Raw genomic sequence first — 57,671 nt, 5'->3', positions numbered from 1 at the left:
GCGCGGCAGGCGAAAATCCGCCTCCAAGCCTGAACTGGATCGACATCCAACACGGCCACCGTGCGGCGGGCCGATATCTGATCGACGTCAACCACCACGACGCGACCGTCCTCCCCGCTACAGAGTCCCAGATCGCTAATGAACTCACTCGCCGTGTGAACCACCGTTGAGCCCTGCTCACGCTCCCCGGTTGAACGAGATCCTCTCCCTGACCCGCGGCGCCACTCCTCGAGCGACCAACGTCCTGACCCGCCGCGTAAAACAGGGCATCGCCGAGTGGTACATCCTCGAGATGCTGGAGAAGTCCCGGGGCGGATTCGAACAGCACACCGAGGCCTTTCAACGTCGGCCAAGCACCCTACGGCTACCTGCCCAAGAAGGTCCTCCATCCCGTTCCCGCACGCCGCGCCGAAGGCAGACACAAGACGCACCTGGCACTCGACCCCGTCCGCGCGCCCGTCGTCGAGCAGATCTACTCGTGGCGCATCAACGAGAAACTCGGCTACCGCGCCATAGCCGCACGCCTGAACCTCGATCTCGACCGCTTTCCAGCACCGGTCCCACCTGAACGGTTCCATCGGACCCTGGCCGACGAGTGGGCTTACGCCCGCGCTTACCGCAGTGATACCGAGCGCAGCCAGGCGTTCCACGCCTGGCTGCACATCTACAACCACCACCGCGGCCACACCGCACTCGGCGGACACCCACCGGCCAGCCGCGTTCCTAACCTCTCAGGACAGAACACCTAGGCCGAGCTGTCGGTGTAGGTCGCCGATCAGGCTTGGATCACCGGCGACGGGCCGAAAGCGATCTTCGACGGCGCGGTCGTGGTGCCGGGCCGGGCGTCATCGGTCCATACGTCATTGGTGTTGAGCGTTCCCGCCGATCTCGGTGGCCACCGAGATCCTCACACTGGCCACCGATCTCGGCCAACCGCCAGCCCCTCTCGCCGGTGGGTGGAGCGAGCCCTCGATACGACATTCACAGACCCCGCCGTTGGTTTGTGAGGACGGAACTGCCGCGAGCACCGTTGGCTACACCACCGAACTGACCGACCAATCCCACGGCGTCGGCTGGCCGGACGAACTCGACCCCGTCAGGTACCTGAATCCCGCTCGGTGCGGCCTCCGGTTCAGATTCCTTGCCGCCCAACAGTTCCTGGTTGATCTGCTTCTGCCGTGCCTGTAGCGCGACAAGCCGCTCGGTGTGCTCGAACGGCTTACCCAAACGTTGTTCGGAGCGTTTACGTTCCGTGCGTTCGGTAGCGAGTCGGCCAGTCGCGACGTCAAGTCGTTTGTCCAGGCCGTTGACCGCATTCTCCAGCCTGAGCATCACGCCTGCTCCACCCTTTTCCAGAGTCTTCCTATCGAAGGTGACGTAGAGATCGGCATTGATGTCGGAGAACACGACCTCGACGTGAGCCTCGCGGCCGGTGGGTACGTTGCGGGCGTCGAGGGTGAAACCCGCGATCTCTGCTATGCCTTGATCGGAGAACTCCTTCCAGGCTGCCCGGGGGTCCTGAGTTAGCTTGGACAGTCGCGCGGCGAGCGCGTCGCCAGCGTCGCCGCGGTGGTCGAAGAAGCGACCGTTGACCTTCGCTGCGAAGGCGTCGCCCTTGGTCGGTGTTCGGTGCGCGATTGCCTGGGTGTAGGCATCGATCTCAGCTTCGAGGCCGGGGATGGCGTTGCCAGCGTCGCGGATACGGATGTGTAGCATGGATTGGCTGCGTTGGTGGGCTCGGCGTAGGCGTTCGAGCTTCGTGACCTCGATGTCGATTTCGGCTTTCTCCAGCACCAGCGGGTTGCCGCTGGCGATAGCGAGGGCTTCGTTGGCGTTGAGGGCTGCGTCGCCGATGTCATCGATCTCCCTGACGGTGAGCGAGCCTTTCAGGAATTGGTTGACCATGGCGGCTTTGCGTGCCTGAGCTGCCCACATTCGAGCGTCAAAGGTGCCTTCAGTGACAGCGCGGGCGACCGCGATCTCCGCGTTCTGGTTGCCTTGGCGGATACCGCGCCCATCACGTTGCTCGACGTCAGCTGGCCGCCAAGGGCAGTCGACATGCAGCATGGCCACCATCCGGTTCTGGATGTTCACCCCGACTCCCATCTTGGATGTGGAGCCGAACAGGAACTGCACAGAACCGCTGCGGGCCTTGGTGAACAGCGCCGCTTTTCCCTTGTCGTTCTTCGCGTCGTGGATATAGGCGAACAGTTCCGCCGGAGCGCCCCGCGCGATGAGCTTGGTCTTGAGTTCGTCGTAGGCATTCCAGTCCTCACCGGGCGTTCCCAAGTCGCAGAATGCGAGGACGAGACCGCCGCGGCGAGGGTGGGGTTGTCCGTCCCTGCCGAGGTAAACCTGGTCTTTGGCGGCCTGCCATTTCTCGAACATCCAGTCCGCTGCCGCTTCGAGCTTGAGACCGAACTGATCCTCACCTATTGTGCTGACGGCGACTCCCTCCATGCCGTCGAGCACGAGGCGGTCCGCTGCGACATCGGTTGCGGCCACAGCGAGTCCGAGTGATTTGACCAGCCGCAGATCCAGGGCTGCGGCGCGGCCGTCGGAAGAGATTTTGAGCATGTTGTCAGTGCTCGGGTCAACCGCGCGCGACTTCACCTTCTGGGCGCGATCACCGAGATCGCGAACGTACTCGAGCTGGGTGTCGGTGGCCGGGACCGAGATAACTTCAGGTGCGCGTTGCCCGTCGGCGCGGCGGGCGAGCTTGGGCACCGGGAGCTTCAGGTCTTCGGGCAGCTTCACGTCGGCGGCAACATGAAACATGCGTTGCAGCTCGACCACGTTACGGAAGCCCACTAGTCGGGTTTTGAGGTTCCAGGAGTTGCCGTCGACCGACATCTCCAACTCGGTTTTGGTCTTGCCGAAGGTGGCCGCCCACTCGTCGAAGTTGCGGATTCCGGCGTCTTCGAGCAGGTCCGGGCGTAGGTACCGCTGCACGACGTATGCCTCGGTGATCGAGTTCGCCAACGGGGTGGCGGTGGCGCCGGTGATGGCGCGCCCGTTGTGCTTGTCGCGCAGGTATTCCACCACCATGTGTAGCTTCTGGGCTCGCTGGCTTCCGGCGATGGCGGCGGACTCGATCTGGGTGTCGGTGGCCAGATTTTTGAAGTCGTGCAGCTCGTCGACTACGAGGTAGTCGATGCCGGTCTGCTCGAAGGTGATGCCCGGATCGGTAGGGCCGCCGAGCTTATTCTTCAGCTTCTCCTCGGACTTGAGGATTGCGTCTTCGATGCGTTTGACGGTCGTGCGTTTGGCCCTGCTGGCCATGAGTTCGGACAGGTACTCGCGGCGGGGTTGGATCTCGCGGTCGAAATACCAGTGCGCGGTGTCGCGGGAAACCTCGAGACGCTGGAATGAGCCGCGGGTCAAGATGATCGCGTCCCAGTCGCCGGTCGCTGCGCGGGCGACGAACTGTCTTCGTTTCTCCCCGGCCAGGTCTTCGGTGCCAGCGGCGAGGATACGTGCCTGCGGATATGCCTGGAGGAATTCGCGGGCGAATTGGTCGAGCATGGAGTTGGGCACCATGATCGCTGGTTTGTTCACCAGTCCAAGGCGTCTGAGTTCCATGACGCCCATCGCCATTTCGAGCGTCTTGCCCGCGCCGACGGCGTGGAAGAGGCCCGCATTCGGCTCGGCGACCATGCGGGCGACCGCGGCGCGCTGGTGCGGGCGGGGGGTGTAGACCCGAGACAGGCCGGGCAGGCTGAGCATCTTGCCGTCGGCCTCGTAGTTGCGCAGGACCAGGTTGTTGAAGCGGCGGTTGTATTCCGCGCTCAGCCGTACGGCGCGGACCGGGTTCTCCCACACCCACTCGGAGAACCGTTCGTTGAGCTGCTCGGCCTTCTCGTTGGCTGCCTCGGTCTCGGTGGGGTTGGGGATCCGCGCCTCACCGTTCTCGTCCGGGTCGTAGACGCGGATCGGGGCTTGGCGCAGCAGGGCGCGGGCGAGCTTCGGCGCGGGGACACGGGAGGTTCCGAATTCCTGGGTCGCCAGAACGCCGGAACGGCCGCCGGTGACCTTCCACTCCCCCGCCTTGGTGTGCTCGACGGTGATCGTGTCGTCGTTGAGGATCTCGTTGAGGAACGCCTGCACGTCGGGCGCGTCGATCCATACCGCGCCGAGACGGGCGTCAATCTCGGCGGGTCCGAGATCGGCCGGGATCACCGCGGTCAGCGCGGTGACGTTGTCGCTGTAGGTCTCCGGGTTCGCGGCTGCGGCGTCGCGGGCTTGGTCGAGCTTGAGCCTGACATTTCCCGACAGATATTCCGGCGCGGGAACGAAACGGCCGTCCTCGGTGGGGTCGGGGTAGATCAGACCGCGGCATTGCGCACGGGCCTGGTCGTCGTCGATACCGAGCAGGCTCGCGATGACCGGCAGGTCGATGTGGCCGTGAGTGTCCAGGCAGATCGCCATCGCGTCCTCGGCGGTGTCGGCGCCCAGACGCGGACTGCGCGGCGCGACGACGCGCTGACGCATGATCGCCATCTTCACCGCGGTGTCGGTGGTGGCGTCGTAGTCCTCCAGCGCCAGCACTACTGGGGCGTGGGGGTCGTCGCGGAACAGCCGCATGACCGGGGGACGACGGACCGACATCACCGGCTCGCCCCCGCCGTCGACCCGTCCGGTCGGATGCCACGTGCACCGGTTGATCGGCCCGAACCGTGCCGCGTAGCGGTCGTAGAGCTGGTTGAGTTGAGTGCGCAGGTTCTCGATTTCGTCGGAGTCCTCGGCGTTGGCGGCCTCGTTCTCCAGCAGCGACACTGCCGTGTCGCGCAGCCCCAGCAGCGCCCGTAGTTCCTCGGCCTGGGTGTTGGGGACCGTCAGCTCGCTGTAGGTGCCATCGACGTGCAGTGCCTCGAACCCTCGCTCTGTGGCGCGCAGGTGTCCGGGGAATTCGTTCGCGTCGCCCGGTGCACCGGCAGCCGCACGTCGTTCTCCAGCGGCCATTTCGCGGGGCTGGTGGGAGATGCCCTCGCCCAGGGCTTGACTGGCGATGCGGTCTAACGCCTCGCGCAGTTGCGGTTCCAGTTCACCGCGACGAGCCACTTCGACCGCCATCCCGCCGTACACGCTGGTTCCGGCCCGCAGCTCGCCGAGCACCATGTCCGGGTTGTTGACGAAGTATTCGTTGACCAGCACGGCCGCCTCACCGGTTTCTCCGGCTACGGGCAGTTCGATGCTGGTGGCCAGCTCGAACGGTCCGCCGAGGTGACGGGGTTCGCCGTCACGACGGCGCAGGACCACGATGTCGGTAACCACCTCGGTGCCCGCGACTCGCCGATGTGTGCCGTTGGGCAGGCGGATCGCGCCGAGGAAGTCGGCGTGGTCGGCGATTTCGCGGCGGGCGGCGGGGTTCTTCTTGTCGAGGGTGAATGAGCTCGTCACGACCGCCACCACACCGCCTGGCTTGGTCAGGGCAAGGGATTTGAGGATGAAGTGGTCGTGCATGCTGTGCTCGCCGGTGTTGTGCACCGGATCGTGGAGCCGGGTCGAGGAGAATGGCACATTGCCGATCGCGGCATCGAAGTGCCCTTCCGGCAGGCGAGTGTCGGCGAAGGACTCGACCCGAATGTCGGCGTGCGGGTAGAGCGCCTGCGCGATGCGGGCGGTGATGGAGTCCAGTTCCACGCCGGTCACACGCGCCGATTCAGGGGAGCGTCCAATGAATGCTCCTGCACCGCAGCCTGGTTCGAGTACTCGTCCGTCGGCAAGTCCTAGGGCTTGGAGGTGATCCCACATCGCCCGCACGATCATCGGATCGGTGTAGTGGGCGTTGAGGACGGTGCGGTTGGCCTGCTTCCACCCGGCTTCGCCGATCAGGGTTCGCAGCGATTCGGCGTCGGCGCGGAACTCTTCACGCTCGGCGTCGAAGATCCCTGCGGCAGCGCCCCACGAGGTCCATTTCGCTAAGGTCTCTCGCTCGGCCGACGTTGGGGTGCGATTGTCGCGTTCGAGGGCCTGGAGGGTCTGGATCGCCGCGAGGTTTGCCTCGATGCGCCGCTGTGGCGATCGGGGGATCTCGACTTCGGGTGCCGGAAGCCGTTCGGAGCGTCGGAATCCCACGTTCACGGGACCGGTCGCATTGGGTGTCGCCGTGGTGACCGGCTCGGTTCGAGGTGGTGTCGCTGGTGACTGGTCGGTGGTGACCGGCACGGCTGTCGGTGCCTGCGACTCGGACGGCGCAGGGGCAGGGGCAGGGGCAGGGTTCGGACCGTTCGAGGCTGCTGGCGGCGATGGCAGGGCAGTCGAATCCTGTTGAATCTCACAATACTCGATAGGTGTTGCGTGGTCGGTCTGCGGTGTTGTGTCCGCGTGGACGGGGGCGAGGGCCGCGGGGTCAGTGGTGGTCGCAGCGCCGGTCTCGGTGAACGGCAGTCCGAGCTTGGTGAGCGAGGCTCGCAGGTACCCGACACGGCGTGTACGCACGGCGAAGTCGGTCGCCCGCCGCTGGTACCAGAACTTCTGGGGCCGTGACCACTGGAATTTGGCGTCGTGCAGGGCTTGGCGGAGTTGGAGGTTCGCTTTGTCGGTGTTGCGGACCAGTGTGCCTTCGGTGGTGTGCTCGATGAGGATCGGCAGCGGAGCCGTCGCGTCCTTGGCCAGGGCGGCAGGTTCTGGCTGATCAGTTCGGGGTGAAGCGAGATTCGTTTCGGTGCCGACGATTTCAGCTGCGGCGGGATTGTCCGGCACGGGGCGTTCGGCCAGATGGGCACGAATCCGAGGCATGACTTCGCGCACGGGTAACGCTTCGGTGATCGGCGCCGCGTCGGCGTCTGCGGCGGGGTGGACGATCCACTGGCCGCGTTTGGGTTCGAGGAGGAAGGTGTGTTCACCGACGACGACGTGTGCCCGTTGTCCGTGGACCCCGTCGAACCGTTCGTGGGCCGACAGCCCGAGTTTGTCGACGAACCCCGCCAGCCGCTCGATGCGGGAGCGCATCTCGACGTAGTCGGTGGCATCGGCGGGATTGATGAGCTGAGCCTGGTCGAGCAGCGTGCGGGCTTGCTCGAAGCGTCCCGCCCGAAGGTGCTCACCGGCCGCGTTGACCATCGGCCCGGTGGCGTGTGCGCGTTCGTACTGACGGGTTTGGACCGAGGCGGGTGTCTCGTCGTAGAGGTCTGGGCGGGCGCGCAGATAGCACTCGACCCACAACCAGGTCGGCCCGAATCGCTCCCCCGCCGACAGCGCCTTCAACGGCCCCTCGGTGAGGTATCGCGGCGCGGTGGAGGGGTTGAAGATCTCGGGTGGCCGGTTGTAGCCACCGTAGGCGTACGCCTCGTCCTCGATCGTGCACCGCAGCGTTGCCAGTTCGACCGGGCTGAACATCGCATCGGCCCGTGCCAGACGCTCGGCTTCCGCCCCGCTGGTCGCCGTACCGACCTCGCGGAGGCGAGTCCACTGCGCGTCACCGCCAGTGGACTCGCCGCGGCCGACTTCCCACGTCTGCACACCGTCGATGAGGTAGTCCCGTCCCCCGACGGCGACAATGGTGTCCTGCGTGCTGGAGCCGAGTTCTACCGCGCTGGCCGCGCGGCGTCCTGCCTCTCCAAGATCAGCGCCAGCTGTTCGCGCTTCTGCTCGGCTGTCAAGTCGTCGTGATCGCTCAGCATCCAGTGCACTTCCTCGACCAGATGCGGATACCGGCGATCCCACTCGATCGCCTCGGGGCTGCCCGACTCCATCTCCAGCCGCTGCTCCACCGCTTGCTCCTCCTGCTGCATCACCAGCAGGTCGCGCTCGGTCCGGGTCGGTTCCGGGTCGTCCTGGTTCTCCTGGGGCATCGAGTACAGGAGCTCGGCCAATGCCATCTCCGTCGCCTGGGCGCGCACCGTGTTCAGCGTCCCCGCCCGTTCCAGGTAGTCCTGCCCCGGTGTGATCGCTTCCGTTTCCAGCTGGGTCGAGATCTGCTCGACTCGCTCGCTGATCTGTTCGGCCAGCTGTTGGAAGTGCGTCTGCGGGTCCTCCAGCGCCTGTGTCGTTCGTGGCAAGTACGTCGTGTAATAGGTCCTGACCTGGTCGATGATCATCGCGTTCGTTGTCCTTTCGGTGGTCGACGGTCGAGGGTGCCGGGTTCGGGTCGCCCCATAGTGCCTCCAGGCTCAGCTGGTCTTCGCTGATCTGCATTCTTCGCGGTCGCCGCGCCATGGTCGCCTCCGTGTTCGACGGCGGGGCGGCGCATCTCACCAGCCCCAATAGTTCCGTTGTTGCTGATGTGTCGGGAACATCCACCTGAGACGGTTGCCGCAGGTGAACTCGATGCACTCTAATGTATCGAAAGACTCGATAGAATCGAGCACCTGAAGTGCTCCGGCCCGGTCGGGCGCTCGCTGCTTTAGATGCGATCGGACCATTGGATACACTGGAACCATCGGAGATGCGGCCGAAAGCCGACTGCGGACCGAATGCGCGATGCCGTCGAGAGGGAAGGAAACCCGTGGCCGACACACAGTCCGACGAGACGGAGATGCCGACAAAGGCCAGGACGAACTTCTCCTGTAGCAACGAGGTCTGGTCCGACGCGAAGAAGCAGTGGCAGAAGCAGATTCGCCAGTTCCCCACATGGGCAGGATGGCTGGATGCAGCCTTCGCCTCGAAAACTGCGCGCAAGCGCGCGGAGTTGGGGTTGACCGAATACGAACCCGCTCCCGACCGACTCCCTCCCGGTCGACGCGTTCCACCCGAGCAGGCAGGCACCCGACCGCGCCGCTCGTACAGTGGCGACGCAAAGCTCATGGCCGACGCACGAGCCACCTGGTGGGCCGAGGCCGAACTCTACCCGGCATGGTCGGACTGGGCCGAAGAGGCCCTGGCCGACCAACTCCCCCGACGGCAGACAACACCCGCCACCCCGATCGAGTCCGCCGCCACGGTCGCGGCACCGTAGCCGCAGACCGCACCGCCTTGCTGGCGCCCAAGTTCTTTTCACGAACTTGGGCGCCAGCGGGGTTTCCAGCTGGTTGCACCATCGAATCGACACTCCCGACGAGACCGCCCGCACCGGCGACCTCGGCAAGGGCTACGCATCGCCCACGATCGACGCATCTGCGCGCCACACTCGCGTGCCCGAGCCGACCAGCGGCCCGACTCGCGCGCGTCGAGTGCGACGACTACCTTTTCAGGCCGCTGACCTGGACGAACCTGGCGGGCATCGGTCGAATCGATCGCCCTTTAGATGCTTTCGATACAATAGAGTCTCTAGCATCAATAGATGCTTCGGAATCTGGGCGCTAGCCCAGCAACCGACCAACCCTCGACAAAGGACCGAGATCCAATGCCCGACCCACTCATCTCCCCTGACCGCAAGACCCCGGAATCGGTCACCATGACCGCCCGCTACCTCGAGGCAGTGCTCGAACAGGCCCACACCGCCGCGAACGCCACCTCCTACATCGACATCGACAAACACGGCGCGCTCGTGCGAATCAGCCCCGATGACGGCGCCGCCGAAGCCGTGGCCCGCGCGGACAAGGTGTTGGCGCACTACCTGCGCGAGCATCGTGGCGTGCTCGGCGCCGACCCACGGTGGCGTGCCCACTACGACGATTTCGATCGGGCCGACACCCCAGGCTCACAGGTAGACGCCGGAGGGTGGCGAGATAGCTCGCCCGAGGGGCGATCTCGCCACCGCGGCGACCATGAATCGACTACCCGACGCCATGCCCGCCACGTCGAGCAACTGATCGCCGACAGTGCGCGAGGGGTCGAAGCACACGCGGTCGCCCACGGCTGGTTCGCCTTCGGTACGACCGCGGTCACGACAGCCGGGACACCGGCCGCCGTCGCACGGCGCAGCCGATGAACGTACGTTCGCGCAACGCCCGCTTCCTCGGCCCTGCCCTCCCCACCGCGACATGGGCAATCCACGCGGAACTGAGCTACTGCCGTGCGATCAGGCTGGCGCTGCTCGTCAGGGAGCACGGTGGCGGTTGGTGGCGAACCCTGCGGACCCTGGCGTGCACCTACGACGTCAGTGCGCTGCGCATCGGGGACCACTGGTTCCTCATCGGCCCACAGAGCCCCCGAACACTGGACCGATGGCCCGAGCAGGGACGCTGGGCGTGGTACATCTGCGGTCCCAGCCTCGATCGGACGACTGAACCCTCGCTAGGCAGGGAAGAATGCGCCCCAGGCTTCTCGCCGCTGCGGCATTGGGTTTCTGCCAGGAGTGGTCCGATGCGGTCGCCCAGCAGCGCGACGGCACATGATCGTGGCCGATCAGCGAACCCGCAGCGACGTCTTTAGATACATTCGATACATTAGGATCAAGATCCGGCGATCTGCCGGACGATGGATGAAGGAAGAGGTGGTCGGCAATGTCGATCCTGCTGATATATCCGTCCGTTGCCATCCTGATCACGGTCGTCGTGATCGCCGTGAAGTACAGACGCCCAAACCCGGGCTCGCCCCTGGCACGCAGGCAGACGGGCCGCGTGGCACGGGGAGTCGCTGGCGGCCTGGCGGGCGCAGCGGCGGGGATGACCTTGGCGAGCCTGCTGAGTCGAACCAAGCGCCGCTGAGCTGACCGTCCAGTGGGGCTCAGCCATTCATGACCAGCTTTAGATGTTTTAGATACTTTCGATACTTCAGCACCTGTGGAGGTGGTGCGCCGTGGCCGATACATCCGCCTCGAGTGCTTCGTTCGCCCGAATCACGCGTGCCCTCGAGGAGTGGGCGTTCGAGCACAATCGCGTACCCGGCCCATCGCCTCAGCGCGGGCGGTGGACGATGTACTGCTGCCCGGCGCACGAGGACACGGACCCGAGCCTGGGGTTGATCCACAACGAGGACCAGGCCAAGACGGTCGTGCGGTGCTTCACCGGGTGCCCCGATACGCAGGTCCTGGCCGCTATCGGACTGCCCGGCAACGCGATCTGGGACAGGCAATGGGTCCGGGAGCCTGGCACACCACCTCTGCCCCGACCCCCTCGACCCGAGTCGCGACCGGACCAGCGGCAGGAACGCGGTCCTGCGAAATTGTCGAAGAAGCGACGCCTCGGCAAAGTCATCGGCCCCCCCTACCGGGTCGCGACCTACCTCTACACCGACGAGCGGGGCCTTCCGCTCGGCGAAGTGGTTCGGATTCATGTCCCGCACGAACGGGGCATCGACAAGCTGTTCTTCCAGCGGAGGGTGGATGCCGGTGGCCGGTGGGACAAGGGCGGTTTCGCGCCGGTGCTCTACCGCCTTCCCGAGGTAGCGCAGGCCATCGCCGACGGTGAGGAGATCTTCCTCGTCGAGGGCGAGAAGGACGCGGAGCGGGCGCGTAGGGCGGGATTGGTCGCCACCTGCAATGCGATGGGGGCGGGCGTCTTCTGGCGCGCGCACGCCCGCCAGCTCGCCGGTGCGGCGCGGGTGGTGATCGTGGCCGACCGTGACGAGGCCGGTTACCGCCACGCCGCCGAGGTCAGCCGGCTGTTGATCGGCCTGGTGCGGGAGGTGGTGGTCGTGGAGGCGGCCACCGGCAAGGACCTCAGCGACCATTTCGACCTCGGTCACGACATCGATGAACTCGTGCCGGTCACCGATGCTCAGCTCGAACAGGGCTTCCTGACCGCCCAGGCGCTCCTCGCCCAGGCCGAGAACACCCTGGAAGGCGCGTTTCGGCGTTCGTTGGACCCAAAGACCGGCTGGCGGTGGGTGTGGGCCCCAGAGATCGGGGCCGAGTACGCGATCGAGAGCACGGCGGCCACAGCGATACACAACCAACAGATTTCGGAGACAACCGTGCCACAGACCGAAACGCCACCACGCGAGGGCGTCGAGATCACCGTCTATACGAAGCCCCACTGTCCGCAATGCGATGCCACCAAACGCACGCTCGACAACCTCGGGTTCGCCTATCGGATCGTCGATGTCGCCCAGGACCCCGACGCGCGAGAGCATCTGTTGAACATGGGATTTCGTGGCACCCCCGTGGTCGAAGCCGGAAACACTCGGTTCACGGGTTTCCGCCCCGACAAGCTCAAGTCGCTGTCGGGTGTGCTGCGCGCCGACGTGGTGGCAGAACAGGAGGCGGCTGCTGTAGCGCCGGGGTTTCGCCGCCCCGCTGCGACGGATCGCCTGAGCGTCGAGGCTGCGCAGAAATGGGCCGCCCCGTACTTGAGGAGTGCCCAGCGGCGAGGCGAGATCCCGGAACTGGGCTCGCCGCGATGGGCTTCGCTTCCCAACGGTGATCCTCGCAAGACCGGAGCGGTGGTAGAGGCGGCCGTGCGCTACGCGCGCCAAGCCAGCGCGCATGAACCGGTCGACTCGCCATCTCACGGGCAGGGCGCAGGGGTTGGCGCGGCGCAGGGTGATGGCCGACGGCCGACCTTTGCCGCGCTGCAAAAGGCCCGCCGTGGTGAACAGGCGCTGCGGGCCGCCAGCGGACCGCTGACCCCGATCGCCACGACAACGGCCTTGGCTGGCACTGCGCTAACCCCGGTCGGCCCAACCACAACCAACCCCACTCCGCACCGCACTCTCGGCCGCGGGCGTTGAACAAGGAGATGATCAGAATGAACGACACCACCGATCGGTCGGCCCCTCCCTCGGGGCCGTGGACGCCCGTGCTCTTGCCTCTGCGTGTCCCCGAACCCGCGCCCGAACCCGAACAGCCCGTCGAGGCTGCACCGGGCGACAGCAGCGCCGATGCCGAGTCGGCACGCCGTCCCCGGCATCTGATGCTGGGGATCGCGGCAGCCGTGGGTTCACTCGGTCTCGGCGCGCTTGCGCTGGGAATCAGCACGGCAGGACCGACGCACACCGCACTTCCTGCCCCGCCGAGTGCTACCCCACTGGTGGCGCCAACGACCGCGGCGAACTTTCTGTCCGGCGGACCTTGCCCGAACACCGTGGAGGACAACGTGTATCGCGGCAACGGGCCCGGCGGCACAGCCGGCGGGGTTCCGGCCGTCTTCGCCTTCCAACACGCGTACTACAGCGCACGCTCGGGTGAGCAAGTACGGGCCCTAGTGCTCCCTGAATCCCCGGTGTCCTCGGCGGCGACGATCCAACAGGGCATCGATACGATCCCCGTCGCCACGGTCTACTGCCTGACGATCACCCCCCAGCAGACCACCCACTACCTGGTGGACGTGTTCGAGCGTAGGCCCTCCGGCGAGACGAAAACCTACCGGCAGAATGTCACAACCGCCGACCTGCACGGACGCACGTTCATCGACACTGTGAGCAGCGCGGAGGCCTAACAGCCGCAGCGAAGGCGTAGCCGACTCCCCTGCCACAAGGCATCATCCCCCTGCTCGAAGCGAGCCATTAAGCCCGCTCCGACACCCGCTCCGAGACCCTGAGGATACCGAGATCATGAGCAGCCCGACACCACCAATCCCGGCAGGCCCGGATCGTGCACCGGCTACCGATGGTCCATGGCGAGTGCCAACGAGTCCGACAGCGAGGTCAAAAGCAGATCTATCTGTGCTCCGTCGACGGTGCCCGCATCGAACTCAGCAGTGGCTTTCGCGGTGCCGGTGTCGTCCTCGCGGACAGATATGAAAACATCGTTGCCCATGCCCGGTCTGGCGCCGGCCTTGGCGAGTAGGAACTCACCGCGGTGTGCGGTGCTGGCCTCCGCGCGCCGCCGCGGGCGGACTTCGAAGTAGATCGCAGCCCCAGCTGACGGGTTCGTCCAGTCGAGATCGAACCGTCGCCCGAGCTGGACCAATGGCAGCGCGCCATCCACGATTGTGGCGAATTCTGCGTCGACGATTCGACGTCGGTCGCTGGGCGTGAGCCGGGACTCGCGATCGACCACCGTGATGGGAACACCGAAACTGAACAACCCGCACGAATCCGCATATCGCACCTTCGACCTGCCGTGAACGGCCGCACATACCGCAGGTACCCTCCGGTCGAACACCGTCGTCAACGCATCGAAGAACGAGGCCATGCACAACGTGTAGACGCTGACTCGCTCGGTTCGTGCAGTGGTCGTCAAAGAGCGCCAGGACACCGCTGTCGTGCGCTCAGACAGGGTTGGCTGATCGATCGAGCACTGGTCAGCTCGCAACAGTCCATCGACCCGTGGAGGGTAGCCGCCGAGCGTGTCCATGCTGCGTTGGGCCTGCGCGACAGATTCTCGGCCTTCCTCGGACGCCAGGGTCAGCCGTTGCTCATGGCAGTAGGCCAAGTAGTCGTAGCGGGTATCAACGTGTCGGATGTGAGGACCCGCCAGAATGTCCCGCATGCTCTGATCAAGCCCGACGAAGGACCTTTCGTCCATCGCTATATGGTCGACGGCGACGATGACCGTAACGATAGTTCCGGAACGGCCGATACAAACAACGAGTGTCGCCAATCCTTGCGACAGATCGAGCGGTTCGAAGGAAACACTCAGGTCTTTCGCCAACGACTCGGAATCGCTGTCGTCGACGTCGCGGATCTCGACGAAGTTGGCGATCATCTGTTGCACGGCAGATTGCATGTCCAGCACGTCCACCCGCGTTGCAGATTGGAATCGGAACCGCAGGATGTCGTGCCGAGCCAGCAGCACCGAGCAAAGCCCCGCAACGAATTCCATCGAGAACGGTATCTCGCCACTGGCGTGCCACCGCAGCGCAATCGGACGTCGGCCACCGCTGGCGACGGTGGCAAGTCTCGATTCCAATTGCAGGCTCGGCGAAACCTCGATACGAATGGCCATTCCAGTCCTCACTTCGAACGATTGCAAGATTGCGACAGACGTCGACGAGTGCTGTGCGCCTCCAACGAGACAGTGCAAACCAGCGGTTCATCGACGCTGATCCGGTGAGCCAAGAGCTGTTCCGACACAACGTCACCTGCGCGTATCAGGTCTTCTGCCGGTATTCGACCCAAGTAGGGAACGAAGCCCGACTGCAGCCGGGAAAGGATCTCCTGACGGGACACTGCTACGGACCACGTGCCGACCAGTTCGCCCTCGACCACCAACCCGAGCCGCTGCAGGGTCTCGTCGATCGCGGCGTCTGCGCCCTTGCCGTACAAGCGAAACCCGAAATAGCCCATTGTTCGAAGCGCGTCGTGAAAGAGGCCCTCGACATCTTTGAGTTCTTCGTCCAATCCCACCCGGGAAACCAGCCGGAGCAGTATCCCGCCGTCCTTGACTACACGCAGAGCTTCCAGCGCAGCTCGGACCGGGCTCGGAGCGAAGCAGAATACTTCGTGCTCGATCGCACAGTCGACCGCTTCGTCGACCATTGGGAGATGAAGGCATGAGGACTGCACCGTCAGAATCTGTCGATCGTGCGTGGTCGACCCACCGAACTCTCGCAACATGTCCCGGGACAGGTCCGTCGCAACCACTTTCGCGCCCAGGTTCGCCGCAACCTCAGAGAGAGCCCCTGTCCCACAACCAATATCGGCAACAGTCGACGATGGTGACACCGACGCCGAGAGTGCACTCTTCACGGCCGAGAAGAACTCGTCGCCGCGGAATCGGCGTCGGTTGTATCCAGCAGCCTGTTCGGCGAAATAGTCCTGCCCGTACAGACTCCATGGCCGGTGGTCACCCGTGCCACCGAAACCATGAAACTCGTTGTACAGAGCCTCACGTTGGACAACGTGCGCCACACCGAGCTCAGACAGCCAGCTGACGAGACCGAGACACACCCCGATCTGGGAGGCCCGAACTACGGAACGGCTGTGCGTATCGTCGAAAGGCCTTGTCCAATTCTCGAGCAGAGCCCTCAGCTCTCGATCATCTGCTACCTCGTCTATGCCTGGACAGGTCGCCGAATGCACGCGCGCGGCCAACCCTGCTCGCAGCAGCAGTGCGGCCTCGTCGAACGCAAGCTCGCCGAGGTGTAAAAGTCGGCTACTGGCGCGCTCCACAACACTCGGCAACCATGCAGCGATCGATTCGATCCGTTCCTCGGTCAGCAGCGGGACGTGCTCGAACGTGCTATCCAACCGGCACACCGTCCCATAGCGGCGCACCGAACGATCCCCGCAGCCTCTCGACGGAGTCCGGGCCGGCAGCACCGAGCTCGCCGCGGCTTACTGACGCGATCATGTCCGCTACGATGCTCATGCTTTCGGCGGTGGCGCCGAGCAGCGCCATCTCAGCGGTCCCCAGCCGCAGCGAGGGCCCGCCCAAGCGTGGAAGGCTCCTCTGCACGTTCAGGAAGATTCCCTTGGCGGCGAGAATGTCCGCGACCTCGAACCACGTGTTGGCGCAGCGTGCACCGGGACCCACCCACACCTGATGGGATCCAACGCATCCCGAAGGCACCGACTCGACCGCCACGCCCCGGATCATCAGGGCATCCGCGAGGGCTCGACTACTCTCCAACACCCGCGAGGCGTACTCCGCGCCGTAGGACTGAAACTCCAACGCCGACAAAGCCAGAGATGCCTCGGCGGCGAGATGGTGACTGCTCAAGATGTACGGCTGTGCACCATCGAGATCCTTGTTCACCGCGTCATCGGAGGTCATGATGCAACCCTTGTGCGGGCCCGGGAAGGTCTTGTGGGTTGATCCGCCGAAGGACAGAGGCCCGTCAACTACGGGCAGACTATGCGCACCTCCGAGGATCAATCCGAGCGTGTGACTGCAATCGACATGCACCCACGCATCCACACCCCCCTCTCGCAGCTCCTCGACCGCTTCCGAGTAACCGGGCTCTACCACGGTGTTTTGGACGTCCAGATACACCCCCACCACAGAGCGCGGGTCCACGCTCGACAATGCGGATCGAACATTGAACACGCCGTACTCGTCGTAGCCGATCGGTACGGGGACCCCGCCGAACATCTTGATGATCTCGCCGGTCGCGTAGTGACCACCACTGGTCTCGTCGACATACAAGATCGTTCCTGCCCCCCGCCGAGCCATCGCGTACAGCACCAGATGCATAGCTGACATTCCCGATACAGGTCGGGTATTGACGAACTCTGATCGACCCAGCTCCGCCAGCGCGGTCCTGCCCGCCTCGACCAGACTGGCAGCCCGTGCGCCCGCGGGGAACTCGTCGGTGCCGTTGAAGTCGGCTCCGAAGTGGTACCTGTTCGCCAAATCGGATCCCAACAGCGCCGCAGCTCGAGGACTCAGCCTGTTCTCACTCGGTGTGAGATTCACTATCGAGCCACGCTCCGCCACGGATAGATCGGAAAGCAGCGTTTGCACCCTCGTAATCATGTCCATTATCCTCGTTGCTCGCTATATTGAAACAAGTACTTCAACCGGGTGCCGCAGGCCGTGGATAGGCCGAAACATGCTGGCTGAATACGCGCCGAAACCTCGGAAGACGAGGCGGTCGCCGACAGCGAACTCCTGTGCTTCTTCGGAAATTAACCACACGTCGCCCTCGTAACATGTTGGCCCCGCTATCCGGGTGGGGCCGCTCCGGCGACGGTCAGCGCCGTCGACGAGGCGACAGCCGATGAATTCGATGTCGGTCCAGCTGTTCAGCGAGAACACGGATGCATCAACGGTGACTTCTTGAAATGAGGCATTTCTGGAAACGGTCACCACATTGCACACGATGTACCCTGAACCCATTACGACATCGGCGCCCGGTTCGAGCTCGACAGCCCGGACGTACGGCGAAAGCTCGGTGGACAGAACCTGCCGCACCTGGTCGGCACCGACGTTTCGGAAGAGGGCGGTCATTCCGCCTCCAAGGCTCGCCGTTTCAACGTTCGGCAGATATCGCATCGCGTCACGAACGAGGCCGATCAGTGCGCGCAGCTGGACGATATCGCGCACGTCAGCGACGTGCCCCAATATGTGACCAACGCGTCCTCTCTCACAAACATTTAGCGTGGACAGCTGTCCTACCTCGACACCGAATCTGCTCACAGGGCTCGTGCGCAACCGTAATCCGACAGATTTCGTAAGGCCCGCAAATTCCTCGAACTGGGGAATGGAGTTGCAGAATATTACGCCAGCAACTGTCTCGCCTACGACCCGGCGCAACTCTTCCGAATCACCGGGAAATACGAATCTGAACTCCGTGAAGCCAGCCGCCTCCGCGGAGACGTACTCGGCGACACTCGAGACAGAGGCAAAGTCGGCAACCGTCGCCATGTGCCTGAGAACCGATTGCGTGCGGTTCGCCTTGACTGCGAATCCGACGCTGTGCTCCCTTACCGCTTCACGGTACCGTCTGAGGGATGCTTCGATGTCGATCGCGTTGTAGACCAGCGCCGAGTCGGTCGCATCGATGCCGGCGGATGCGACAGCATCGAGGAGCGTGTCCGCGTCGATATTGTTCGATGCCCAGTCGAATCTGGAAGCGGTGGTCAACGACTCTGCCACGATCGGGTACTTAGGCACAGCGTTTACCTCCCCTGGACATCGAATCCAGGCCGGCCTTCGCGGTTCGGAGCGTTCGTTCGAGGCAGGCAGGAGACTCGGAGATGTTTACCCGGACACCGGCCCTGCACGGATAGAGTCCGTTCCAGGCGGCCGCGCTTCCGCCGAACATCAGGGTCGGGTTCAGCTTCAGCCGAAAATTGCGGCCCACGGTGTTGCAAGCCGCGACGAGATTCTCGTAGCCAATCGTACGGCCGACGGGCACATGGGCCGAGTATCCGGCGTGGGGCTCGATCTTCGTCAGATCGCATTCGTCTGCGATCCACGAGTGCTCGATCACGTCCCAGCCCGACGCCAGTCCGCTCATCACGGTGCCGAAATGCGCAATCATCGATTCCGCGAGTGAGGAAACTGCCTGTCCTGCATCGGTACCTACATGGGCAGCGACCCAGTCGACATCGGCGAAGGCGCTCTCCTCGCCGGGATCTCGGCTGTAGTCCCCGATTGCGAGCACATACGAGGTCGATACGAGCGACCCATACGGATTGAGGCAGTAGGATCGCGCGAATCGGCTTTGGTCGATGCTCTCGATGAGTCGATCGTCCCAGGAAACGACGACTCCTGGCCTCAGGCCGGGTAGTGACAAATCCTTGCTGGCCGTGAACGTCACTACACAACGCTCGAGGTCCGTATTTCTCAGTTTCTCACCGAGGGTCCTCAAAGGTAGATCGTGAGATCGATGACCAATCTGGAACGCGGTGTCGAAAAACAGGTATCCGGGATTAATGTCCGGCTCATGAAATAATCTCCCCGAGACACCGTTCGGCATTACCGAGACCAACGCGATATGTTCCGATGTTTCGTCGGCGACCGGAAAGGTGTTCCCGTTTTCATTATAGTAGAAAGCTACTGGCATACCGTTCACGGCACGCGATTGCTCGAAGATGTAGTAGGACGGGAGCGGCAGCGCCACACTGAATCCGTTCGCAGCGAGGAACTCGATAACAAGGCTAACTCCCTCGGTCGCTCCCTCGGTGAATCGAACATTCGAAGGTGCGACGTCTACATTCCAGATCCTGGAGAGAGCGTGTGCGACCACCGCCCGCTCCTGCTCCTGCCAGGCACCACTGTAGTCGACCAGCCTGGATCGGTACCACTCCTCGCCCAGACATTGTCCGAGAATAAGGAGCGAGTCCTCACTGGGATCGACCAAGCATCGCCCTTGCCCGATTTGGCTGGAGTCGGAATCGACACCGGCTCTCACTTTCTTGTACACGTCAACACATTCGGCATTTACCGTGCTCATAGAGCAAACTCACGATCGAATTGGGATACCATGTCCGAGAGTTCCTTCAGACTTTCCTCGATTGCTCCGAGGAGCCAGACGGGGTCGGCTCCAGCGTGGCATTCACATGCGGTGACATCGACCCGGAACGACGAACGCTGACCGACTCTTTCGAACCAGCAATTCAAGGTGATGCAATCGTTTGTCACGCTGTCCTCGCCGAACACGCGGGGTAGCGCTGGTGCGGCCTGGTCTTGCGATCCTTGCACTCCGAGGAAGTTCAGCAGAACCCTCGGTCTGTTCGGTTCGCCCGTCGTTTCGCCGAGGCGATAGCCCCACTCCACGATCTTCTCGAAGGGTGTAGACGCCCGACGAATCTTGATGTCAGATATCGAGGAATGCCACGCGTTCAGGTCCCAGGGCGTAGGAGCCGCCGAGGTGATCCCGCCTACCGCGACCGGCCACTCGACTGCGTACCAGCCGATTCCGGTCTCGTCGGGAAGCCCTAGACGGGGAATTTCCGTCCTGCCGTGACCTTCGAGCAGGATTTCGCCGGTAGGAAGGAATTGCTCGACGCCGGATGGTCGGCTCTCCAGAGCACGAACCACAGCAACCACGACGATGTCGAGCAAGTCACCGCCGAGCAGGTCGGCGTACCAACTATTCGCGACGAACACGAGGCCGTTCTCGAAGTCCAATCGATGGCTTGTGTGCACGAAGCGCCCGTGTCGCTCATGTTTTGTGCGCGTAGACGCACCGCCGCGCCTGCTTCGACCGAACGCCCTGCCCAATGTCTGCGAACGTGTGTACCAATCGATCTCGCGAACAAGCGCGCCGGTGCTGGTGGACGGCCCCTCACCCGCCACAACCGCGCTCTCGACGATTCGCCAAGATACCGGGTCCATGACCAGATGCGATACAACGAGCACGACATCGGCTCCGCCGTCCGGTCGCGGCACGACACCCGCGGCGAACACTTCGCGCTCGGAGTTCTCCCGTGCCCAGACTTGGTCGAGAGCGAAATCGGTTGCGGTCCCGGCTGGGAACTCCAGGACGCGCAGAGCGGACTCGTCTGAGCGCGAGCCCTCTGCAGTCACTGAGAACGTCAGAGAGGGGACGGCGTCACTGTCCGACTCGTCCGGGGACGCCAACTTAGCGGCCAGCAGCGGATGTGCATAGCCCAGCGCAGCGAACCTGCGCCTAACCTCGCCGGGGCTGGCCTGAATCGAGTAGACCTGCGAGTAGCAGAACCGAAGGAGTTTCTTGAGGTCTCGCCCGGCCGCTTCCCACGCCGCGATCGCGATCGGTGGAAGCTCGACAGAGAGTTCAGCGCGGTCCCCGATCCAATCAGCTTCGCTGATCCCTAGCCCCTGGTCGCGGTCGTAACGAGCGGTCGGATCCACTCCGAGATGCGTCACTGTGACATCGATCAGGCGCGGATTGCCGCGGAGGTCTGCTGCTGCCACCCGCCAGCCCCGAACATGCATCCGGGCAACGACGTCGATAGTCGAGAGGCTATCTCCGCCCAGCTCGAGAAAGCTCGCCGCCAGGAGGGACCCAGTGACGTGGCCGGCCAGAACCTCTCGCACGGTCTCGGCCAGTACCTCGTGGCCGGGACCGACAACGAAGTCATCGGATCGTGAATCGTCGAGAGCATCGGGCTGTGCTGGGTGGATCGACACCTGCGACCAGAGCGCATCCCAGTCGACCTTGCCGTTGACGTTGTATTCGAGCGAATCCACCGCCGTCAGCCGGGCCGGAACGTGGCTCGCCGGAACACGTTGGCCGAGGTTCCTCCGTATTTCTGAGATATCAGAGGAGTCATCAGCGACCAGGACCACCACGGCTTCTAGCCTGCCGTCCGTGGACATACGGGCCGCGCAATGCTGGATGCACGCAAGGGCCAACAGTGATTTCTCTACCTCGGCGAGGTCAACTCTGTTCCCGCGGATCTGGACCTGCCGGTCGTTGCGGCTAGCGAACACCAGCCCGTTGGCATCATCGATCCAAACCAGATCGCCGGTGGCATATACCGCGAGGGCGCCGTCTTCGTTGATGAGCTGCCGCAGTGTCGGGTCTATGATGCGACCGTCTGAGAGGTAACCTGTCATCAGTTGGTCGCCGTAAACAACCAGTTCACCGACGTCGCCCAGCCGAACCGGAATGCCGAGCTTATTGACGACCAGACCGGCGACCCCTGGCAGAAGTCTTCCGATCGGTGCAGACAGCCCGGTGTCCTGATCCGCTGGAGTCTGCGCGGCCGCAGCTGGGAATTCGTAGAAAATTGCGGTGTCGACCGTATTCTCGGTGGGACCATAGGTGTTCGCGAGAACGTCGGTATGCCGCCGTAGTTGCTGCCACAGCGACAGGGGAACGGCTTCGCCACCGAGCAAAACCGTGGTCGGACCGGGGTGGGTGTGTGTCCATAGTCCCGCAGTCAGCAGCGCCTGCGCATGAGACGGCGTCAGGTCGATGACGTCGATTTGATCGGCAGCCAAACGGAACGCCAATTCCTCGGGGTCTCGCCGCTGCGCTTCGGAATAGACGTGGGTGTCGTAGCCCACGAGCAGAAAACACAGCTGCTCATAGAAGGCGTCGAATCCGAACGACGCAGTGATGGCGGCGCGGCGCGGTACCGCGCCGCGCCTTGTGTCACAGAATCCGGGGTTGTGGAGGGTGGAAATCTGAGTGCTCAGAAACCGCTCGAGCGCGCTGCGACTCACCGCCACGCCCTTGGGCACGCCGGTGCTTCCGGAGGTGAAGATGACGTACGCAATGTCAGCCCAGTCGATGATGTGCTCACTCGGCACAACGGGCCGCGGATCGGTGTCTCCAACGGTGAACACCTCGACGAAACCATCTGGACCGTCACCGGCGACGCTGTCTGCAGGCACGGGAAGTTTCGTATCCGAGTCCGTGCGGACGATGTACTTCGGTGTCGCCAACTCGAGAATGTGTCGGATCCGTGCCGGCGGATGCTCTTGGTCGATCAGAGTAAAGGGACGTCGCGCTTGGACCATGGCCAGAATGGTGACCAGGGCTTCGAGCCCGCGACCGGCAACAACAGCTGTCAGCTCGCAGTCTTCGATCACCGACTCGAGGTACCTGCGCCTGGATCGGACGTGTACGAAGACGTCGGTGCTCAGAAGCGATCGGACTGCACCCGACTCTTCATGAATCGTAACTGTCGGTGCCTGCGGTATTCGCTCAATCAGGTCACCACGCAGTATGGAGTCGAGCGCAATACGCGTTGCCGCGCGGATGCCCCCGATAGCTTCCCACTGCGCTGCAGCGTAGAGCGGAACCTCTCGCAAAGCGAGATCGGGAGACGCCAGCCAGTTTCGGCAGAAGGACACGAAGTCATCCAGGGCAAGGATCGGCTCGCCGGGCTCGTGACCAATGACGCGCGGCAGGGTCAAGGTCAGTTCACCCGCAGGTCCGAGATCGATCTGCAGCCCACCGGGCTCCCGCGGACCGGTCGCGATCGACACACGATCGGCGTCCGACGTCGAGCCGAAGAAGGTCCTGATGTTGATCCCGATGCCCGCCAGCAGCCGCCCGTCGGCACCGTCGACTCGTGCAACGAGTTCCTCTCCGCGGAACCTCGAGTGCTCGCCGACCTTGCGGAGCACTGTGGCGGTCCGGGTTGCAAGCTCGTAGAGGGTGTCGACCCCTTCGCCAGTGGCGATCTGGATCGGTAGAACATTCACCAGCATGCACGGCACGGCTGCGAGTGTCGGAAACCTCACGCGGTTGCTGAACGGCATCGCGAAGGTCACTTTATCGACGCCCAGACGATAAGCGACGAACCCTACGTAGAGTCCGGTCAGAACCTCGATCCGATGGCAGCCTATCGTTTTCGCCGTCACTGTCAGCGAATCCATGAGCGACTGTTCGAGGATGTGCGAATCCGAAAGTTCACCAAGCTGAACTTTCCTACCGCTCCCGTAGGGGTGGTCGGCCTCTACATCGAGTGTGCTCCGCCAAAACTCCCAGTCGCGGTCATATTTCTCCGAGGATCGATAGTCCTCCTCGGAAACGAGCTCGTCGGGAACATTCTGATCCGGATCGTACGGATCGTACGGGAGAACCCGATCGGGAGCGTCTCCAAGCGCGAGCTCCCGATCGATCCGATCCTGAATCAGACTAGCGCCGAAACCGTCGATAACAATATGGTTGTACATCTGGACGCAAGCGGCCTTGTCCGCGCCGAGAGGAATAACCGCAATCAAGAAGAGTGGAACGTCGATGGTTGCGGCCATGCCGGGCGCATTGTGGCGAAGCATTGTTCTCGCCGCGTCGATCGCGTCAGATGTCGAGCAAATGTCGACATCCGACACGAGAACGACACGGTCCGACGGGTCGTGGGTTCGCGTCTGGACGATTCGCCCCGCATGTTCGCCCTCGCCGTGATGGACTCGCGTATACAGGATCGGTACTTGACCAACCACCCGTCTCGCTGCATCGGCGACGTCCGAGGCGCTTGCCTCGTAGATTGACAGTTCGCAAACCACCCACACATCAGGATAATCCGAAAGCTGTATCGCATTCCAAATTGCGTCCTGTGCTGCGGTCAGTCGAAATACCGGCTTGCTCATGAGCCAAACTCCCCCCTTCAAGACACCTTTGTCAGCGGATCGATAGTCGATACCTCAGCCTTGTATCAGCTTCGCCACCGAGTCCACCGTTAGGTCGATATTTTCGATATTGTTGTCGACAACGTTGAAATTACGCGAGATCCAGTCGGCCCGCTGATAATCACTGTATCGGTGCAGGCGCCATCGAAGTGCATCCGGTTCTTCCTGATCCGCGTGAACCCGCCGGCTGTGCACATCCGGTTCAACGTGCAGAGAAATTGGGAGCAGCCGAACCCTCGACGAGAGTCCGTTTCTGATTTCGTCCCAGTACTTCTCGATCAGAATGGTCTGAGGGACCACGATCAAGGAGCCGGGAGCCTCGGTGGCGATAGAAGAAATTAGCTCAACCGATACGCGTCGCCATGCTACCCAGTCCTGAAAGTCTCCTCGGGGGGAAACTTTCTGCAGAGAGGACCGCAGAATGGATCCGACTTCCTCGGGATCAACCATGACCGATTCCGTGAAAGTGGCGGCAAGCCTCCTGGAAACGGTAGTCTTCCCGGCGCCGAACGCGCCGTTCAGCCATACTACGGTGGCGGATTCCGTGGTCGCAACATCTGAACCAGCTATCTGACTCATTGCTTCCTTTCTCTTGTTCGACGAACCTGTCTCTGAGACTGCTTTCAATCAGCATCGAATAGGACAGAGTTACATGACAGCAACTCCATATGCTTACTGATGGGCTTACCGGACCATAACGTGGCGATGACGTCTCCTGCCGACACTTCGGTTCCCACTTCGACTTCGAGCTCGATTCCAGCCACCGCGTCGATGCAATCGTCAATCGTCTCCTTGGCGGACCCCAGCGTCGCAGCGATCTCTGCTATTCCCAGGGGATCGATGCGTGCGACCGTTCCAGATTTGTTCGCGTGCACCGGCCGGCGCTCCGGCTGTAGCGATGAGAAGTACAGCTCCGGGTCGTCGACAAATTCTTTGTCCGCACCCTGTTCGGACAGCCATCTGTCGAAGGCTGCAACCGCGTCGCCATTTTCAATTACCGTCGTGATCTTGCGATCCGCATCTGCTGGATCGAACGATGCCACCTCCAGCAACGCCCGGCAAACCGCATAGACCTCTTCGCGCAGCGTGCGATGCGCCGAGCGGCCGCCGAGAAATCGGCGTGCCTCGATTACCTCAAGCAGGTTCCCGACACAGTATCCCGCAGGCGAATCTATTGCGGAGTAGACGATCTTCGATTTGATCCCGTATGCGCATGACAGTGCGTCGATCAATTCACCCAGGCCCCGCGCGGAGGCTTCGTCACTCACCAACCCGGCCTCACCCCATTTGATGTGGTAGACGACACGGGTGGATCCTGCGGCGACCTTCTTCGACACGATGCTCGCCGCAATCAGAGCGACAGATTTGACTGCCCCACACAGATCACGTACACGGTAAGTCGCCGAGTCACCGGGACACAAATCCGCGGTCTGGCTGCCGATGACCAGGTTGCTTCGAGCGAGGATGCTCTCAAGCTCGGAACGCCCCAGTTGCACTCTGAATCCTGGAATGCTGCCGAGTTTGTCGGCAGTACCTCCTGCCAAACCGAGCGCTCCCCCACTGAGCTTCAGCACTGGGATCCCCATCGCAGCGATAATAGGCAATGCTGTCAGCGACACCTTATCTCCGACGCCGCCGCTGCTGTGCTTATCGACAGGTACGGGTCCGGCACGACGGCCCAGTTTCAGCTGCCGCCCGGACGCAATGTAGGCGTCCGTGAGTGACTTCACCTCATCGAAGTCCACGTCGCGGGCCGCAAATGCGCCCAGCCATGTCGCAATCCTGAGGTCCGACACGGTCCCGTCCATGAATCCGGCAACCGAGCCCCGCACCTCGTCATCGGACAGCCGTCGTTGGTCGAACATCTTCTCAATTGCCGTGACGGCGATTCGATCCCTCACGACCGCCTCACCGTCTCTCGTCTGCAAACATTGCACGGCTGCCTGCGATCTCGGCGGCGCCGGCCGCGATGACCCCGATCGCCGCGAGCAGGTCGCTGTCTGCCGATGTCAGCGCCGGAATCAACATCACCGAGTTCGACTGCCTTCGAACGATCACGCCCCGATCGGAACAAAAACGCGACAATGTGACTGCATCGTCGTCGGTGTCCAGATGCACCGAGACGCAGGAGCCGAAAGTGTGGTGTCTGACGCCCTGATCGGTGAATGCCTTACTGGCATCTGCAACGACCTGAGCGGCCCGACCAACACGGGACCACACGCCGTTGTCGTCGAACTCTGCCAGACAAGCGATCGCGGCTTCGGCGGCGAGTGCATTGCCCGACATCGTGTGTCCGGCGAACACTCGAGCAAGAAGCGCCAGTTCGTCGGCGATCGAGCTACTAGTCAAGGTGGCGCTTAGCGGTACGGTGCCGTTGGTCAGCCCTTTGCTGAGAGTGATGAAGTCAGGGTCGATTCCGTCGGCCAACGCGGAGGACAGGGCTCCCCTGCGTCCGAAACCGGTGAAGACCTCGTCGGCGATCAGGATCGCACCCTGGTCTCGGCAGCTCTTCTCAGCGGTTCTGAGCGTGCCCTGCGGCAGAGCGTACCCACCCGCTACGTTGAGCCACGGCTCGATCAACACGATCCCTGCCGGTTCACCACCGTAGGAACGACCACTGATCGCGTCTGACACAGACCGCAGAAAGGCATGGGCGTAGGTCGTGTGGTTGTCAGCGGTGTACATCCACGGCGCACAGTCGATGTAGCGGACCTCGGCCCCCAGCCCGAGTGCTTTGGGAGCGAACTGTCCACCCATGGACAAGTGGCGAAGCAACGACGTGCTGCCGTGGTAGCCGTGACTCAGCACGGCGATCGGCACTTGGCAGCGCCCGCGGGCCTCCTGGATTTGAGTCGCCATCCCGATCGCTGCCTCGTTCGCCTCGCTCCCGCTGTTCGCTAGGTAGGCAGCGCCGCCCCAGCCACCGGTGCGCTCGATCAGTGAGCGCGCCAGACGCTCGGCGTTCGGATTGCTGAAGGTGCTCGCATCGTATGACGCGAGCACATTGAGCTGATCGGCAATGCTTGCGCTTACCTTCGCATTCTGAGCTCCGAGGACGCTGCTCATTGCCCCCGAGTTGCCGTCGAATTTGGCAGTTCCATCACCGTGCAGCTCGACAGTGTTCCCGAGAGCGCGATGAACAATTGGACCGGCTTCGCCAACCTTCGACCATGGGCGGATGAACCGCAGAGCACTAGCGTTGCGCATCTATCAAATTCCTTCCGCTGTGTCGTGCGTGGCACCGGGAGCATCTCGGCGTGCGAGCAGATACTCGATTGCTGCAACAAGTACGGTGTTGCTCTTTCGATAATTGTATTTCTCCAGGTGCTCGGATCGAATCAAATGTCGACCAGTCCATGCCCGAGTGAGGCCTGCGGCGATAGATTCGGCAGATTGGCGATCGACCGGGATGGCCAAGCCATCGCGATCGAGCTCGTCGCACGTAGGGTTTCCTCCGTCGATGATCATCGGCAGCCCGAATGCGCGTGGTTCCCGTACACGAAGACGGACACAGGTGTCGTTCTCGATACCATCGCGGGCGATACAGACGTATCCGCGTGGGTGTACGTGCACGTTGTCCTCGGTGGTGGCGAGCACTTGATCATCCTCGCTTGTCGCTTGATTGCCAGAATCGATGCGGAGGGGGAAGAGCACCACGTTTTTCTCTACGCCGATCGTGCGCGCATATTCGAGCACTTTGTTCGTTTGCAGGTCTCCGGAATCCCTGCCACGGTCGGGTTCCATCGATCGAACATCCGGGAAAGCCACTAGGAGCTCCTCGCGAGTTCGAGAATCGACGTGGACTATTGCTTCGAGGACGATCTTCCAGTTCATATACGGCCATAGACCGCCGTTCCAGACTATAGCCGGTTTCGTCACGGGTACCGCCGTCGCATCCTCCGGTTGGCGGCGGTTCCGTCCCGATTCTCCGACGGTGTATCCGATCGGCACCGTGCCGATCAGGTCCCGGAACCGCGCCGTGTCACCATCGATGACGTCGACACGGCCAGCGGACACCAGCACACCCGCCAACACGGCTTTTTCTATACCGGATCGAGCGAGGAAGAACCCCGCTTCGCGAACCAGCGTATTGAACATTTGCACATATCTGTCGTGCTGCGCGACACGTTCACTCGATGTTTTGTCTGTATCATAGAGAAGATGTTCAATCGGGGGCGCGATCTCCGCGATAATCGGTATACCTAGACTACGGACGATCTCGACGCTTCTCAGCTGAGCAAAGTCGTACATCACCACAAGATCCGCCGACTGAAGAACCTGCTCGTATATGTTACTCGCCTCAATGTCCGCAGCGTTCCTCAGGCGAGATATAATGTCGCGCCCGGCGGGACCGAAGCCGACCATACTTCCTTGAGAATCGATAACGACTACAACATATTCCCCCGTCAGGGATCGCCCAATTTCCACCGCGCGCCTCGTGATTCCACTGACAGAACCGAGGTCGTATTCGCCGACGTCGAAGACTATCAAATGCCTTCCAGTCATCGCACCGCCCGTAGATCGTCAATGGTATTGATGTTTACATAGCCTTGGACATGAAGCACCTTAGATGTCCGCCACGGATTGTCATGTTGACGGTGAAAACCACCGATGAGGCGGTCGAGTTGGTTCGCATTGGCCACGAGCGCCGCCCAGGCATGGTTAAATCGCTCGTCGTCCGCAGGCGGTTTCTCCTCGTGCGTGACCACGTGATCATTAGCAGCATCGAGCTCAAGGCATCCCTCGGTATGGCGGGCGCTCGACGGTATCCCTGCCGCCAGAATTGCGATCCCGCCGTTCTGGACCTGTTTCACGGAGTCCACGAACACTGCGTCCTTGGCAGTCAGTATCTGATCCGCGAGCAGATAGACGACTACTCCACGGTCAATCCACCGCCGCGCTGCTGCGAGAACGTTCACATTCGGGTTATGCGCGTCGGCCCTCTGGAGACACAATCCGACCGGCACTGTCGGATACCGGCCGGTGACGTGCGTGAGAGTAGCTCCCCTGCTTTCATCTCCGACAATTATCACTCGGGCCGAGAATTCCTCCCCGGCAACTGCTGTCAGCCAGGGCGCCAGTACCCGGTCGATCACCGCATGCCCGGTCGACAGCAGGTGAAGCTCTTTGGGGTACCTGGCACCGAACCGTGTTCCCTTCCCGGCTGCGGCGACGACTATGTTCACTACCGTAGGTCTCATTTTTTACAACGCTGCTGTCTGTCGGGGCTAATACTCTTCCGTATACATTGCCCGCACAAGGTGCCGGCCCGCTTGGTGGTTGTCGCGGTATTCGGTGCGGCGATGCACGCAAGATGAATTTCTCAGCACCAGCGTCTGCCCGGCGCTGAGCCGGATCCTCGTGCTCAGCGACGGTATATCGAGTTTGTCTTCGATGACTTTGAGACCGACCTGGAGTAGCTCGCTCTCCACGAAGTCACGCGGGCACCATACATCGGTCCCTGCCTGGCCATATCGCGTGACCACGGGCCGCCGAAAGCCGTGGCGATACGCAAACGCCGGTCCGGTGCTCTCCGCAGCGATTCCGTCCAGCGTCGCCCGTTTGGCCAAGATGTGATCCTCGGTGAGCAGTTTCGCGACCCTAGGGTACTCTTCGGCCAAAGAGAGAAAGATCGAGGAAATATCCGCGATGACTGTTTCGCCGCCTTCCTTGGCGGGGCTGATGCAGTGCAGGAGTGTGGTATTCACTACGCCGATCGGCTCGAGGAGCGCGTCGACGTGCCATGGTTGGGCAAGCGGCCGAGAGAAAGCCGGGTGGGTGTTTTCTTTCGGCTTCTCTGTTTTGATGTCGACGTACTGATTGTTTCCCGGGGAATCAGGTGCATGGATGCGATACAACTCCGGAATGTAGGGGATTCCCAGCTCCAAAGCCGTTTCGACTACATGCAACGCCTCGGCTGCCGGGCGATGATCGGGGTGTTGAAATATTGTGAAGTAGTCGGTCTGGCTGATGATTTCCATCTCACCGAAGGTCGTACCTGCCGGTTGATTAGCACGTGTCATTTCCCCTCCTGTTCGACTGTCGTGCTCTTGCCGCATCCGTCACGGCCGCCAGGCGGCGCTGTGTAGATACCAGCTCAGGGTCCGAATCGCCGGCGTAACCGAACGATCTCCCCGGCGTAAATTCAAGAAAGCGCAGGCTCTCGGGCGCGCCGGCCTATCCACGACAATGCCGCATCGCGCACTCGATATGCTTGCCTTAATTTTCTGTCCACGCATGCGGACAGCTCCCCCACCCCTTTCCGCGACCCAATGATGCAGGCTCGATAGACCAGTACGACTCCCCAGACTGCATTGATCGCACCGCACAACTTGAACGTTTGAGCGCTCCGAGCAAGCGTATGTCATACATTCCGGTCGCAACAACCCATGTGATCGTGATCACCCAATCTGCCGCCTACCTGTTCGAGTGGTTGACAGATGACGGAGGCGACTTCTAGCATCGTGTGCGTTCGTCCTATCGACTGAACATATCGGGGGGAGGGAGAGTGATCTCGGATTCTCTCAGCAGTATGAATGCTGATTGATCCACGTCGCTGATCGACAGAGCATCGTAGTCGATTCCGAGGATCTGGAAGCATCAATTGGATGCATACGGTTGTTCTTTGTCTCCTGGGTACGTCAAAATCTGGCACCTAACGGAGGATTGTTCTCCGCTGACTCTGGCCGCCGTGTCTCGAATTGTTTATTAACCGCCGGCTAACTGCGGAATAGACCGCAGATGGCCCACAGGTTGGCGAAACCGTGCAGCTAGGCGTGCCACCCTCGTTGAAGTGTTTGCGCGCCATGTATTGCGATGACCATGAAGGGCATGGTCGCGGTGCCGTGGCCGGTTTCGACCAGAGTTCGTTCGCCCCGGCGACGGATTCACCCGGACGTGCTGGAACCCGCGCGCTGACCGGCGTCTGTTCGCGTGGTCGCAGTCAGGCCAACGGAGCAGCGCGGCTCCCCGCTCTGGCACGCCGTAATCGAAAGAGGAGAATCCCTGATGAATCGTGCTGCCTATGCCGAGCGCATCGCCGAGGTGCTCTCGGGCGCGCACGGCGCGAAGGTCGGCTATCCGATCGGATTGCGCACGGTGGAGGTGCTCCGCACCGCCCCTTTAGGCTCTGGACTGATACGTATCACCTTCGGTGGCGAGGAACTCGACGGATTCCACAGCTACGTGCCCGATGAGCACGTGCGCCTGGTGTTTCCCGACGAGAACGGCGTACTTCACCTACCCCGCAAGGACGGCCTCCTCCTGCACTGGGGCACCCCACGACCGGTGACGCGCGACTATACGGTCCGTCGGTTCGACGCAGTCGCTCGCGAGTTGGACATCGATGTCGCAGTTCACCCTGGAGGCCTGGCCTCGGAATGGGCGCTGTGTGCAGAACCTGGTGCCCGCGCGCATATCGCCGGCCCCGTCGGAGGTCTGGTGGTGCCCAAGACTTACGACAAGTACCTACTAGCCGGCGATATCACCGCCTTGCCTGCCATCGCCCGTTGGCTGGAGTGGCTGCCACGCGAGGCTTCTGGCTGGGTATTCATCGAAGTCGCACATCGCGGTGAGCAGATCCCGCTTGAGGCACCCGATGATATCGAAGTCCACTGGGTGCACCGTGGCCACTCAGGGCCAGGGGCTGGCGGCACCTTCGAGAGACGGGTCCGCAGTATCGAAATGGAGCCAGATCAGCGGGCATACGTCTGGATCGCCGGCGAATCCGGCGCGATCAAACCACTCCGTCGATGGGTGCGGACCGAACTCGGCCTCGACCCGCAGGATTGCCTCATCACCGGCTACTGGCGCCATGGCGTGGCCGGCTACGACCGGGACGAGTGAGCTCGATGGCACACCAGCACCATGCGATGACGCCCCGACAGGGAGGGCTCGGACCCTGCGGCACGCAACAGAGTGCCGGCTTCGCGGAAATCTCCGAGGAGCATTGCGCGTGGCCACCGACGATTCGTGCGCTGACTACACGGTCCGTGACCATGCTTCCAGCGACCAGCGCATCAGCCGCCCCCGCAGTCGCAGTCGCGTCAGGCGATGAACAATGACCCGCGTCAGCAAGCCGGTCGTTGTCGTCACCGGCGCTGCCGCCGGGATCGGAGCGGCCATCGCGTCCGCACTCGCGCCTGACGCACGGGTCGTGGCACTCTGGGATCGAGCCGCCGACGTACACCGTGTTGCCCATGAACTCGGTTGTGCCACAGCAGCGTCCGTCGTCTCGGACGAGGTGGACGTCACCGATCGCACGGCGGTCTCGGAATCGTTCGACCGGTTGACCGCCGAATTCGGACCCGTGCACGTGGTTGTGCACGCCGCTGGAATCATGCTGCCCGGTACGGCATTGGACACCTCCGCCGAGGACTGGACCCGCAGCCTCGCGGTCAACGCCACCGGCACCGTCAACGTTGCCCAGCGCGGGGCCCGGGACATGGTCGCGGCAGGGCACGGCTCGATAGTTGTCGTATCCTCCAATGCCGTCACCACTCCCCGTGTCGGCATGGCTGCATATTCCGCATCGAAGGCCGCCGCCACGGCTTTCACCCGCGCCCTGGCGCTGCAAGTCGCCCCGTACGGCGTTCGCGTAAACCTCGTCTCGCCCGGCTCCACCGACACGGCGATGCTGCGCGGCCTCTACACCACACCCGAGGGGACCGTGGGCCCGCACGTCGGGGAACCTCCGCTCCCCGATAGCGCGCTCGCAGCCCTGCTCGACGGCGATCCCGAATCGTATCGACTTGGAATTCCCCTGAGGCGCCTAGCTCTTCCTGCTGACATCGCCGCTGCTGTCCGCTTCTTGGTCTCCGACGACGCCCGCCACATCACCATGCACGATCTGCGGGTCGACGGCGGGGCAACCCTCGATATGTGATGCGAGAGGATGATCGACATTTCCGACAATCGAGCTGGCCGTGTACAGCCCACCTTCATCCTGGCTCGGCCGCACCGAACAGTGACCGCGCACGGCCGAGGACAGCGGTTCACCTCCGCAGCCGAAGCCGCAGCACACCTGCGCAACGGAAAGGCCGACATGATCGTCGGCGCACTACCGTTCGCGCCCGACGAACCCGCCGCGCTCTGGACGCCCGATCGAGTGTCTGTCACTGGCGAGAGATATCGGCCAGCAACATCGACGACGTTGCCTCGCTTCGAGTTCGACGATGCCATCCCGACCCCGGACGAACATCTCCGACGAGTCGCAACAGCTGTAAGACTGCTACGCGACGAGGCTAATCCGGTGCGAAAGGTGGTGCTGGCCAGAGCAATTCGTGCCCGCGCAGAACATCCGATCGAAGCCGTCGAGCTTCTGGATCAGTTGGTATCCACCGATCCGGCCGGCAACGGGTTCCTCGTAGACCTCTCTGCAGCGGGTGGCCTCTACCACGGCAAGCACCTCGTCGGTGCCAGCCCCGAAATGCTCATCAATCGAGAAGGCTCCGTGGTAGCCAGTCACCCTCTCGCCGGTTCAGCCAGCCGCAGAACCGATCCCGACGCCGACCGAGTCGCCGCGGAGGCTCTCCTCGGCTCCGCCAAAGACCTGCAGGAGCACCAGTACGTAGTCGACCAGGTCGAGGATCTGCTGCGAAAGGTCTGTGGCAACGCTGATGTTTCCGGCCCGAGCCTGACAGCCACACCGAACATGTGGCACCTCGGCACGGCGATCACGGCAGCAGTTGTCGGCACCGGCCCCTCAGCGTTGGAGCTGGCTGCGACATTGCATCCAACCCCTGCTGTCTGCGGCACCCCGACGACGCAGGCCGCCCGCCTCATCGCTTCGCTCGAGGGAAGCCGCGGGTTCTACGCGGGTGCCGTGGGGTGGTGCGACCGCGACGGAAACGGTGAATGGATGGTCAGCATCCGCTGCGCCGAACTGTCCTCCAACCGCCAGGATCTGGTGACCTACGCCGGCGGCGGAATCGTCGCCGAATCCGACCCGCATGCCGAATTGGCAGAAACCACAGCTAAATTCGCGCGCGTGCTCAAGCCCCTCGGGCTCACCAATGCGCCCGCCACTGTCATCTGATTGAGCCCAGCGAACCCCGCCGACGCCATCGACCTCACCCTCATCCGGAAGGCACACCATGCCAATTCCCCCAATCGCCCCCTACAAACTGCCTACCGCCAACGAGGTTGTCGCCAACCAAGTCCCATGGAGAATCGACCCGGGCCGCTGTGCGCTCCTCATCCACGACATGCAGCGCTACTTCATCTCTGCCTACGACAGCACCGCGGATCCGATACGAACCGTGCTGTTCAACCTCGCCGCGCTCCGACAGCGCTGCCAAGAGCTGGGCATCCCCGTTATCTACACGATGCAACCCGGCAACCAGCACCCCTCCCGTCGAGGCATCCTCGCCGACTTCTGGGGCACCGGCATGACCGTCGGACTCGACACCGAAGTGGTCCCCGAACTGGCCCCCTCCACCCGAGACATTCAGGTGACCAAGTGGCGTTACTCCGCCTTCCAACGCACCGACCTCCGCGACCTGCTCGCCTTCTACAACCGCGACCAGCTTGTGGTCACCGGCGTCTACGCTCACATGGGCTGCATGCTCAGCACTGCTGAAGCCTTCATGAGCGACATTCGCCCTTTCATGGTCCTCGACGCCACAGCCGATTTCACGCGCGACGAACACCTGATGGCACTGAACTACACCGCGCGCCGCTGCGGTGCCGTCCTGTCCACGGCAGCGCTGCTCGACCAGCTGATCGCCGATTCGAACACGGCGACTCGTCTCGGCGATGCCGGGGCGTTCGTCCGCTGATATGAACGAACAGAACCAAAGCCGAGAGAACTCCGTCATCGGCGTCCCCAAGGTCGATGCGTCGACAACTCCGCAGCAGCTGCTGTGGAGAACGATGGTGTCACACCCCCAGTACATGCTTCCCGCGGTCACATTGTCCGCGACGCATCAGGTCGGGGTGATGCTGGTACCGGTGGTGGTCGGTATCGCTATTGACCGCGGTGTGACCGCCGGCAACGGCGGTGCGTTGATGGAATGGATCGCCGTCCTCGCCGTCGTCTTCGCCGGCCTGTCGTTCAGTTTCCGCTACGCCTCCCGGCTCGGTTGGATCGCGATGAACTTTGTCGACCATGCCCTTCGCATGCGGATCTGTGACCGCGCACTGGATCCGAACGGGCTGGGCGGCAAGCGCCGACTCCCGGGGGAGCTTCTCGCGATTTCCTCAAGCGATACACATACCGTGGCCAGAACGAAAGGGGTGCTGATCTACCCCATCGGCAATTTGGTGGGGATCTGTTTCGCCGCCGCGGTGCTGCTCACGATCTCTTCGCCGCTGGGCATGGCAACACTGGCCGGGGCATTCGCGGTGGTCATTATTTCGGACCGGGTCGGAGGTCCACTCTCGGCGCGGGTTGGGCGCCAGCAGCGCGCGGCCGCGCTCGCGGCCGGCACGGCAGCGGATCTGATGCACGGGGTACGTGTGATCAAGGGCATGGGCGCCGAGGACACGGCCGTCGACCGATACCGGGCCCGCTCGGAACGGGCACTCGAGGCAACCCTGCACGCCAACAGCGCCACCGCAGCGTTATCGGGTACATTGACTGCTTTCGCGGGCGCCTTCGTCGCCGGGATCGCAGTCTTCGCAGGCCTACAAGCGGTGCACGGCAGCATCGACATCGGCGAGCTGATCACCGTTGTCGGCCTCGCCCAGTTGATCACCGAGCCAATGAAGTCCATCGCCAAACTCGCGAGCGTGATGTGGGCGTCTGGCAAGGCATCAGCATCTCGTGTCCTGTCGGTGTTGCAGGCACCCACGCTCCTCGAGGGTCAGGGTGACCGCCCATATGTGATGGGCCCGCTGGTGCTGCGGCTCGCGGACGCCGACATCGAGGTGCGGCTAGGGACACTGACCGTACTGGAGCGACCCTCAAGTCAAGTCGCTGCCGCGACGTCGGCGCTGGCGTTGAGTGTTGCTTGCGCCCGAGGGATCGCGAGGGTCGGCGATACCGACGTGCGCGACATGGCACCCGAGCAGCTGCGACAGTCCGTTCTGGTGGCCCCGCACGCAGGCGACCTTTTCGAAGGGAGCGTCCTGGACAACGTCGAATTGGGAGCCCGATCCGCGGGGAGAATCAGCGCCGACGCTGCGCTGCTGGCTGCAGGGCTCGATGACCTTGTCGCAGACAATGGGCTCAATGCCCAGGTGGGTGACGCCGGAACGGCGCTGTCCGGCGGGCAACGTCAGCGTGTGGCACTGGCTCGAGCCTTGTACGCAGATCCAGATGTCCTGGTCCTCGACGACCCCACCACAGCAGTCGACTCGGTCACCGAAGCTGTCGTCGTCACCCGTGTGGCGAAGCTTCGCGCGGGCCGCACAACACTCGTGTTCACCGGTTCTCCTGCATGGCACGCTGCGGCCGAGGGGGTGAGCTCGTGAGCATCGCCGTGACCGAAACCTCTCAAGTGTCGCAGACGATAGCCGACACGACCGAGACCTCCCAAACACAGCTGACGGTTGCGTCTGGGCGCGAGGTGCGCGCTGTCGCCCTCGATGCAGCCCGGCCACATCTGCTGCGGATCGTCCTCGCGGTGATCCTGCTGATCGGTGGTGCGACGGCCGCGCTGGTGACACCACGCCTAATGGGCTCGATCGTCGATCTGGTCAGCAACGGTGAACGGCTCATCGTATGGACCGGTGCCACCGCAGTATGGTGGGCGGGCGGACTCATGGTCGCGGCCACTGCAGCTTCTGCACTGCTCACGTCGTGCGGTTTCATTCTGATGGCGGGGGCCGTGGACCGCGTCATCGCGCGGTTGCGCGAACGTGTCATCGACAGCGGCATGCATCTGCCACTAGCCCGGCTCGAACGGGTCGGGGCCGGTGATCTCATCGCCAGGACAACCGATGACGTCACAATGCTGACCCAAACTGTATCCGAGGTGCTTCCTGCGGTCACAGGCGCCGGGTTCGCCGTGGCTGTCACTCTCATCGGCATGGCCGCCTTAGATTGGCGATTCGCCCTCGTTGGGCTGGCGCTGCTGCCGGTCTATGCGTTCGCGCTGCACAGATATCGGCGCTCGGCGCCTGCGCAGTATCTTGAGGAGCGCCGCCGGCGGGGCCGGCGGGCAGCCGAGTTGCTGGCCTCGTTGCGCGGTTTGTCGTCAGTGCGCGTGTTCGCGCTTCAGCCCGACCGGCGGGCTCGGATCGGCAATCACTCATGGGCTGTGGTCCGGCTGTCCATCTCGATCAGGATCATCAACAACCGGCTTTTCGGACGGGTCAACTTCGCCGAGTGGCTCGGGATGACGCTACTGCTCGTGATCGGGTTTCACCTTGTGCGCGATGGTGCGGTGTCGGTCGGGGCCGTTACTGCGGCGACACTGTATTTCCTTCGGATGTTTGGTCCGATCGGGCAGCTCCTTCTGGTTGTAGATCCGATCTCGTCGGCGTCGGCGTCGCTGCGCCGGATGATCGGGGTGATCGTCGAGACCGCCCAGGTACCGACATCGAGCGCACCGGAGCGACGTCGGCAGTCCGAACCCTGCCCGACACACGGCCATCTTCGCGCCACGAACATCAGTTTCTCCTACGGGGATCGTGAGGTGCTCGCCGATGTGAGCCTCGAGGTCGCGTCCGGCCGAACACTGGCGGTCGTGGGCGTTTCAGGTGCCGGGAAGTCGACGCTTGCCGCGGTCCTTGCCGGTCTGCGTCCGCCCGCATCGGGAGACGTTCGCTTGGGCAGTACCGACATCACAGATCTCGATCCCACAGTTCGAGCACGGCTGATCTGCATGGTCACCCAGGACGTGCATGTCTTCTCCGGCACTCTGCGCGAAGACCTGATGCTGGCCCGCCCGGGGGCCACCGACGCAGACCTTGACCGTGCGCTGCGTGCGGCCGGTGCCGAGGATTGGGTGGCGGAACTCGAAGCGGGCTTGGACACCACAGTCGGGGTACAGGGCACGGTGCTTACCCCAGTCCAGGCCCAGCAGGTGGCCTTGGCGCGCGTGGCACTGGTCGACCCCGCCGTCGTCGTACTCGACGAGGCGACCGCGGAAGCCGGCTCGTCCGGCGCGGCGGAGCTGGAGTCGGCCGCGTTGCGGATTGCCGACGGCCGCACCGCGGTCGTAATCGCCCATCGCCTCGACCAAGCCGCCCGTGCCGACGAAGTGATTCTCATGCGAAACGGTCGGATCATTGAGCAAGGCACCCACGACCAGCTGATCGCCGCGCGCGGTGAGTACGCCCAGTTGTGGAGCGCGTGGTCAGCCGGACGTAGTCAGCCGGTCCGGGGCCAGACTGAGGAGGGCGCCCAGTGAGCTTTACCTTCGACTCGGGCCCACACGGGCTCCCGCTGGTCGTGCACCATCCCGGCCAGAGCTCGCGTAAGGCCTTGACATGTGAATACAGGTGCGCCAACGCATGCTTCCATTCGCCGCCAAACACCTCCGCCAACGCCTACTTCGGCGAAACGGTGCGTTCGCTGAACCGCCGCGGGCTTCTCCGAGCTGGTGCGGCTTTGCTCGCCGTCGCGGCAGGGACGACGGGCGCGGTGTGTAGCGACGGTGGGGGTGAGGCGGTTACGAGCCCGGTCGGCGACGGAACATGCACCCGCTTCCCACCGGTGGCGCCAAATTCTGAGGACGCGATCGTCATCCCCACAGGCTATGAGCAAGCAGTCGTTATTCGTTGGGGTGATCCTCTTTTCGACGACGCGCCAGTTTTCGACTTCGAGAACCAGAGCGCCGCCGCGCAGGCCCGCCAGTTCGGTTACAACTGCGATTTCGCCGCCCTGTTACCGATCGAGGGACAGCCACACTCCTATCTGCTCGTGGTCAACCACGAGTACACCACCGGCCCGAACATGTTCCGCGGCTACGACATCCACGCCATCACCGATGAGCAGATCGCCATCACCAAGGCCGCGCACGGCCTCTCTGTCGTTGAGGTGACCGGCGAGGCCGACTCCGGACGATTGACTCCGGTGTTCGGTAAGTACAACCGTCGAATCACCGCCGATACCGAGTTCGCACTGATCGGGCCCGCTGCGGCCAGCGAGTACACCACGACTTCTGCCGACCCGACCGGCACAACGGTGCTGGGAACCTTCGCCAATTGCTCGGGTGGTGTAACACCCTGGGGAACAGTGCTTTCCGGCGAGGAGAACTTCAACGGGTACTTCGCGAACAGCGATAAGCTCAGCGATCTCACCAGCAGAAAGCGCGCCAAACGCTACGGCTTACCTCACGGTACGACCACCTCCTATGGCTGGGAACGCACAGCAGAACGCTTCGACCTGGCACAGGAACCCAACGAGGCCAATCGATTCGGCTATGTCGTCGAGATCGATCCCTGGGATTCCACCTCGACGCCCGTCAAGCACTCGGCAATGGGTCGCATCAAACATGAGGGCGCCAACGTCTACGTCACACCGGCCGGCGATGTCGTTGCCTACACCGGCGACGACCAGATGTTCGACTACATCTACAAATTCGTCTCCGGACGCAGAATCGAGGCGGGGAGCACCGCCGCGAGCCGTCGCAAGAACATGACTATCCTCGACGAAGGCACCCTCTATGTCGCCGAACTCACTGGTGACCATCCCAGCGGGGGGGACGGCGTTGCACCGCCCGAGCGCGGCTACACCGGTACGGGCCGGTGGATTCCCCTGCTGGAGTCGTTCCCCGACGGCACGGGCAGGTCGTTCGTCGAGGGCATGTCAGCAGCCGAAGTGGCGGTCTTCACTCGCGTGGCCGCGGACAAGGTTGGTGCCACCAAGATGGACCGTCCCGAGGACATCGAACCCCACCCGCACACTGGCAAAATCTATGTCGCGCTGACCAACAACCCGGCCCGCGGCGCCGACGGCAAACCCGGTGTGAACGCGGCCAATCCGCGCACGTTGAACAAGAACGGCCAGGTCCTCGAAATCGACGACCAGCACACCGGCACAAAGTTCACCTGGACGCTACTGTTGGTCTGCGGCGATCCAGCGGCCGCTGACACCTACTACGGCGGATTCGACAAGTCCAGCGTCAGCCCGATCTCGTGTCCGGACAACTTGGCGTTCGACCCGTACGGCAACCTGTGGATCGCCACCGATGGTAACGCCCTTAAATCCAATGACGGCTTGTTCTCCGTGGTTTTGGAGGGACCGAATCGTGGTGAGACCAAACAGTTCTTGACTGTGCCTCCCGGTGCCGAGACCTGCGGGCCCATCGTGACCGAACAACGCGTCATCATTTGTGTGCAACATCCGGGCGAGTTCGATGAGGCCACCGTGGAGAATCCGCGGTCGCATTGGCCCGACGGCGGAAACGCCCAGCCGCGCCCTTCGGTCGCCTCGATCTGGAAGAAGGGAGGAGGCCGAATCGGGACCTGAGGTGCGGCAGAATGGAAACCGCACGCCCTGAAATGTACCAAACGGCCCGGGATAGAGAACTTCCAAATCTACTGTGGCCGTTGACAACTCGTCTATTTATCAAGAACAATCTTCAACGCTGCCCCAGTGTCGAGACGGTCTCGCCTCACACTTCGATCGGCGGTAATTCATGGGGGAAACATGACCAACGAAGCGGCGACCGACCACGTCCCGTGGCCCGAGGAAACAGCCGAGCGCTATCGTTCGACCGGCTGCTGGGCCGACCTCACATTCGGGCGGATGCTGAGCATGCGCGCCGCCGAACACTCAGATCGCCTGGCTGCTCGCGACCCGGTTCGTGACATCACCTACGGTGCACTCGACGCCTCCGCGTCCTCACTGGCGGCGGGTCTGGACGCGCTCGGCCTCCTTCCCGGCGACCGTGTCGTGTTTCAGCTGCCCAACACCGTCGAATTTGTTGAGGTGTTGTTTGCGCTCTTCCGGCTCGGCGTTGTGCCGGTCATGGCTCTTCCGGCACACAGGTACACCGAACTCGCCGCGCTGTCCGAAGCCAGTGAAGCGGTCGCAATCATCGTTCCCCACGACACCGCCGGATACGCCTCGCAGACCCTCGCCCACAGAATCCGTCGCGAGGTGCCGACGGTTCAACATGTGATCACCGTAGGTCAGGCCGGAGCCCACGCTGCCTCAGCGCAGACCGACCTGTTTGACCTCCGTCGGACACCGAAGTCTTTCCACCACGAACCGAATGCCGATGCCGTCGCCCTGCTCATGCTCTCCGGTGGCAGCACAGGAACTCCCAAACTGATCCCTCGCACCCATAACGACTACCTCTACAGCGTCCGGCGCAGCGCCGAAGTCTGCCGTCTCGGGCCGTCGAGTGTCTATCTGGCCGTGCTGCCTGCAGCGCACAACTTCACATTGAGCTCGCCCGGTGTCCTTGGGACCCTGTGGGCAGGCGGCACCGTCGCGCTGACCGCCGATCCATCACCCAATGGCGCGCTGCCATTCGCCAGCCGCACCGGAGCGACCACAACTGCGCTGGTGCCGCCGCTGGCTCGGCTGTGGGCCGATACTGCGGAGCGAACTGGACGGGTCGATGGCGCTCTCGCCGTAATCCAAGTCGGCGGCGCGCGATGCTCGGCCGAGCTCGCCACTCGGATCCGCAGCGCGCTCGGAGTGCGCATTCAGCAGGTATTCGGGATGGCTGAGGGCCTCGTCTGCTACACGGCTCTGGACGGACCAGACGACATCGTGCTCGAAACCCAAGGCAGACCGATGTCTCCCCTCGATGAGTTGCGTGTCGTGGACGACCTGGGCGTCCCTGTCAATCCGGGGACCCCCGGCCACCTTGTGACCAGGGGCCCGTACACGGTCCGCGGCTACTTCCGCAATCCCGAAGCCAATCGTCGTTCCTTCACCGCCGACGGCTGGTACCGCACTGGCGATATCGTCAGTGTCAGCCTGGCGGGGGACCTCACCGTCCACGGTCGCACCAGCGACGTCATCAACCGCGGAGGCGAGAAGGTCTCCCCTGCCGAACTCGAACGTCAGCTGCTCCAGCACCCGGCTGTCGCCGATGCCATCGCCGTAGGCCTGCCAGATGACACTCTCGGCGAGCGCACCTGCGTCTTCATCGTGCCGGCCGGGCCGGACGAACCCTCCGTTCGGGAGTTGCGATCCTTTATACGGCAGAGCGGACTGGCCGACTGGAAACTGCCCGATGAAGTTCGAATAGTCAGAGACTTCCCCAAGACGAGCGTCGGCAAAGACAGCAGAGCCGCGCTTCGAAATGCGTTGCGCGGCTAAGAGAAACGCAACCATCACAAATTTCAGCCACCACAAAACCAGGGGTTCCTCATGCCTGCAGTTATTTCCCGCGAACAAGTGATAACGGATGTAGCATTCACGCTCGGTGTCACACCCGAAGAAATATCCGACGACACGAACCTCGTGGACGCCGGCCTTGATTCGATCCGCTTGATGCAACTGGTCGAGAAATGGCGAGCGGAAGGATCCGAGAATGCAGACTTCGTGAAGCTCGCGGGGACTCCGACACTCGGCGCGTGGATTGCCGCGATCGTCGGACATTAAACAACAGACTGATTCCAGGTGGAGGGGTACACAGAAATGGCAACACACGAAGAACAGGTCGACGTCGTCGTAGTGGGCGGGGCCCCGGCGGCTCGACAGCAGCCACCCTGCTGGCGCGTCGCGGAAGGCGAGTAATCCTGCTGGAAAAAGAGAAATTTCCCCGGTATCAGATCGGCGAGTCTCTCCTGCCGGCTACCGTGCACGGCGTCTGCAAACTCCTCGGAGTGGAGCAGGAGATCGCCGACGCCGGCTTCACGAACAAACGTGGAGGAAGCTTCCGATGGGGCACAAATCCGGTGCCATGGAACTTCCTGTTCTCCATTTCTCCGGAGTTCTCGGGCCCGACCTCGAACGCCTATCAGGTCGAGCGCGCGAAGTTCGATGAGATCCTGCTCAGGAACGCCGCCCGGCACGGCGTGGACGTTCGAGAGGAATGCGAAACAACCGGCGTTCTCGACGAGGGCGGCGTCGTTCGTGGCGTCACGTACCGCGACAAGGACGGCACGCAGCACACGGTATCGGCCACGTATGTGGTCGATGCCTCCGGGAATCGAAGCCGTCTGTGGCAGGCAACCGGAGGCGAACGGAAGTACTCCGAGCACTTTCAGAACATAGCGCTCTTCGGATACTTCAACGGGGGCGACCGGCTAATACTGCAACGACACTCAGGTGAGTCGTTGCTGGTAGATCTGTGGTGTGGTGCTGGAACATGCTGTGGCCGAGTTGGATTCGTTGATAGCGAGGATCGGATCCCGGTTCACCCGCTCCGAGCCTCGGGCTCGGGCGCGGGAATACGTATCGGGGCTGGTAGCGGGTTTGGAAAGGAAGAACGGTTGGACTCTGGCCGAACATGCCGGCGACACCGGTCCGCAAGGTATGCAGCGGCTGCTGCGGCGGGCGGACTGGGATGTCGACGGGGTTCGTGATGATGTGCGGGCCTATGTCGTGGATCATCTCGGTGATCCCGACGCGGTCCTGGCTGCTGACGAGACCGGCTTTCTGAAGAAGGGAACCAGGTCAGCGGGGGTGCAGCGACAGTATTCGGGCACGGCCGGTCGGACGGAGAACTGCCAGATCGGAGTGTTCTTGGCGTATTCGTCCTCGCGTGGGCATGCTTTGATCGACCGGGAACTCTACGTGCCCGAGTCGTGGACGGCCGATCGTGACCGTTGCCGGGCAGCGGGGATCGGCGACGAGGTCGAGTTCGCGACGAAGCCGCGGCAGGCGATCGCGATGCTGGAAAGGGCCCTGGCCGCACGGGTGCCGTTCGCGTGGTTCACCGCTGATGAGGCCTACGGTCAGGCCGGTTACCTGCGGGCTTGGTGTGAGTCCCGCGACGTGTCCTACGTGCTGGCTACCCGATGTGACCAGCGCGTTTCTACTCGCGCCAACCGTCTCGCCCGGGTCGATGAACTCGTCGGCGAGGTGGACGCCCGTTCGTGGCAGCGGCTCTCGGTCGGCGCCGGTGCGCACGGGCCCCGCATCTATGACTGGGCTCGCCGTCAGATCGAGGGGACCTGGGCCCGCGGACGCGGGCACTGGGTGTTGGCGCGGCGATCGATCAGCGACCCCTCACAGATCGCCTACTACCTGTGCTACGGACCGGCCCGGTCCCGGCTGGTCGATCTGGCCTTCACGGCTGGGTCACGCTGGCATATCGAGGAAGCATTCCAGCAGGCCAAAGGCGAGACCGGGCTCGACCACTACCAAGTCCGCAGCTACCGCGCCTGGTATGCCCACATCACCTTGTCTATGCTGACTCTGGCCTGGCTGGCCGCGACGAAAGCGATTGCGGCAAAAGGGGACTCGTCGATCCAGGCGAGGACATGATCGCGCTCACTTTACCCGAGATCCGCCGCCTGCTGACGGCCCTGGTTCTACCCCGCGGCCACGACCCCGCCCATGTCTGGTCGTGGTCGTGTTGGCGGCGCCGCCGCCAACACCAAGCCCGCTTGTCGCACTACAGGCGACGAGGCCACTCACTCACCTGAGTGTCGTTGCAGTATTAGGCTGATAGATCATCAACCTGTGGCCGTATCCCCAGGCACTGGGTATACGGCCGTAGTGAATAAGACGACTACGATCCCGGCGCAGGATCGCGAGAGTACCAGTGCCCACCGAAGTCGGTGCGGGTACCCACCGCGGCGAAGAACATTTCGTCGTCGTCGAGCGCCGGTGCGTGTGCGAACGCCACCGATCGACCGTGGAATCTGCGAGCCCGCACTACCTTCCGTGCTTCGTTCTCCGCCCGAAACATTCGTTCCTGGGTCCAGAACGTCTCGGCTGCCCAACCTGGCAGCATTTGACCGCAGGCATCGCGAGGCGGGTAGTACGGCTGATAGATCCACCCGGCCAGAGCTTGATTGGACTCGGCCAGCCACATGATCCATTCCGGGACAACCGGATACAGCGCACCCACTGCGCGCCTTGCGAACCCGGTTCGTGCGGACGCCGAGTCCGGATACGAGCGGGCCGCATCGCGTACTCGCCCTGCCGCCATCCCGTCCATTCGGGCACGGGCCCGCCGCTGGCTACCGGCACTCATGGCCAGCAACGCTAGCCGGTGGGAGCGCGACATCGAGGGACTTCAGGACCGGTTGTTCGACTAGTTCGGAGTCGCGGCGACACCAGAAAAGCGGCACCGAACGGTCATTGCCGGATCGAATGACCACCCGATGCCGAACTCCTCAGTGCGTCCGACGCCGGTGACGGGTGGATGTCGACGCGGGCTTGGCCGGTGGCGGAGTCCGTCGATGGGCTATGTTGTTGGCCTTCGCCTGCTCTGGCGGCGTCAGCGGAGCTTGGGCGGCGGACACCGCGGGCAGCGTTTCGCCTTGTTCGCCAACGATCGCGCTGTCGTCGATCACCGTACGAGTGCGGTGGTCGGCCGTTTCCGCGAGCAAGCCGTCCTGCCGAGATTCTGGTGCCTCGACAAACGAGACAGTGGTGGCGATGCCGTCCCCGTCGACGACGAACAGCGTGCCTCCGTGCGTATCGGGTGCGTACATCCCAGTTGCTTCCGTGTGGGCCTGCGCGTGATCGCCGGTGGAGGTTGGTTCGTTCTGATCGGCCTGTGCCCTCGACCGGTCGGCGTCGCCGTCGAGGATGCCTGGATACTTGCGTGCCAGTCGGGCATCGAATTCGTCGTTGATCTCGCCGACCAGTTGGGCAGCGCGTGCTCGATCGAACGGAGACTCGGGGTCGGCGGTGGTGAGCCATTCTTCAGCGACCGAGCGGCGGGCGTCGTCCTCGCTGCGAACCTGCGTGTTGGAGGTGTCACCCTTCTTCGCGGCTTCCCGCATCGTCCACGCGGCGTATCCGCTGGGAGCACGGATCTGTCCGCTGTCGAAGTCGATGGCGGCGACCGACTCGATCAGCATCTGCGGATCGGCGCCCTGCGCGGTGAGCACGATGTACTGGTCCTCGGCGACGTGCCAGCGTGGGTCGTCGAGAATCCGGTCGGGCACACGGCCACGCAGTCGGTCCGCCAGCGGGGTCGGGGTGCGCTGGTTGTGCGGATCGTTGTCTTGTTCACCGGACTCGGTCGCCGCGGTGCCGCTGTCGGCACCGCGCCTGCGGCCCGTACCCGATTGGGAGCGCCATCGTCGAACTAGTTCATCCTCGAGGCTGCATCGGCCGTCGCGGGTATCGCAGTTCTCGTACTCGGTCTCCCAGTTATGTGCCGATTCGGGGTCGTGCTGCTTGAGCCAGCGCCGTGCGACTCCCACGGCTGTGTCTGTCCTGCCGCCGGTGGCGTCGACCCATTTGCCGATGATCTCGTTCTCATCGAGGCGTCGCCCGTCGATAGTGTCGGCAGCGGCATAACTCTGCTCCCACCAGCGGTACCAGTCCGGTTCGTGTTCCTTGGCCCACGTGCGCGCCTGGCCCAGCTCGACATCTCGCAGGGTCTGGTACCGGCGAGGCCGGGAGGTGGCGTGTAGTTCGTCGGCGTTGCGCCGCAGATCGTCGACCGCTTCGGCCGAGCCGTTGTTGCGCAGCCAGTCGATGACGCGGTCGGCGAGTTCTTCGGATCCGAACACGGCCTCGGTGTGATTGTCGGTCCATCCGGCCTGGACTCCGAACCGCCCGTGCGAGAGCGGGGCTACCCGGATGGTCATTCCGGTGTCGGGGTGACGTTCGGCGCGAACGAGGCCGGCCCCTTCTGCGGTGTTCCATTCGTCGGTGTCGGCATGACTGAACTTGGTGACCGCGTGGCGATCGATGATCGCGTTCTTGCGCGCGACGTTCTCGGCGTCGTCCCACGCGGAGCGGCCCCGCCGCTCACGCAGTTGGCGGAGTACTCCTGACAGCGTGCGCGCCGCCAAGGCGATACGCATGGTGTCCTCGCGGGGGATGCCCATCACGGGCGGTTCAATGACCGGCTGGTTCATCGTTGATGTTCCTTCCTTGTTGGGTGGTGCGGTGATTCGCGGACCCCGCGTACTGCGGGATGTTCGGGGTGGGCGCCCGGTCGAGCAGCGGGGCGGGGCCGTGGTGCGGTGGATGTGCTCGCCGGTACGCGCTGCGGTGGGAGTTGACCGGGGACGGTGCCGATGGCTTCTCCGTGGGCGCGGACGAGGTCTGCGGCTTGGCGGGCACTGCGGGCGGCGGTGATGCGCCGGTTCTGTTGATGCCATGCCGCGATCTCGAGCATGAGGTCGGCGACTGCGAGGCCGAGCTGCACACTCGGGTCTCGTTGCAGACCACGCCCGGACAGCATCCGAACCGCCGCGAGACCGCGCGAGATCGCACGGAGTTCGGCGGCGAGTCGCCCGGCGGGGACCGCAGTCAACCCGTATCGGTTGCGCGCCGCATGGTCGAAGGCCCACATCGCCTGCGAGAGCGGGCCCTGGCGTGCGGCACCATCGGCGATGGAGGCCCAACTGCCGATGACGTCGTGCAACTCGCGGGCCACCGTCGAGATATCGGATCGCCCGCCGCGCAGGGCAGTAGTGACCGCCTGCACGCGTTCGGCGCTGTCGGCCAGCACCGTGTGCGCGTCGCGGGCCGTCTCTGTGATTGCCGCGGTTTCTGCGGCGCCGGCGGGTGTGGATGGGGTCGTCCAGCGGGCGGTGAGCCGTGGCCAGGACATGTCCGCACCGAGGTGTCGGCTGGGTGCGAAGTAGATCGGCTCGCCGGTCTTGGCCGACACGTCGCCGGGCGCCGCGACGGCCCATCCTTTGATCTGCCCGGTGTCGTCGTACTTGAGGTCGATGAGCACGCCCGCGTCGCGGAGCCGGGAGACGAACTCATCGGTGGTGGTCGCAACAGCGGCGGACTCGGTGATCATCTGGCGCAACTGGGTCCGCGCGGCGGCACCTGGTGTCGAGCGCAGCATGCCCTCGTCGCCGGCGGCCTGACGACGCTGTGCCTTCTCCTGTTCGCCGCGCGTCGGTGTCGGTACCGCCAACGGATCGTTGATGGCGGTCAGCCGCAACCCGAGCGCCTGTTCCCAGCGACGGGCGACTCGGCGCACGGCTTTCCAGTCGTTGTCGGGATAGAACCGTTTGCCGGTGTCAGCTCTGACCATCACGGCCGCGATATGGATGTGGTCGTTGCCGTCGACGGATTTTCCGTGGTGCACCGCGATCCACCGGCACGCCCCGGCGTCGCCCATCTTGGCGATGCCGGTCTCGTGCAGCATGTCCTCGGCGATACGGCGCCAGGTCTGTTGGTCGAGTTCGCCGTCTTCGACACCGATAGCGACGGGCAGATGCCAGATGTAGCCGTGCTTGGTGTAGCCCGGCTGGCCGGGCTCGGGCTGTTCGGTGGGCAGCCCGATCGCATCCGAGACCGCGGTGACCAGGTTGGCGAGCTTGCCGATCTCGCCCGGCGCGAAGTCACAGTCGTCGGGCCCGACCCACACCGGTTGGAAGGCGTCGGGGTCGGACTGCCACGCCGCGATCACCCGGGGGTTGGTGTGCTCGTTGTACTTACCTGGCGAGAACAAATATCGGACAAGCCGTTGCCCGTACCACCCCCGGATTGCTTTGCCGATCACAGCGCACCGCGTCGAAGCTGTTCGACCAACCAGACATCGATGCGGCTGTTGATCTTGCGGGTGTAGGTCAGCACGGTGTCGGCGTTGTTTCCGAGTTCGCCGGTGGAGTTCGCGTGGCGCGCGACATCGTTAATGTTGCCCGCGACGTTGCCGAGCAGTCGGCGTAGCTCTCGTACCTCGGCGATGAGGATCTCTACTTGGCCGCTGGTGCGGACTGCCGCTCCGTTGCGCTGCGCGGCGAACGCCCGTGCGGCGCCCACGGCGGCCTTGGCGATGAACGCGCCGGGCCGCAGTCCGACCGTGGCCGCCGCCGCGGTCACCAGCGCCCATTCGGCCGGCGCATACGTCGACCGTCGACTGATCGACCGAGGCTCCGCCGCGTGGGGTCGGTGGCCCTGCCCACTCTTCGGAGGCACTTCTCATCCCTTCGCCTACCGAGCGCATGGGTGCGCTCTCAGGTCCGGCAGCCCCCTGCCGGACCGCTGATGTGTCCACCCCGCAGGGATGGACACATCAGAGCCTCTAGATTCTCTAGCGGCTTTCGATACATTCGAACCACTTCGAGTGTATCGCTGCGCCCACCCCTGGGCGCAACCCAAAAGTGGACACTTTTGGGATATCTTGCTCACCCGAATTCCTGATCAGGGGGCCCTGCGGCTCACGATGGGCGCGGCAGAGAACGCGCTGACACCCGCACGCGGGAACGGTGCGCGACAGGACCGCCGCCCGAGCGCGTCGGCCTGATTAACCGTGCCATCCCGTTCCGACTGCACACCGGCCCCCAACCAGACACACGGCGAGACCGACTGTCGACGCGCACCGTCCGAGCCACTTCGCGCCTGTTACTGCCAGCTTCCACCTTTCGATACTTTCGATACACTAGGGTTCTTCGGTCCATTAGTGATCACCCGAGCAAGGAGGCACCGCCCATGGTGAAGAAGACAGCCACCCACGCTTTGACCGCGTATCGACGCGTGGTCATCGATGACGACATGGAGACGCGCATCGGCGAACTCGCGGTGAAGGTCGGCGAATGGCAGCGTGCATCCGAGAATCGCGAGACGGAGACGGCACGCCTGATCGCCGATGAGGAGTCCGCTGAAGCCGCCGTGGCAGCCGCCTACGCGGCGGCCACGAACGCTGGCGCCGAACCGGACGCCCTGGAACGGATCGGCCTCAAGCCCACGGCCGCAATCCGCGCAGTCACCAAGCGAGCGAAGACCAGACCGCAGCCTCGTCCGTCTCAGACGTCAACCACCGCCGCAAAGGCACCCCTGACTCCGCCATCGACAGAGAAGGTGAACACCGGGACGGCCTCGCCGGAGATGTTGACCGCGTCCCCCACGAGACCCCAGTCCGACCCGACTCCCAGCGGTTCCGGAGGTCGGGCCGTCGACATCAAGCCGACGCGAGCCGCTGCCGACACGAATACACCGTCCGACACCCGGACACGGAGCTGACGAACGCGCCGTACCGGCACCCACACCCCGGCGACCCGGTACGGCGCGAGCGCTCCGCTCCCAGCTGGCGCCCCGCATCACGCGATGACACCGGAGCGCGCTCAATCGACGGCATGCGGTACCCAATCCTTCCGCGCCACCCGCCGTCGACGCAGTTGCGACCGACTCCCTCAGCCGGGCCAGAAGGACTCACGTCCGCCTCGGTCCAGCCCGACCGGCCGCATTGCGTTCGCCAAGATTTCGGGTAATATATGACATAGAAGGAATTGGGTTCGGACACCCCACTTCTTCGATCCCACTCGCACAGCTTGAAAGACATTCCAATGGATTCATCCCTGGCAATGGTCGCGGATCACGATCGCTTCTACGTGAGCTTTTCCTACGTCCCGCCCGCCTCGAGCCGCCAGCTGCTTGATGAGCTGGACTTCATTTCCGAGGGCGACGCGCGTGACTGGGCGGCAGAAGAGGTCAGCTCCTCGGCGCAGGAGAGCGGCTCCGCGTGGGACTTCCGCGCCGAACTCTGGCTCATCCCAGCTGGCGTTTGCCTCGACAAGAACGACGCAAAAGAGCGCGTGCAAGCTCTCGCGCACGCGACCTGGGACCACCGCGCCAAGGCCGTGGTGTGGACCGATGGCATCCCCAACGACTGGGACAACGACGACGAAACAGACGAACCCGAGACCGGTCACTGACCCTCGCGCGCCTCACGCCGGGACGGAAACCGGACACTTCCGTCCCGGCGTTCTTCGACTCGCAGTCTTGGAGACTTTGTGTCTGCTTTCATCACCCGCAACAATCTGATCCCCGCCGCCGTCGCCGTGCTCAACGTCGGCTGTATGCCTACGGATTCGTCCACGCCGTGCAACGCGGCGACTGGCTCGCCGCGGCGGGGTATGGCACGGCGTTGTGCGTGCTGTACTCCCTGTTCCGCTGGTGGCGGCGCGCCCGCCGGGCCTGGTGGTGGTCGCCGGAATACCAAACTCGGCACACCGATTTCGTCGATCGACTGACCCGCCTCACCAGCAGCGGCCCGTACACCGCCTGGAACATCCGCACCCGACAGTGGATCGCTGTCATCGCGCGAACCCCGCCGTGGGCCAAGCCCGGATCGGGTCGCTGGTTACTTCGAGGTCCTCGTCGAAGACTCCCCTGAACCATCATTCGCACCCGGATTAGACACCGAGTTCGACTTCGTCACCACACAGTGGTACGGGGTGTACCGCAACAACCCACGCGTCGACATCTACGTCACCGGTGAACTCGTGGACCCCCACACCAGCGACAGACATCCGATGACCGACACCGAACAGAACCTGAACCTGCGCGCCTTGCTCCGCCGCCTACGAACACCGGCCGCCGCACGACTGACGGGCACCAAGGACATCGACGGCCTGCTCGACCTGCTCGATGAGGCCGAACCACACGAGCGCCGATGATCACCGAAACACCGAGAAGTCCCGGCGGGACCGGACACCCCGCCGCTTCCCCCCACTCGCCCTCCCAGCCGAAGGGAACAGCTATGCCCTCAAACTTCGACGCCCTCATCGCCGAAGCACAGACACGATACGCACCCGAGCTGATCGCCCTGGCCGAGCTCGGCTACGACGCACAGATCCGCGTCGTCGGCCACGTGAATACCTGCCCTACGGCGAATTGCGGGGCGTGCCGGTCGAACTGCTCGTGTGCAACGGCGACGGCCTGGTGCTCGGCGAGGACAGCAGCGCTGACCGCACCGACTGGTGTGCTGCGGTTTACTCCCGTCTCGACGGCTCTCCGCTCGACATCTTCTGCTACGGCGATACCGCCGTAGCAGCCGTGCAGGCCGCCACCGCGCTATTGGACGATCCCGTCCGCGTCGCGGCACGTTCCCTCACCGGCACCTGGCTCTTCGCGATGCTGCATGCCGCAGCACTGGGCGATCCGAACCGCGAGGCGACCTTGCTCGCACCGCTGACGTCCGACGGGCTGGTACCGACCAACGTGATAGTCCTCGATGACTCGCCCGCTTGGGCTCAGGGCTGCTCGACACATTCAGGTTGCGACCCGATCGAACGCGAGGCGGCATCGTTCACTCATCGCGATTGCGCGCACGACCGACTCACGAGCTGGAGCAAGTACGGCCTCGTTGGCGACTGGTGGGCCACCTGGACTGGCGGAGGGCTGGATGTCCGGTAACTCCGATGGTGCGCTGGCGCGGTTGTCCTGCCCGATGTTGGTTACCGGTGCGGTGAGCGACGATCGCGCCCGGCGCCGATGACCGGGCCCGCCGTCAGCGCGGCGCTGCGCGCACAGTTGGCCGCATACGAACCCTCACCGAAAGTGGTGCTGTCGTACGGCCTCGGTCTTTGGCCGGTTTCCAGTTGTTGCTGGGCCGATTGGCGAGCGCATATCTCGGCGGGGTTGCCCTGCGAGCATTGCCTCTCGTGCGATCTGACGACAACCTGGTGTTCGGAGAATGGCTCACACGGCTGGACGTACTCGCCGATGCCCATCAACGGCTGAGGGCGAGCACGTATCTGGGCCGGCCGCCGATTTCTACCGCCAGCAAGTGGAGTCGGCCGCCCGCCTCGCGGACAGGGTGCTGCACAACTCCCGTGACGCGGCAGCGCTGCCAGCGAACCCCGATCTTCAGATCTATCGAGGCCACGCGATGACCTGTGACCTTGAGCCCACGAAAGCTGTATATCGGCTTGCGCGCGGCGACCAGGGCACCCGCCGAACTCCCGACGTCAACGACTGCCCACCCACGTACGCCAACATCGCCCGAACCGACCGCAACATCGCCGGACTAGACGATCAGGCCAACCAGCTACGCGTCGGGTGGTCGCCGACACGCTCGAACCGGCGGTCCGCGCCATAAGGGAACGTCACGAACTGGGCCGCATCGAGAAGATAATCGCCGACCATAGAAGCAGCAGGCGAACGGGGCCGAGGGCGACGAGCGCGAGGCAATCCGGGCTGCCATGCACCGCCTTCTCGCAGGCACGCCGACGAACTCCACCGGCGCCTTGACCATGCTGCAACTAGCCGCCGAAGCTGGCGTCAAACGCTGGGTTCTAACCCCATGCACACCGACCTGCGCGAGGAGCTATGCACGACGAACCCAGGCCAACGGCGTGCCCGCCGCGTACCAGGACCTGCAACGCCTGCGCCATCGATCTCACCGCCCGCAACGAACAACTGCGCGCCGCGAAGGTCGACCCGGAACGGCAGATCGCCGTCTCCGCCCAGGTGATCCACGACCTCGCCACCGAGAACGTGCAACCTACACACCACATCGCCTGCGAACGTGGCCGTCCTCAACCGACACCAGAGCGAACATGATTCGGTCAGCGGCTGTCGGACCGCATCCGGGACCGGCGAGAATGACACTGGGCCGTCGATGCGGTGGCACAGCGAGAGACCCTCGGCGCTGGGATCCAGTTCCGAGGGTCTATCTGCTACGGGCTATTCGGCGTTCAGGTATGCGATCGGGCCACCGCTGGAGACCGAGATACGGCTCGACATGATCTGCTCGGCGCGCTCTTTCAGGCGCGGGTCGATATCTGGCGTCAGGGGCTCACCCCAGCGGGCCAGCAGGTCGCCGGTGAACCTATGACGCGTCTCGTCGCCCTGATCTTGGTACGTATCTTCCAGTGCCGAGATGGCGTAGACCGCGACAGGTATCGTTGCGACGGTTACCGCGAACAACTCGTTGTCGAGGACGCGCGTCGGATCGCACCGCCACCAGCGTAGTGCCGCTGCCTCAAGCACTGGGCGATTGAAACCGACGGAGAAGCCTATCCAGTCGCGGTCTGGCTCATGCGAAGCGGACGGTGCCGCGGTCCTCAGCACTGTCAGCTCACCGGAGGCGACGCCGAGCCGCGGGCGGCTCGCCAGCGAACCGATCTGGTCTGCATCGATCGGTGTTGGAACCACACCGCAGGCGATGAGCTTCTCGAAGGAACCTCGCGAGATCTTCAGGGCAGCGGCAGCGGCATTTACGTTCATCGATCGAGTTGTCACTGGCGGTTGTTGCGCGAACGTGGGCAGAGGCATGTTTTCGCATCCCATCGGTTGGGTTAGGTCGTTGCGACCCTTCATGTTCCACCAGACCGAATCCGGTCCAGTGCATTGAACCGTGCGTTGGTTCAATGCACGGTCACTCTACATGCTTGGCCGGTCAACGACAATGCGTGTCAATCTCGATACCGCACAAGCCAGTCCGAAAGCAGGTCCGTGCTTTCGCAACCTAGGTACTCACATGCGGCTTGCGCGCCGATACACACCAGCGATGTCGAGGTGCGCACGAGCTGTCCCCACTCGCCGACATTGGCCCGATAGCGGATTTCAACATGGTCACCGCAGTTGACGCACTCAGACAGAGACGACACCGCGACGATATTGGGATGCGAGTGCAGCGACAGCGCGCCGTACAGCCCAGAAGTGCCGGTGGCCTCATACGCGGCGAAGGCTTTGAACGTCTTCCCAAGTCCCGCATACGGTTCGCCCCCTACCGTCCAATCCGGCTCGCGGCCAGAGTCGTCCCAGGTCGTGTCAGCGCCGGGAAAGCGTGCCAAAAGATCCGCGCGATACTGTTCGCGGATCATCTTGACGGTCTTGATATTTGGCTTGCTCGCTGTCCACCGAGCGCGATGGGCTGCGGCTAACCTTGCCATCCATCGCCGCGCCATTCGGGCCTGCGGGGTAATTCCTGGCTCGATCAGCCACGCCGCGTGCGCGATGTGCTCGGCGAGCGCACGCGTCAGCGGCCACGGTGCCAGCGTCATCGTTCGGCTGTCCGCCAGCGCCTTCAACCCAAGCAGATACTGTGCACCAGCATCGATCATCTGTACCGCGTCGAACCCGGCGCCGCTGCCTTCGAGCTTGGTGAGGTTCGGAAACTCAGCAGCGAGAACTGCATCTTCCTGTGCAGCAGGCGAGTTCGGCCTGGCTCCACCCGCGAACTGCCGGTTCGTTGTCGTCCAGGCGCTATACAGGTCGCCCAGTTCGGCACTCCACTGCTCGAACACGGCCACGGCTGCGTCGTCGATTGCCATGGACGCAGGCTATATCGACTCGGGCCAAGCGACTGACCGGCGAACCGAACTCGGGCTTCGGCCCTGACCGCGAGCGCGCGACATCCAGGTCAGCCAACGACTTGGCGCCTGATCGGGCCCTCAAGGATTCGCCAGCGCTCGGGGCAGCGGGACTCGCTGGCGCTTAACCGGTTAGATCACTGGCCTTGGCATCGACCATTTCGTCGTAGCTGTGGTGAAGGTCGGGCCAATCAGTGCCCGGCTCAAGGGCATCGGCGTCGAGACGACCGAACGCCACCGCGACGCGAACGCCGAGGTGGTGATGCCCGGCCGCTGCGAGCCAGCCAGCGCAAGCCTGCTCGCCACCCTCAGGGCTCTTGTGGCAACCGAACATCGGCGCGTCCAGCCATGCTTCGCGCCCATCGCTTCCCGCTGTCGAGCGCAAGTCATCGAAACGCTCACGGGAGAACTGCCCGGCCGCGACATCGACACGCCACGGACACTCAGCACACGGACGAGGACGGCGGGGCAGAGGCGTGGGTTGACACGACGGCGCGCGAAAATCGTCGGGTTGCTCTGATTTCGTCAACAGTCTCCCGCCTCCATAACGCCGTGGAGATCCTAACGGATTGCCTGGGTCGGAATTCGCTGTCCTAGCCGCCGCCCGGGAGCGGCCAACCTCGCCGCGATCGGCCGCGCGCGCCGGAAAACACGTCGATACTTGCGACGCTGCCGCGCAGCCAACACTGTTCCCGCTGCGATAGACGGACGGGCGAGTCTGCGGGCCTTCCGTGCGCCCACCGATCAGTCGGCAGCACCAAAACCACCGGCGCGAGAAGGTTCGTGGGCTTGGCGTTACCTAGAAAGACCTCACCTGCCTCGATGGCGGGTGAGGTCTTTCTGGGTATCGGAAGGCTCGACATTGGTTGATGGCTTTCCACTGTGGAGTGTACGGCGGTCGGGACGCGAAGCCCAGTCCTGGACCCAGCCCGCTGCCAACCGACCTGAAACCACAGGGGCACGCGGACGCCGTGCTTGACACCGCCGACCGGATGCTCGCCCAGCAACCCGAAATCAAGTGCCCAGAGCCGGCGGTATGCACACTTCACTTCGCGTAGGGACTCAACGCTGAAATCTACTGTAGTGCAAGACTTTTCGTTCTCAACTACCTTGACCTCAAATCAATTAACGGGTAATATATGACATAGAAGATGCGGGACCGGACACCCCGCCCTTCAACCCCCACTCGCAAATCACGAAGGGATTTCCCATGCTCGAATTGATGGACTGGTTCTGTGGCGCTGGCGGCTCCACACAGGGCGCATCGAAAGTGCCCGGTGTGCGCGTCACCCGCGCGGCGAACCACTGGAGCAAGGCGATCGAAACCCATGCCACCAACTACCCCGAGGCCGATCACTTCCTCGGCGACCTGAGCACCGAAGACGCCAAAGCGCAGATCGTGAAATGGCCTGTGGCCGAACTCTTCTGGGCCAGCCCAGAATGCCCCCAGTGGTCCTCGGCTCGCGGCAAGAAGCGCGACTACGACAACACCCTGCAGGGCGACCTGCTCGACCTGCAGCGCGACGAAGAAGCCGACCGCTCAAGGGCACTGATGGAAGAAGTCCCGATGTATCTGCGCGGCGTCATCGAACGCGGTGGCCGGGTGCGCGCCGGGGTCGTGGAGAACGTGGTCGAGGTCCGCCAGTGGGACCAGTGGAGTCGCTGGATCGGTGAGATCCGCGCCCTTGGCTACGGGGTCAAGGTCATCGCCCTGAATTCCGGCCACGCTCAGCCTGTTCGCACTCCGGCAGCCCCGCAGTCCAGGGATCGGCTGTACGTCGCCTATTGGGATCTCGCACTCGGCCGCGAGCCCAACTGGAACAAGTGGTTGCGCCCACGAGCCTTCTGCGTGGCCTGCGACGAATGGATCGACGCTCTCCAGGTCTTCAAGAAACCCAACGCCGACATGGGCCGCTACCGCACCCAATACGTATACCGCTGCCCTCGGGTCAGCTGCCGCAACTCGATCGTCGAGCCGCCCGCGCTCCCAGCAGCAGCCGCGATCGACTGGACCCTGCCAGGTACCCGCATCGGCGACCGGGCCAAGCCCCTGGCCGACAAGACCATGCGGCGCATTCGCGTCGGCATGCGCCGCTACGCCTCGGCCATGCCGATGATGGTCCCCGCCGGGGGCACCTGGCGCGACGACGCCACCCAGGTCACTGGACCAATGGCCGCCCGCACCACCCGCGAGAACGACGGCCTCGCGATCCCACAACCGTTCCTCGCCCTCCTGCGTTCGGACCGGCCCCGGACTATCGGTCTGCACGAGCCGCTGGCCACCATCGTCGCCGACGGCTCCAACCACGGTCTGGCGGTCCCACCGCTGATGATCCCGGTGGAAGGCCGCGACGGCAAGGAAGCTCAGCTGGCCTCGCACCCTTTGCGCACCCAAACCACCCGCAACGAGACGGGGGTGGCGTTCTTGCCGTTCATCGCCGAGATGCGCGGCGGCTCCTCAGACGCCCGGACTGTGACCGACCCCCTCGCCACCGTCACCGCCAGCGGCAAC

At 63.7% G+C, this 57,671-nt stretch carries 44 protein-coding genes and 2 pseudogenes (2 of these 46 running past the window's edge); 25 read left to right on the top strand and 21 right to left on the bottom strand.

Annotated elements, in window-relative coordinates:
• Together ACTWPB_RS08060 and ACTWPB_RS08055 are read left to right on the top strand one after the other, a co-directional pair.
• Nucleotides 1-170, top strand: the final stretch of a protein-coding gene (locus ACTWPB_RS08060; protein WP_446225055.1) for an ESX secretion-associated protein EspG. Its footprint begins 574 nt before the window's first position; 170 of the gene's 744 nt are visible here — the last part of the coding sequence; its start codon lies beyond the left edge, outside the window; the stop codon is at nt 168-170.
• 396 nt (nt 171-566) lie between these two features.
• Nucleotides 567-749 (top strand): annotated as a pseudogene (locus ACTWPB_RS08055) (integrase core domain-containing protein); the annotation flags it as partial.
• A 232-nt stretch (nt 750-981) separates the two neighbouring features.
• Here ACTWPB_RS08055 and ACTWPB_RS08050 read toward each other — a convergent pair.
• Nucleotides 982-7,464, bottom strand: a complete 6,483-nt coding sequence (locus tag ACTWPB_RS08050) for a helicase-related protein (protein ID WP_446225054.1) — start codon at nt 7,462-7,464, stop codon at nt 982-984.
• A gap of 65 nt (nt 7,465-7,529) precedes the next feature.
• Nucleotides 7,530-8,042, bottom strand: a complete 513-nt coding sequence (locus ACTWPB_RS08045) for a hypothetical protein (RefSeq protein ID WP_446225053.1) — start codon at nt 8,040-8,042, stop codon at nt 7,530-7,532.
• 407 nt (nt 8,043-8,449) lie between these two features.
• On the opposite strand from ACTWPB_RS08045, the gene ACTWPB_RS08040 reads away from it, so the two are divergent.
• The 5 genes from ACTWPB_RS08040 to ACTWPB_RS08020 all read left to right on the top strand — a co-directional run bounded on the left by ACTWPB_RS08040 (nt 8,450) and on the right by ACTWPB_RS08020 (nt 13,202).
• A complete protein-coding gene (locus ACTWPB_RS08040) occupies nt 8,450-8,899 on the top strand; it encodes a hypothetical protein (protein WP_446225052.1) in 450 nt (149 codons plus the stop codon).
• 387 nt (nt 8,900-9,286) lie between these two features.
• A complete protein-coding gene (locus tag ACTWPB_RS08035; protein WP_446225051.1) occupies nt 9,287-9,814 on the top strand; it encodes a hypothetical protein in 528 nt (175 codons plus the stop codon).
• A gap of 514 nt (nt 9,815-10,328) precedes the next feature.
• Nucleotides 10,329-10,532, top strand: a complete 204-nt coding sequence (locus ACTWPB_RS08030; RefSeq protein WP_446225050.1) for a hypothetical protein — start codon at nt 10,329-10,331, stop codon at nt 10,530-10,532.
• Nucleotides 10,533-10,623: 91 nt separating this feature from the next.
• Entirely contained in the window at nt 10,624-12,495 is a 1,872-nt protein-coding gene (locus ACTWPB_RS08025; RefSeq protein ID WP_446225049.1) for a glutaredoxin domain-containing protein, read from the top strand.
• A gap of 17 nt (nt 12,496-12,512) precedes the next feature.
• Nucleotides 12,513-13,202 (top strand): hypothetical protein, encoded by a 690-nt coding sequence (locus ACTWPB_RS08020; protein ID WP_446225048.1) that lies wholly within the window; start codon nt 12,513-12,515, stop codon nt 13,200-13,202.
• A gap of 164 nt (nt 13,203-13,366) precedes the next feature.
• Here the strand turns inward: ACTWPB_RS08020 and ACTWPB_RS08015 are convergent, their stop codons facing one another.
• The 12 genes from ACTWPB_RS08015 to ACTWPB_RS07960 form a co-directional block, all read right to left on the bottom strand.
• Nucleotides 13,367-14,653: a condensation domain-containing protein gene (locus tag ACTWPB_RS08015; protein WP_446225047.1), complete on the bottom strand. Its 1,287-nt coding sequence runs from the start codon at nt 14,651-14,653 to the stop codon at nt 13,367-13,369.
• An 8-nt stretch (nt 14,654-14,661) separates the two neighbouring features.
• Complete coding sequence (locus tag ACTWPB_RS08010; protein WP_446225046.1) at nt 14,662-15,897, bottom strand: class I SAM-dependent methyltransferase; 1,236 nt, start codon at nt 15,895-15,897, stop codon at nt 14,662-14,664.
• A complete protein-coding gene (locus tag ACTWPB_RS08005; RefSeq protein WP_446225045.1) occupies nt 15,890-17,125 on the bottom strand; it encodes a hypothetical protein in 1,236 nt (411 codons plus the stop codon). Before ACTWPB_RS08005 ends, ACTWPB_RS08010 begins: the two co-directional genes overlap by 8 nt.
• Before the next feature lie 21 nt (nt 17,126-17,146).
• Nucleotides 17,147-18,265, bottom strand: coding sequence for a hypothetical protein (locus tag ACTWPB_RS08000; RefSeq protein ID WP_446225044.1), 1,119 nt, complete (start codon nt 18,263-18,265; stop codon nt 17,147-17,149).
• A complete protein-coding gene (locus ACTWPB_RS07995; protein ID WP_446225043.1) occupies nt 18,258-19,520 on the bottom strand; it encodes an aminotransferase class I/II-fold pyridoxal phosphate-dependent enzyme in 1,263 nt (420 codons plus the stop codon). Before ACTWPB_RS07995 ends, ACTWPB_RS08000 begins: the two co-directional genes overlap by 8 nt.
• A 26-nt stretch (nt 19,521-19,546) precedes the next feature.
• On the bottom strand, nt 19,547-24,127 hold the full coding sequence (locus ACTWPB_RS07990; protein WP_446225042.1) for an AMP-binding protein: 4,581 nt from the start codon (nt 24,125-24,127) through the stop codon (nt 19,547-19,549).
• 54 nt (nt 24,128-24,181) lie between these two features.
• Nucleotides 24,182-24,745, bottom strand: coding sequence for a hypothetical protein (locus ACTWPB_RS07985; RefSeq protein WP_446225041.1), 564 nt, complete (start codon nt 24,743-24,745; stop codon nt 24,182-24,184).
• Between the two features lie 44 nt (nt 24,746-24,789).
• Complete coding sequence (locus ACTWPB_RS07980) at nt 24,790-26,067, bottom strand: thymidine phosphorylase (protein WP_446225040.1); 1,278 nt, start codon at nt 26,065-26,067, stop codon at nt 24,790-24,792.
• 7 nt (nt 26,068-26,074) lie between these two features.
• Nucleotides 26,075-27,373, bottom strand: coding sequence for an aminotransferase class III-fold pyridoxal phosphate-dependent enzyme (locus ACTWPB_RS07975; RefSeq protein ID WP_446225039.1), 1,299 nt, complete (start codon nt 27,371-27,373; stop codon nt 26,075-26,077).
• Between the two features lie 3 nt (nt 27,374-27,376).
• Nucleotides 27,377-28,531 (bottom strand): hypothetical protein, encoded by a 1,155-nt coding sequence (locus ACTWPB_RS07970; RefSeq protein WP_446225038.1) that lies wholly within the window; start codon nt 28,529-28,531, stop codon nt 27,377-27,379.
• A 137-nt stretch (nt 28,532-28,668) separates the two neighbouring features.
• Nucleotides 28,669-29,352 carry a hypothetical protein gene (locus tag ACTWPB_RS07965; RefSeq protein WP_446225037.1) on the bottom strand — a complete coding sequence of 228 codons (684 nt, stop codon included), beginning with the start codon at nt 29,350-29,352 and terminating at the stop codon, nt 28,669-28,671.
• Nucleotides 29,353-29,394: 42 nt separating this feature from the next.
• Nucleotides 29,395-30,189 (bottom strand): TauD/TfdA family dioxygenase, encoded by a 795-nt coding sequence (locus tag ACTWPB_RS07960; protein ID WP_446225036.1) that lies wholly within the window; start codon nt 30,187-30,189, stop codon nt 29,395-29,397.
• Between the two features lie 910 nt (nt 30,190-31,099).
• Here ACTWPB_RS07960 and ACTWPB_RS07955 point away from each other — a divergent pair.
• From ACTWPB_RS07955 to ACTWPB_RS07905, 11 genes and pseudogenes are all read left to right on the top strand, one after another.
• The gene (locus tag ACTWPB_RS07955) at nt 31,100-32,011 is read left to right on the top strand and encodes a siderophore-interacting protein (protein WP_446225035.1); all 912 of its coding nucleotides are present in this window, start codon (nt 31,100-31,102) and stop codon (nt 32,009-32,011) included.
• Between the two features lie 214 nt (nt 32,012-32,225).
• The gene (locus ACTWPB_RS07950; RefSeq protein ID WP_446225034.1) at nt 32,226-33,050 is read left to right on the top strand and encodes an SDR family oxidoreductase; all 825 of its coding nucleotides are present in this window, start codon (nt 32,226-32,228) and stop codon (nt 33,048-33,050) included.
• Nucleotides 33,051-33,059: 9 nt separating this feature from the next.
• Nucleotides 33,060-34,202, top strand: a complete 1,143-nt coding sequence (locus tag ACTWPB_RS07945) for an isochorismate synthase (RefSeq protein ID WP_446225033.1) — start codon at nt 33,060-33,062, stop codon at nt 34,200-34,202.
• Between the two features lie 58 nt (nt 34,203-34,260).
• Nucleotides 34,261-34,944, top strand: a complete 684-nt coding sequence (locus ACTWPB_RS07940; protein ID WP_446225032.1) for an isochorismatase family protein — start codon at nt 34,261-34,263, stop codon at nt 34,942-34,944.
• Between the two features lies 1 nt (nt 34,945).
• A complete protein-coding gene (locus ACTWPB_RS07935; protein WP_446225031.1) occupies nt 34,946-36,580 on the top strand; it encodes an ABC transporter transmembrane domain-containing protein in 1,635 nt (544 codons plus the stop codon).
• Nucleotides 36,577-38,463 (top strand): ABC transporter ATP-binding protein, encoded by a 1,887-nt coding sequence (locus tag ACTWPB_RS07930; protein WP_446225030.1) that lies wholly within the window; start codon nt 36,577-36,579, stop codon nt 38,461-38,463. The genes ACTWPB_RS07935 and ACTWPB_RS07930 overlap by 4 nt, the downstream gene beginning before the upstream one ends.
• Nucleotides 38,460-40,526 carry a PhoX family protein gene (locus tag ACTWPB_RS07925; RefSeq protein ID WP_446225029.1) on the top strand — a complete coding sequence of 689 codons (2,067 nt, stop codon included), beginning with the start codon at nt 38,460-38,462 and terminating at the stop codon, nt 40,524-40,526. The genes ACTWPB_RS07930 and ACTWPB_RS07925 overlap by 4 nt, the downstream gene beginning before the upstream one ends.
• A gap of 180 nt (nt 40,527-40,706) precedes the next feature.
• Nucleotides 40,707-42,335 (top strand): (2,3-dihydroxybenzoyl)adenylate synthase, encoded by a 1,629-nt coding sequence (locus tag ACTWPB_RS07920; protein ID WP_446225028.1) that lies wholly within the window; start codon nt 40,707-40,709, stop codon nt 42,333-42,335.
• A gap of 51 nt (nt 42,336-42,386) precedes the next feature.
• Nucleotides 42,387-42,620 carry a phosphopantetheine-binding protein gene (locus tag ACTWPB_RS07915; protein ID WP_446225027.1) on the top strand — a complete coding sequence of 78 codons (234 nt, stop codon included), beginning with the start codon at nt 42,387-42,389 and terminating at the stop codon, nt 42,618-42,620.
• Nucleotides 42,527-43,165, top strand: a pseudogene (locus ACTWPB_RS07910) (NAD(P)/FAD-dependent oxidoreductase); the annotation flags it as partial. The gene ACTWPB_RS07915 and the pseudogene ACTWPB_RS07910, both read left to right, overlap by 94 nt.
• A 151-nt stretch (nt 43,166-43,316) precedes the next feature.
• A complete protein-coding gene (locus ACTWPB_RS07905) occupies nt 43,317-44,450 on the top strand; it encodes an IS701 family transposase (RefSeq protein ID WP_446225026.1) in 1,134 nt (377 codons plus the stop codon).
• Between the two features lie 247 nt (nt 44,451-44,697).
• Here the strand turns inward: ACTWPB_RS07905 and ACTWPB_RS07900 are convergent, their stop codons facing one another.
• The 4 genes from ACTWPB_RS07900 to ACTWPB_RS07885 all read right to left on the bottom strand — a co-directional run bounded on the left by ACTWPB_RS07900 (nt 44,698) and on the right by ACTWPB_RS07885 (nt 48,941).
• Entirely contained in the window at nt 44,698-45,165 is a 468-nt protein-coding gene (locus ACTWPB_RS07900) for a hypothetical protein (protein WP_446225025.1), read from the bottom strand.
• 142 nt (nt 45,166-45,307) lie between these two features.
• Complete coding sequence (locus ACTWPB_RS07895) at nt 45,308-47,011, bottom strand: hypothetical protein (RefSeq protein ID WP_446225024.1); 1,704 nt, start codon at nt 47,009-47,011, stop codon at nt 45,308-45,310.
• Nucleotides 47,008-48,570, bottom strand: a complete 1,563-nt coding sequence (locus tag ACTWPB_RS07890; protein WP_446225023.1) for a relaxase/mobilization nuclease domain-containing protein — start codon at nt 48,568-48,570, stop codon at nt 47,008-47,010. Before ACTWPB_RS07890 ends, ACTWPB_RS07895 begins: the two co-directional genes overlap by 4 nt.
• 47 nt (nt 48,571-48,617) lie before the next feature.
• Nucleotides 48,618-48,941: a hypothetical protein gene (locus ACTWPB_RS07885; RefSeq protein WP_446225022.1), complete on the bottom strand. Its 324-nt coding sequence runs from the start codon at nt 48,939-48,941 to the stop codon at nt 48,618-48,620.
• Nucleotides 48,942-49,550: 609 nt separating this feature from the next.
• Here ACTWPB_RS07885 and ACTWPB_RS07880 point away from each other — a divergent pair.
• The 6 genes from ACTWPB_RS07880 (at nt 49,551) to ACTWPB_RS07855 (ending at nt 53,405) form a co-directional block, all read left to right on the top strand.
• Nucleotides 49,551-50,081 (top strand): hypothetical protein, encoded by a 531-nt coding sequence (locus ACTWPB_RS07880; protein ID WP_446225021.1) that lies wholly within the window; start codon nt 49,551-49,553, stop codon nt 50,079-50,081.
• 323 nt (nt 50,082-50,404) lie between these two features.
• Nucleotides 50,405-50,773 carry a hypothetical protein gene (locus ACTWPB_RS07875; RefSeq protein WP_446225020.1) on the top strand — a complete coding sequence of 123 codons (369 nt, stop codon included), beginning with the start codon at nt 50,405-50,407 and terminating at the stop codon, nt 50,771-50,773.
• A gap of 167 nt (nt 50,774-50,940) precedes the next feature.
• Nucleotides 50,941-51,234: a hypothetical protein gene (locus tag ACTWPB_RS07870; RefSeq protein ID WP_446225019.1), complete on the top strand. Its 294-nt coding sequence runs from the start codon at nt 50,941-50,943 to the stop codon at nt 51,232-51,234.
• 61 nt (nt 51,235-51,295) lie between these two features.
• On the top strand, nt 51,296-51,517 hold the full coding sequence (locus tag ACTWPB_RS07865; protein ID WP_446225018.1) for a hypothetical protein: 222 nt from the start codon (nt 51,296-51,298) through the stop codon (nt 51,515-51,517).
• A gap of 226 nt (nt 51,518-51,743) precedes the next feature.
• A complete protein-coding gene (locus tag ACTWPB_RS07860; RefSeq protein WP_446225017.1) occupies nt 51,744-52,256 on the top strand; it encodes a hypothetical protein in 513 nt (170 codons plus the stop codon).
• Nucleotides 52,257-53,171: 915 nt separating this feature from the next.
• A complete protein-coding gene (locus tag ACTWPB_RS07855; RefSeq protein ID WP_446225016.1) occupies nt 53,172-53,405 on the top strand; it encodes a hypothetical protein in 234 nt (77 codons plus the stop codon).
• A 123-nt stretch (nt 53,406-53,528) separates the two neighbouring features.
• Here ACTWPB_RS07855 and ACTWPB_RS07850 read toward each other — a convergent pair whose 3' ends face one another.
• From ACTWPB_RS07850 to ACTWPB_RS07840, 3 genes are all read right to left on the bottom strand, one after another.
• Nucleotides 53,529-54,071, bottom strand: coding sequence for a hypothetical protein (locus tag ACTWPB_RS07850; RefSeq protein ID WP_446225015.1), 543 nt, complete (start codon nt 54,069-54,071; stop codon nt 53,529-53,531).
• A gap of 188 nt (nt 54,072-54,259) precedes the next feature.
• Nucleotides 54,260-55,120, bottom strand: a complete 861-nt coding sequence (locus ACTWPB_RS07845; protein ID WP_446225014.1) for a hypothetical protein — start codon at nt 55,118-55,120, stop codon at nt 54,260-54,262.
• Between the two features lie 163 nt (nt 55,121-55,283).
• Nucleotides 55,284-55,688, bottom strand: a complete 405-nt coding sequence (locus tag ACTWPB_RS07840) for a DUF6283 family protein (protein WP_446225013.1) — start codon at nt 55,686-55,688, stop codon at nt 55,284-55,286.
• Nucleotides 55,689-56,369: 681 nt separating this feature from the next.
• On the opposite strand from ACTWPB_RS07840, the gene ACTWPB_RS07835 reads away from it, so the two are divergent.
• A protein-coding gene (locus ACTWPB_RS07835) for a DNA cytosine methyltransferase (protein ID WP_446225012.1) crosses the window boundary here: on the top strand, nt 56,370-57,671 show its 5' portion. It continues 375 nt past the right edge of the window; 1,302 of the gene's 1,677 nt are visible here — the first part of the coding sequence; it begins with the start codon at nt 56,370-56,372; its stop codon lies beyond the right edge, outside the window.

The sequence above is a fragment of the Nocardia sp. IBHARD005 genome, from assembly GCF_052814245.1.
The sequence above is the reverse complement of the archived record's forward strand: the minus strand, read 5'-3'. Positions and strand labels throughout refer to the sequence as shown.

What these genes read in the sequence shown, in the direction of transcription:
- ACTWPB_RS07850 (WP_446225015.1), bottom strand. Translation starts at nt 54,071, where the DNA reads ATGAACGTAAATGCCGCTGCCGCTGCCCTGAAGATCTCGCGAGGTTCC.
- ACTWPB_RS07945 (WP_446225033.1), top strand. Translation starts at nt 33,060, where the DNA reads ATGATCGACATTTCCGACAATCGAGCTGGCCGTGTACAGCCCACCTTC.
- ACTWPB_RS08045 (WP_446225053.1), bottom strand. Translation starts at nt 8,042, where the DNA reads ATGATCATCGACCAGGTCAGGACCTATTACACGACGTACTTGCCACGA.
- ACTWPB_RS07970 (WP_446225038.1), bottom strand. Translation starts at nt 28,531, where the DNA reads ATGGTCGGCTTCGGTCCCGCCGGGCGCGACATTATATCTCGCCTGAGG.
- ACTWPB_RS07950 (WP_446225034.1), top strand. Translation starts at nt 32,226, where the DNA reads ATGACCCGCGTCAGCAAGCCGGTCGTTGTCGTCACCGGCGCTGCCGCC.
- ACTWPB_RS07985 (WP_446225041.1), bottom strand. Translation starts at nt 24,745, where the DNA reads ATGAGTCAGATAGCTGGTTCAGATGTTGCGACCACGGAATCCGCCACC.
- ACTWPB_RS07845 (WP_446225014.1), bottom strand. Translation starts at nt 55,120, where the DNA reads ATGGCAATCGACGACGCAGCCGTGGCCGTGTTCGAGCAGTGGAGTGCC.
- ACTWPB_RS08030 (WP_446225050.1), top strand. Translation starts at nt 10,329, where the DNA reads ATGTCGATCCTGCTGATATATCCGTCCGTTGCCATCCTGATCACGGTC.
- ACTWPB_RS07895 (WP_446225024.1), bottom strand. Translation starts at nt 47,011, where the DNA reads ATGAACCAGCCGGTCATTGAACCGCCCGTGATGGGCATCCCCCGCGAG.
- ACTWPB_RS07855 (WP_446225016.1), top strand. Translation starts at nt 53,172, where the DNA reads ATGCACGACGAACCCAGGCCAACGGCGTGCCCGCCGCGTACCAGGACC.
- ACTWPB_RS07875 (WP_446225020.1), top strand. Translation starts at nt 50,405, where the DNA reads ATGGATTCATCCCTGGCAATGGTCGCGGATCACGATCGCTTCTACGTG.
- ACTWPB_RS07935 (WP_446225031.1), top strand. Translation starts at nt 34,946, where the DNA reads ATGAACGAACAGAACCAAAGCCGAGAGAACTCCGTCATCGGCGTCCCC.
- ACTWPB_RS07915 (WP_446225027.1), top strand. Translation starts at nt 42,387, where the DNA reads ATGCCTGCAGTTATTTCCCGCGAACAAGTGATAACGGATGTAGCATTC.
- ACTWPB_RS08015 (WP_446225047.1), bottom strand. Translation starts at nt 14,653, where the DNA reads ATGGCCATTCGTATCGAGGTTTCGCCGAGCCTGCAATTGGAATCGAGA.
- ACTWPB_RS08035 (WP_446225051.1), top strand. Translation starts at nt 9,287, where the DNA reads ATGCCCGACCCACTCATCTCCCCTGACCGCAAGACCCCGGAATCGGTC.
- ACTWPB_RS07920 (WP_446225028.1), top strand. Translation starts at nt 40,707, where the DNA reads ATGACCAACGAAGCGGCGACCGACCACGTCCCGTGGCCCGAGGAAACA.
- ACTWPB_RS08005 (WP_446225045.1), bottom strand. Translation starts at nt 17,125, where the DNA reads ATGATTACGAGGGTGCAAACGCTGCTTTCCGATCTATCCGTGGCGGAG.
- ACTWPB_RS08020 (WP_446225048.1), top strand. Translation starts at nt 12,513, where the DNA reads ATGAACGACACCACCGATCGGTCGGCCCCTCCCTCGGGGCCGTGGACG.
- ACTWPB_RS07900 (WP_446225025.1), bottom strand. Translation starts at nt 45,165, where the DNA reads ATGAGTGCCGGTAGCCAGCGGCGGGCCCGTGCCCGAATGGACGGGATG.
- ACTWPB_RS07975 (WP_446225039.1), bottom strand. Translation starts at nt 27,373, where the DNA reads ATGCGCAACGCTAGTGCTCTGCGGTTCATCCGCCCATGGTCGAAGGTT.
- ACTWPB_RS07880 (WP_446225021.1), top strand. Translation starts at nt 49,551, where the DNA reads ATGGTGAAGAAGACAGCCACCCACGCTTTGACCGCGTATCGACGCGTG.
- ACTWPB_RS07990 (WP_446225042.1), bottom strand. Translation starts at nt 24,127, where the DNA reads ATGAGCAAGCCGGTATTTCGACTGACCGCAGCACAGGACGCAATTTGG.
- ACTWPB_RS07960 (WP_446225036.1), bottom strand. Translation starts at nt 30,189, where the DNA reads ATGACACGTGCTAATCAACCGGCAGGTACGACCTTCGGTGAGATGGAA.
- ACTWPB_RS07940 (WP_446225032.1), top strand. Translation starts at nt 34,261, where the DNA reads ATGCCAATTCCCCCAATCGCCCCCTACAAACTGCCTACCGCCAACGAG.